42 protein-coding genes and 1 pseudogene are annotated in these 57,671 nt (G+C 39.9%); 19 read left to right on the top strand and 24 right to left on the bottom strand.

What is annotated here, in order from left to right:
* The first annotated feature begins 77 nt into the window (after nucleotides 1-77).
* Nucleotides 78-557, top strand: coding sequence for a DUF29 domain-containing protein (locus ACE1CC_RS27360; RefSeq protein WP_413273597.1), 480 nt, complete (start codon nucleotides 78-80; stop codon nucleotides 555-557).
* Between the two features lie 47 nt (nucleotides 558-604).
* On the opposite strand, the pseudogene ACE1CC_RS27355 reads toward ACE1CC_RS27360, so the two are convergent.
* Nucleotides 605-2,017: pseudogene (locus ACE1CC_RS27355) on the bottom strand (hypothetical protein).
* Between the two features lie 424 nt (nucleotides 2,018-2,441).
* Between ACE1CC_RS27355 and ACE1CC_RS27345 the strand changes: the two are divergent.
* On the top strand, nucleotides 2,442-3,743 hold the full coding sequence (locus ACE1CC_RS27345) for a ParM/StbA family protein (RefSeq protein ID WP_413273594.1): 1,302 nt from the start codon (nucleotides 2,442-2,444) through the stop codon (nucleotides 3,741-3,743).
* Entirely contained in the window at nucleotides 3,724-4,149 is a 426-nt protein-coding gene (locus tag ACE1CC_RS27340; protein WP_413273593.1) for a hypothetical protein, read from the top strand. Before ACE1CC_RS27345 ends, ACE1CC_RS27340 begins: the two co-directional genes overlap by 20 nt.
* Nucleotides 4,150-4,413: 264 nt before the next feature.
* Here ACE1CC_RS27340 and ACE1CC_RS27335 read toward each other — a convergent pair whose 3' ends face one another.
* The 3 genes from ACE1CC_RS27335 to ACE1CC_RS27325 form a co-directional block, all read right to left on the bottom strand.
* A complete protein-coding gene (locus ACE1CC_RS27335; RefSeq protein WP_413273592.1) occupies nucleotides 4,414-4,782 on the bottom strand; it encodes a hypothetical protein in 369 nt (122 codons plus the stop codon).
* A gap of 153 nt (nucleotides 4,783-4,935) precedes the next feature.
* Nucleotides 4,936-5,367 carry an aminoacyl-histidine dipeptidase gene (locus tag ACE1CC_RS27330; RefSeq protein WP_413273591.1) on the bottom strand — a complete coding sequence of 144 codons (432 nt, stop codon included), beginning with the start codon at nucleotides 5,365-5,367 and terminating at the stop codon, nucleotides 4,936-4,938.
* Nucleotides 5,368-5,545: 178 nt separating this feature from the next.
* Nucleotides 5,546-6,244, bottom strand: coding sequence for a hypothetical protein (locus ACE1CC_RS27325; RefSeq protein ID WP_413273590.1), 699 nt, complete (start codon nucleotides 6,242-6,244; stop codon nucleotides 5,546-5,548).
* Between the two features lie 277 nt (nucleotides 6,245-6,521).
* On the opposite strand from ACE1CC_RS27325, the gene ACE1CC_RS27320 reads away from it, so the two are divergent.
* Entirely contained in the window at nucleotides 6,522-8,084 is a 1,563-nt protein-coding gene (locus ACE1CC_RS27320; RefSeq protein WP_413273589.1) for an AAA family ATPase, read from the top strand.
* A gap of 17 nt (nucleotides 8,085-8,101) precedes the next feature.
* Here the strand turns inward: ACE1CC_RS27320 and ACE1CC_RS27315 are convergent, their stop codons facing one another.
* The 13 genes from ACE1CC_RS27315 to ACE1CC_RS27255 form a co-directional block, all read right to left on the bottom strand.
* Nucleotides 8,102-9,724 carry an NHLP bacteriocin system secretion protein gene (locus ACE1CC_RS27315; RefSeq protein WP_413273588.1) on the bottom strand — a complete coding sequence of 541 codons (1,623 nt, stop codon included), beginning with the start codon at nucleotides 9,722-9,724 and terminating at the stop codon, nucleotides 8,102-8,104.
* Nucleotides 9,725-9,729: 5 nt separating this feature from the next.
* Complete coding sequence (locus ACE1CC_RS27310) at nucleotides 9,730-10,761, bottom strand: cyclic nucleotide-binding domain-containing protein (RefSeq protein ID WP_413273587.1); 1,032 nt, start codon at nucleotides 10,759-10,761, stop codon at nucleotides 9,730-9,732.
* Nucleotides 10,762-10,824: 63 nt separating this feature from the next.
* Nucleotides 10,825-11,073: a hypothetical protein gene (locus ACE1CC_RS27305; protein ID WP_413273586.1), complete on the bottom strand. Its 249-nt coding sequence runs from the start codon at nucleotides 11,071-11,073 to the stop codon at nucleotides 10,825-10,827.
* Nucleotides 11,074-11,342: 269 nt separating this feature from the next.
* Nucleotides 11,343-14,060, bottom strand: coding sequence for an NHLP bacteriocin export ABC transporter permease/ATPase subunit (locus ACE1CC_RS27300; RefSeq protein ID WP_413273585.1), 2,718 nt, complete (start codon nucleotides 14,058-14,060; stop codon nucleotides 11,343-11,345).
* A complete protein-coding gene (locus tag ACE1CC_RS27295) occupies nucleotides 14,050-16,200 on the bottom strand; it encodes an NHLP family bacteriocin export ABC transporter peptidase/permease/ATPase subunit (protein ID WP_459563926.1) in 2,151 nt (716 codons plus the stop codon). The genes ACE1CC_RS27300 and ACE1CC_RS27295 overlap by 11 nt, the downstream gene beginning before the upstream one ends.
* Before the next feature lie 508 nt (nucleotides 16,201-16,708).
* The gene (locus ACE1CC_RS27290) at nucleotides 16,709-20,434 is read right to left on the bottom strand and encodes an amino acid adenylation domain-containing protein (protein ID WP_413273583.1); all 3,726 of its coding nucleotides are present in this window, start codon (nucleotides 20,432-20,434) and stop codon (nucleotides 16,709-16,711) included.
* Nucleotides 20,435-21,467: 1,033 nt separating this feature from the next.
* On the bottom strand, nucleotides 21,468-22,460 hold the full coding sequence (locus ACE1CC_RS27285) for a hypothetical protein (RefSeq protein WP_413273582.1): 993 nt from the start codon (nucleotides 22,458-22,460) through the stop codon (nucleotides 21,468-21,470).
* A gap of 461 nt (nucleotides 22,461-22,921) precedes the next feature.
* Entirely contained in the window at nucleotides 22,922-25,495 is a 2,574-nt protein-coding gene (locus tag ACE1CC_RS27280) for an ATP-grasp domain-containing protein (protein ID WP_413273581.1), read from the bottom strand.
* Nucleotides 25,496-25,603: 108 nt separating this feature from the next.
* The gene (panD, locus tag ACE1CC_RS27275) at nucleotides 25,604-26,104 is read right to left on the bottom strand and encodes an aspartate 1-decarboxylase (RefSeq protein WP_413273580.1); all 501 of its coding nucleotides are present in this window, start codon (nucleotides 26,102-26,104) and stop codon (nucleotides 25,604-25,606) included.
* A gap of 301 nt (nucleotides 26,105-26,405) precedes the next feature.
* A complete protein-coding gene (locus tag ACE1CC_RS27270; protein WP_413273579.1) occupies nucleotides 26,406-26,900 on the bottom strand; it encodes a hypothetical protein in 495 nt (164 codons plus the stop codon).
* On the bottom strand, nucleotides 26,900-28,099 hold the full coding sequence (locus tag ACE1CC_RS27265; protein WP_413273578.1) for an RNA polymerase sigma factor: 1,200 nt from the start codon (nucleotides 28,097-28,099) through the stop codon (nucleotides 26,900-26,902). Before ACE1CC_RS27265 ends, ACE1CC_RS27270 begins: the two co-directional genes overlap by 1 nt.
* A 175-nt stretch (nucleotides 28,100-28,274) precedes the next feature.
* Nucleotides 28,275-30,572 carry an ATP-grasp domain-containing protein gene (locus ACE1CC_RS27260; protein WP_413273577.1) on the bottom strand — a complete coding sequence of 766 codons (2,298 nt, stop codon included), beginning with the start codon at nucleotides 30,570-30,572 and terminating at the stop codon, nucleotides 28,275-28,277.
* Between the two features lie 61 nt (nucleotides 30,573-30,633).
* Complete coding sequence (locus ACE1CC_RS27255) at nucleotides 30,634-31,776, bottom strand: D-alanine--D-alanine ligase family protein (RefSeq protein WP_413273576.1); 1,143 nt, start codon at nucleotides 31,774-31,776, stop codon at nucleotides 30,634-30,636.
* Nucleotides 31,777-32,498: 722 nt separating this feature from the next.
* On the opposite strand from ACE1CC_RS27255, the gene ACE1CC_RS27250 reads away from it, so the two are divergent.
* From ACE1CC_RS27250 to ACE1CC_RS27215, 8 genes are read left to right on the top strand one after another with little or no spacing between them, the layout of a single operon-like run.
* Nucleotides 32,499-33,560, top strand: a complete 1,062-nt coding sequence (locus ACE1CC_RS27250; RefSeq protein ID WP_413273575.1) for a hypothetical protein — start codon at nucleotides 32,499-32,501, stop codon at nucleotides 33,558-33,560.
* Nucleotides 33,554-34,024 (top strand): chemotaxis protein CheW, encoded by a 471-nt coding sequence (locus ACE1CC_RS27245; protein ID WP_413273574.1) that lies wholly within the window; start codon nucleotides 33,554-33,556, stop codon nucleotides 34,022-34,024. The genes ACE1CC_RS27250 and ACE1CC_RS27245 overlap by 7 nt, the downstream gene beginning before the upstream one ends.
* Nucleotides 34,005-35,276 (top strand): CheR family methyltransferase, encoded by a 1,272-nt coding sequence (locus ACE1CC_RS27240; RefSeq protein ID WP_413273573.1) that lies wholly within the window; start codon nucleotides 34,005-34,007, stop codon nucleotides 35,274-35,276. Before ACE1CC_RS27245 ends, ACE1CC_RS27240 begins: the two co-directional genes overlap by 20 nt.
* Nucleotides 35,277-35,293: 17 nt before the next feature.
* Entirely contained in the window at nucleotides 35,294-36,895 is a 1,602-nt protein-coding gene (locus ACE1CC_RS27235) for a HAMP domain-containing methyl-accepting chemotaxis protein (RefSeq protein WP_413273572.1), read from the top strand.
* Between the two features lie 16 nt (nucleotides 36,896-36,911).
* Nucleotides 36,912-37,658 (top strand): chemotaxis protein CheW, encoded by a 747-nt coding sequence (locus ACE1CC_RS27230; protein ID WP_413273571.1) that lies wholly within the window; start codon nucleotides 36,912-36,914, stop codon nucleotides 37,656-37,658.
* A gap of 6 nt (nucleotides 37,659-37,664) precedes the next feature.
* Entirely contained in the window at nucleotides 37,665-40,649 is a 2,985-nt protein-coding gene (locus ACE1CC_RS27225) for a hybrid sensor histidine kinase/response regulator (RefSeq protein WP_413273570.1), read from the top strand.
* Nucleotides 40,650-40,651: 2 nt separating this feature from the next.
* Nucleotides 40,652-41,698 carry a chemotaxis response regulator protein-glutamate methylesterase gene (gene cheB, locus ACE1CC_RS27220; RefSeq protein WP_413273569.1) on the top strand — a complete coding sequence of 349 codons (1,047 nt, stop codon included), beginning with the start codon at nucleotides 40,652-40,654 and terminating at the stop codon, nucleotides 41,696-41,698.
* Nucleotides 41,699-41,700: 2 nt separating this feature from the next.
* The gene (locus ACE1CC_RS27215; RefSeq protein WP_413273568.1) at nucleotides 41,701-43,206 is read left to right on the top strand and encodes an adenylate/guanylate cyclase domain-containing protein; all 1,506 of its coding nucleotides are present in this window, start codon (nucleotides 41,701-41,703) and stop codon (nucleotides 43,204-43,206) included.
* A gap of 343 nt (nucleotides 43,207-43,549) precedes the next feature.
* Here the strand turns inward: ACE1CC_RS27215 and ACE1CC_RS27210 are convergent, their stop codons facing one another.
* Nucleotides 43,550-45,343: a bifunctional 3'-5' exonuclease/DNA polymerase gene (locus ACE1CC_RS27210; protein ID WP_413273567.1), complete on the bottom strand. Its 1,794-nt coding sequence runs from the start codon at nucleotides 45,341-45,343 to the stop codon at nucleotides 43,550-43,552.
* A gap of 118 nt (nucleotides 45,344-45,461) precedes the next feature.
* On the opposite strand from ACE1CC_RS27210, the gene ACE1CC_RS27205 reads away from it, so the two are divergent.
* Together ACE1CC_RS27205 and ACE1CC_RS27200 are read left to right on the top strand one after the other, a co-directional pair.
* Nucleotides 45,462-45,797 (top strand): XisI protein, encoded by a 336-nt coding sequence (locus ACE1CC_RS27205; protein ID WP_413273566.1) that lies wholly within the window; start codon nucleotides 45,462-45,464, stop codon nucleotides 45,795-45,797.
* A gap of 23 nt (nucleotides 45,798-45,820) precedes the next feature.
* Entirely contained in the window at nucleotides 45,821-46,198 is a 378-nt protein-coding gene (locus tag ACE1CC_RS27200; RefSeq protein WP_413273565.1) for a hypothetical protein, read from the top strand.
* Here the strand turns inward: ACE1CC_RS27200 and ACE1CC_RS27195 are convergent, their stop codons facing one another.
* Nucleotides 46,199-46,804 (bottom strand): methyltransferase, encoded by a 606-nt coding sequence (locus tag ACE1CC_RS27195; RefSeq protein WP_413273564.1) that lies wholly within the window; start codon nucleotides 46,802-46,804, stop codon nucleotides 46,199-46,201. It abuts the gene before it with no gap.
* A 145-nt stretch (nucleotides 46,805-46,949) separates the two neighbouring features.
* Between ACE1CC_RS27195 and ACE1CC_RS27190 the strand changes: the two genes are divergently transcribed.
* The 3 genes from ACE1CC_RS27190 (at nucleotide 46,950) to ACE1CC_RS27180 (ending at nucleotide 49,960) form a co-directional block, all read left to right on the top strand.
* Nucleotides 46,950-47,255 (top strand): hypothetical protein, encoded by a 306-nt coding sequence (locus tag ACE1CC_RS27190; RefSeq protein WP_413273563.1) that lies wholly within the window; start codon nucleotides 46,950-46,952, stop codon nucleotides 47,253-47,255.
* 94 nt (nucleotides 47,256-47,349) lie between these two features.
* The gene (locus tag ACE1CC_RS27185; RefSeq protein WP_413273562.1) at nucleotides 47,350-49,206 is read left to right on the top strand and encodes a M23 family peptidase; all 1,857 of its coding nucleotides are present in this window, start codon (nucleotides 47,350-47,352) and stop codon (nucleotides 49,204-49,206) included.
* Nucleotides 49,207-49,384: 178 nt separating this feature from the next.
* The gene (locus ACE1CC_RS27180; RefSeq protein WP_413273561.1) at nucleotides 49,385-49,960 is read left to right on the top strand and encodes a hypothetical protein; all 576 of its coding nucleotides are present in this window, start codon (nucleotides 49,385-49,387) and stop codon (nucleotides 49,958-49,960) included.
* A gap of 83 nt (nucleotides 49,961-50,043) precedes the next feature.
* On the opposite strand, the gene ACE1CC_RS27175 is transcribed toward ACE1CC_RS27180, so the two are convergent.
* Nucleotides 50,044-51,069 carry a DUF5895 domain-containing protein gene (locus tag ACE1CC_RS27175; protein ID WP_413273560.1) on the bottom strand — a complete coding sequence of 342 codons (1,026 nt, stop codon included), beginning with the start codon at nucleotides 51,067-51,069 and terminating at the stop codon, nucleotides 50,044-50,046.
* A gap of 194 nt (nucleotides 51,070-51,263) precedes the next feature.
* On the opposite strand from ACE1CC_RS27175, the gene ACE1CC_RS27170 reads away from it, so the two are divergent.
* Together ACE1CC_RS27170 and ACE1CC_RS27165 are read left to right on the top strand one after the other, a co-directional pair.
* Entirely contained in the window at nucleotides 51,264-51,926 is a 663-nt protein-coding gene (locus tag ACE1CC_RS27170; RefSeq protein ID WP_413273559.1) for a type II restriction-modification system restriction endonuclease, read from the top strand.
* Nucleotides 51,923-53,374 carry an SAM-dependent methyltransferase gene (locus tag ACE1CC_RS27165; RefSeq protein ID WP_413273558.1) on the top strand — a complete coding sequence of 484 codons (1,452 nt, stop codon included), beginning with the start codon at nucleotides 51,923-51,925 and terminating at the stop codon, nucleotides 53,372-53,374. The genes ACE1CC_RS27170 and ACE1CC_RS27165 overlap by 4 nt, the downstream gene beginning before the upstream one ends.
* Here the strand turns inward: ACE1CC_RS27165 and ACE1CC_RS27160 are convergent.
* From ACE1CC_RS27160 to ltrA, 4 genes are all read right to left on the bottom strand, one after another.
* On the bottom strand, nucleotides 53,371-53,832 hold the full coding sequence (locus ACE1CC_RS27160; RefSeq protein WP_413273557.1) for a PIN domain-containing protein: 462 nt from the start codon (nucleotides 53,830-53,832) through the stop codon (nucleotides 53,371-53,373). The genes ACE1CC_RS27165 and ACE1CC_RS27160 overlap by 4 nt on opposite strands.
* On the bottom strand, nucleotides 53,829-54,071 hold the full coding sequence (locus tag ACE1CC_RS27155) for a hypothetical protein (protein WP_413273556.1): 243 nt from the start codon (nucleotides 54,069-54,071) through the stop codon (nucleotides 53,829-53,831). The genes ACE1CC_RS27160 and ACE1CC_RS27155 overlap by 4 nt, the downstream gene beginning before the upstream one ends.
* A 133-nt stretch (nucleotides 54,072-54,204) precedes the next feature.
* A complete protein-coding gene (locus ACE1CC_RS27150; RefSeq protein WP_413273555.1) occupies nucleotides 54,205-55,428 on the bottom strand; it encodes a leucine-rich repeat domain-containing protein in 1,224 nt (407 codons plus the stop codon).
* Nucleotides 55,429-55,642: 214 nt separating this feature from the next.
* Entirely contained in the window at nucleotides 55,643-57,283 is a 1,641-nt protein-coding gene (ltrA, locus tag ACE1CC_RS27145; protein ID WP_413273554.1) for a group II intron reverse transcriptase/maturase, read from the bottom strand.
* Between the last annotated feature and the right edge of the window lie 388 nt (nucleotides 57,284-57,671).

The following is a 57,671-nucleotide window of genomic DNA, read 5'->3' as shown; positions in this document are numbered from 1 at the left end:
TATTAAATCATAACTAAATAGTTACCCCTTGGTGACAGCAGTAAGATTAAATATGTATAAAGCCATCCGAGGAAGACATGATGAACCTTCCACTTACCGATCTATATGAAACCGACTTTTACGCTTGGACACAAAAACAAGCTGACTTATTGCGTCAACGTGACCTAAATAATCTTGATCTGGAAAATTTGATTGAGGAAATAGAATCTTTGGGTAAACAAGATAAACGAGAATTAGTAAGTCATTTAAAAATTTTGATTGCTCACTTACTAAAATGGGAATTTCAACCTACCCATAGATCTAGAAGCTGGGTATTTACAATTCGTGAACAACGCGAAGAGATTGAAGACCTTTTAGAAAGAAGTCCTAGTTTAAAACCTTATCTGTCAGAAGCAATTGAAAAAGCTTACAAACGTGCGATAACTTTAGCAGCTAAAGAAACAGGGATGAAACTTCGAGAATTTCCTTCTCTCGTTCACTATACCTGGGAAGCAATAGAAAACTCTGACTTTTTACCCGGAATTCACCTTGATTCTGATGACGACTTACTTGATTAACAGTTGAGGACGGAATTAATCATATAAACTTCACTGCTGTTTCCAGCTTATTCCTGCATCCCTTCGTATAACAATCGGGCAAATAATCGCGCACCATCATCTTTTTTCAGTTCATTGTAAGAAGGCGGTTGTCGAATACCAACCACTCGCAAATCTGATAATAATTCAGGATGAAATTGGCAGGTAAACGAACGCCGAATTAGTTTACTTTCAAAATCTTTGTAATTGATACAAGTAGCCGAACATTCCGTCAACACCTCGCCTTCATGAGCAGTTGAACAAAGTATTTCGATCGTATATGGCATTTGCATCAGCCAGGATAAAGAACTTCCGGCTAAAATATGACGGTGGGGAATAATGGTATTGTGTAACAGAAGATATGCCCAGTTAGCAAACAATATTGCTTCTTCATTCACTTCATCAGAATGAAACATAGCAATATTCAGTTCGTGTTCGTACTCGATCGAAGTATCAATTACCCCTTTGAACTCATCCGCCGTTACTTCATGGGCTGTAATTAACTCTTGGGGAATTCCCGATGTTTCACTATTAGGAGATTGATAGTGAAGTAACTGGCGATCGCCAACTTCTTTAAATTCATTAGGCGCAACAGCAAATTCTGGTTCGTGCCAATTTTGGGCAACTACATTACCATTTTTTTTCTTAACTTGTAGAGAATTACCAACACTTTCAATTTGCTGACAAACAGTTTGCAATGCTTTTAGAGCTTTACCTTGAGGATCGCGTTGTAATTCTGTTAAATTCAGCACTTGTTGCACAGCTTTCTGAATTAGATGAATATGTGCTTGGGCTGCTAATTGATGACTTAAACAAATAAAAATTGCTGGCGCACTAGTAGGCGAGCGCGATAGTAATAATTTCTCTACAAATAAGTGTAATTCTGCTAGTGAAGACTTACTTCCAGCAAAGGTAGAAGCATCTCGCACCGATGGTTCGCCGCCTTCTAGCACTACCGCTAAACCAGAAGAAATCACAGGAATAACTGTTTCTGGATCTAGCAATCCTGATGACCATAATGGGAATAAAATTGAGTCACAATCAGCAATAGTTTGAGCGATATAAGCAACATTGATAGAAGCACGGACGTGCTCTCCTAATGGGTTATAACCAACGTGGTCCCAGGGTTCAACGATCGCGATCGCATTGCGAAATAGTCGCGGGTGTTTCATCAAAAATTCAAAGTCTTCCTGAGAGTTAATCACTTTTTCTAGTGGCTGACCTTGACCCCAGTCAAAACTACCATTTTCAGACAGTAATGATTTTTCCAGCAAAGGGTTTTCGGAATGGCGATACCGCTACGCGACGCTATCGCGAACGGCTAAAAAATGTCCTAGTAAAATATGTACCGATTCAAAGTCTGAACAACCTTGACTTAAATAACCTGGTGTTAGTCGCCAATTTTCTTTATCTGGTGAACTCTTTAATTCATTAATATTCAAGTTGCTTACTCATTAACGACACCCAAATTGTGCTATGGATGTCTCTCTTTTGGCAAGTCTACCACTGCAACAATGCTGTTAAAAGCACAAATGTATAAACAAAGGCATGGCTTGCTCTTCACCAAGACCATAGCGACGCTCAGTATCATCCGAATGGTCGAGCTGGGGGTTATTCGCCAAAAAAATGCCGCAAATTAGTGATTTTGGCACAGGTTTGGCACACTTAGGTATAGGTTTAAGTGGGTTTGAGGCGACTAAAACTCGGTCATTATGTAGGGCTTGGCACAGTTAATCGCCAATATTTGCGCCGAATTGTGTAGTTTTTGTGCTAAGTACAACTATCATTTTTACGTCTTTTGGTGGTGTGAGAAAAATACTCTGAAAAATTAGCGTATTGTTCAGGTAATTTAGGTGAAAAATTTGGATGAGCGATATCTATATCTGCGTAGATTGCGGTGGTTCTAATACCAAAGTTGTCTTTAAAACCAAGACGATGCACAAACCTGAATACTTGATGATGCCACCACAAGTCGAACCAATTTCTGCTGATAAACTAAAGAGCTATCAAGAACGTCAGGGCTGGATAGGTAATCCCGCACCGGAACAACAAGCTTGGTTGTTAGTTGGGGAGAAGATGTTTGTCGTTGGTGCTTTCGCTTCTAAATTCGACCCGACCGATCGAATTAGCGAACTGAAATATGAAAATGCACTGTACAAGGTACTAGCAGCAATTGGAGTAATTGTTCAAAAGTACAAGCTATCGACTAAAAAATTACTCAACATAGAATTAGCAATTTTGCTGCCTTGGAATGAGTATAGCGATCGACAACGTTTCCAAAAACAAATCGAAAAGTTTCTAGCTGATTATTCGTTCCGCGGTCAAAACATTAGAGCGAATTTGACCAATTTTTTCTGCCGTCCTGAAGGTGGTGGATTAGTGGCTTCTCGTGTTAGGGAACAAGGTGTACCTTGGTTGCAAGAAAGGCGATTGGGTGTGTTGATGTTCGGTCATCGAAATACAACTGCGCTTTATTTTGACCGAGGGGAACTTAAATCAGGGGATAGTCCGTTAATTGGCTTCTCAACAATGTTAGACCAAATTATAGATATGACTTCTGGTTTAACTCGTGATAGTTTGGCAATGGCAATATTCAAAGGAATTCAAGAAGCATCTTCAGAAATTTATCGAATAGAACAACAAGGTTATTCGGAAAAAGCTCGCACTTACCATCCTAATTGGGAAAAACTAAATGCAATCAAAGCTTTGGCTAGTGCTAAAGATTTGGGATTAAAGGAACAGGAGGTTATTGATATTGCTAAAGCCATTAAAATTGCTACGATTGATTATGGAGAAAAAATTGCTAAATGGCTCACTAAGGTTTTTCCAGAACCGTTAGATGAAGTGATTATTGGTGGTGGTGCTGCTAAATTCTTGGAACCGGAATTAGAGCAGTATTTCAATTGTGAACCACAAATAATTCGCGAACATCACACTGATAAAAAAGTTCGGGCATTTAGTTACCAACAGAGCGATTGTAACCAGGCTTTTACACCAATTGTTTGGTCGGCTGGCATCGGCAATCTAGTAGAAAAAACTTTTAGTTTGGGAACAAGAGAGGATGAAGAAAAGGCGTTAACGTTCCGTTTGGTGGATGCTTACGGCCTTTACGATTATATGGTTGCTAAAGTTATGGAGGGGCCAAAAAATGTCCAGAAGAGTGCGTAAAAGTTTGAGTTTGCGGTTACAACCTTATGAGGGAACGCCTTTGGCTGAAATTGCTTCTTATTTGAATTCTCTTGATAGACCAGAAGCTAATCAGCGAGTGGGAGATATTCTGACATTTTTATTGCCCATAGCCAGGAAATATAGTGGAGAATCAACTGAGGAGGTGGAAAAGGCTTATTGGAGTACTTATGCAACAATTGAAAGGCTTTTTTACTTGATGGCGCAAGAGTTGAGAATACAATTGCCCCAAGTACAAGTTCAGCCTGGGACAGGGATAGTAGCGAATATATCTGTGAATGGTAATAAGCTTGATGTGGCATCTGTTATGGAGTGGCAAGAAATGCCTGTTCCTCAAATTATGGGTAAAGGGACGGTGGCTGATGTCGATGCTTTGTTTGGGGATTGAAAGCTAAAAGTTAGTGAATTTAGCCATAAAACAGAGGCACAAGTAGTGGCAATGTTAATGTTTTGTTATCAAAGAATAAGCGAAAACAATTGGCTAATTCACTAACAATTTGGAGTATCAGTTAGCTAGTTTTTTACAATAAAAAGGGGGTTTTCCCCCTTGCCATAGTTTGAATTAGTGGTCAATCGAGGGGTGGGTGGTGGGCAAAGAATTAACCTGACTTTTTGAGCCAGGTTTTGATAGTTCATGAATGGTTAAATCATGTTATTGATTGCGTTCAAGTCGAGCGCGAATCTGCGCTTTGTGTTTAGCGCGTCGTTCGCGTACTGCATCAATGTCAGCTAACCCATATAGCCTGCGGGCATATTCGAGAAGTTCTTTGAGAGTAGCATCAGCATAATCAATTCGGAATTGTGCGTTATGTTCTTTCCAATCGAATTCGATTTCACCGTTGCTAAAACGAGCTTGAGCTTCAAGTTCGCGTCCGCTTTCTTCCCGCAATACTTCGATTAACATTAAGCGGCGTTTTTCATCGATTGAAATTACACGATCGAGCGCCTTGGTTACAGTTTGTTTGCGAGTGACAGTTGCAGTAGCCATTTGTTCACCTTTAATTTCGGTTGAATTGTTCATCAACACCGCAGCAATCGCTGCACTTAACAATTCAATTTTTTAGTTGTCGGATTTTGTAGTTAAACTGATAAAAAACTTCCCCACTACCAAACTAACGGTAGTGAGGAATTAGTTATTAATTAGCAAAATTTGAATTTTAGCTATGGTAGCGACTTATTCCAAATCGTCAATTTCATCATCAACATCAGCATCTTCATCCACATATTGTGAGCTTGAAATAGCTCCAATTTCGCTGCGAGCAATCCGTTCGTTGCGGATACCTCGATGCTTGGCACGACGAGCGCGAATTGCATCCATATCGTTCAATCCGTACAATATACGAGCAGCACGCATCAATTCTTTGAGTGGTGTGTCGCTATAATCTGCACGAAACTGAATGTTATGTGTTTCCCAATCAAATTCAGTGCCGTTAAAACGAGCTTCATTATTTAGCTCTCTTCCCGATTCTTCCCTTAAAACCTCTAACACCATTAAACGCAGTTTCTCGCTATAATTAATGCACTTATCGAGTGCTTTAACATGAGCTTTTTGAGCTTTGTTGGTATTAGCTGTATTGGTTTTACGAGCTTTATCAGTTGTAGCCATTTTGCCGTTTTCCTTAATTCAGATTAGTTCATATCCACAGCAGCGATCGCTGCTATTTCCACTTCAATTCAATTCAGTTCAACATTGCTGTTGAGCAGCTTAAAAAAATTACTCTGCTAATAAATAGCAGAGCAATTTACGATTAAACTATGAGGAAATAGATAGCGAATGAAGCAGATTAATCTAGGTCTTCTTCGTCCTCTTCTTCATCAGCATCCATTTCGTCCTCAGTATCGGAATCATCTTCTTCTTCACTGTCCGAATCTTCTTCACCGTCTTCGTCCAAGTCTTCTTCGGAGTCGTCGTCTTCCTCATCTTCATCGGAGTCTAAATCATCAAAATCATCGGATTCATCTTGCTTGTTATAGCTATTGCGTTTAGCGAGGGATTCTTGATTAAATTTGACCAATCCTTTAATCGCTTCAGTAGGGTCAAGCTCGAAAACGTCGTATAGTTTTGCCATAACAAGAGCAATGACTTGGATATCGTGGCGCAGTGCATCCGGCTGTCCAAATAAGGCAGGAAACACTTCGTTATTCCAACGTTGCCAATTCATTGTTTTGCCGTTTTTTTTCAACTGCGCGGCAATATCCAATCCGAGCTTTTCTTTGGTGGCATGACCTATTTTAGTTTGCAGTCGTTTTTCTCGAAGTTGAATTTTGACTCCAAACTTTTTCAGGATAGTAGTTCGGACGCGAACTAAAAGTGCATCTGCCTGCTCTTCAATAGTAAGTGCTGGGCGACTGCTGCCGTTACTGCCGTTAGATTGAGAAGCTGTTGCTCGACTTTTGGAATTAGCAGTAGCACCATTGCTTTTGCCATTTGAGTTACTCGTTACGTTTAATGAACGCGAGCCGTTTTTAGTAGTTGTAGCCATGAAATTTGATTTTAATTACACTACTTCACGGCTATTTGCGCCGCTAGGCGCTATCAAATTTCACTAATTATTCGATTAAATTCAATTAATTCAAAGATTACAGCTATATTGCTTTGGTAATCAGCCAGAATGCGTAAATTAATTAATTAGTTAAATGAGTCGATTCATCCTGAAGGATTGGAATTACCTGGGTGGTTGTTAGACAGTTGGTTGATGGCAAGCATAACAAAAGCTGGGTTAATCGAAATAGTAAGCCGTGAGTATTTCTTGAAGTGGTATGCGTACTATTAACGATTGGCTGGGGTTGGCAAAAAAAAGCATCAAGATTGTCGGATTAGAGTATTACACTACTGACCGAAATAAGGTATTGACACAGTTTTATCAATGGGGACAAGAACTGCAATTACCTGTTCTGTTTTGGAACTCTGGTTATAGTTGTTTTCAGGAAGTTATTAGTAGGGATGGTAAGTGCATTTTACAAAATACTGACTTTTCTCTAGATGCGGATGTACCTCAGTTTTTATTAGAAAAAGGGAGAGAAGGCATTTATCTTCTTGAGGGACTTTTAGACTTTGAAGAACACAGTTATACTCGTGCATTTCAACTAACGAATGCTTATTATCACTTATCTTGGTCTAGCACTCGTCAGTACTGGGTAATGCTGGAAAACTACATTCAGTTACCAATCAACTTGCAGCCTTTGATTCCGGTACTGACTACCCCAATGCCCGATCGCGAAACTGTGCAAAGGATAGTAACATCTTTTTATACTCAAAACCAGATTTGTGATAGTTCAAGTTCAGCACTTGTTCGAGCTTGTCAGGGATTACCTGAAGGTGAAATCGAGTTGGTGTTGGAACGGTCGTTACCATTTGCTTATACAGTAGAGAAACTGGCAGATTTGGTACTCGACCATAAGGTTAACAAGCTGCGGGGGCGCGGTTTGGAGTTTATTGCCAAACCGGATGTTCCGAATGCAGGTGGTCTAGACCTTTTGGATGAGTCGCTTTCCCAGGTCGCTTCTCTGCTGCGTCCAGAAGCTCAAAAATACGGTTTGAAGTTTCCCAAGGGAATGATCCTTTGGGGGCCACCGGGTACTGGTAAAAGTTTGAGTGCTAAACTTGCGGCTAAGAAGATGGGAGTGCCACTGTTAGCGGCTGATTGGGGTTCGATTGTTGGTGCTTCTAGACCTGATTTTGCTCTGCGCGAACTTCTGGAACTGACTCAGGCTTTAAGTCCTACTATTCTCTATTGGGATGATTTTGATAAAGGTTTTGCGGGGTGGGATTCTAATGCCGATGGTGGTGTTTCTCGGCGCTTGTCGGGGAAGTTATTAACTTGGATGCAGGAACACGAATATCCAATTTATATTGTGGCGACTGTTAATCGTTTGGGGATGTTACCGCCAGAATTAATTCGTCGATTTGATGATATTTTCTTTGTTGATTTGCCTCATGAAGGGGCGATGTATGAAATTTTCAATCTACATTTACAAAAGTATTTTCCAGAATTTCGTCATGCTTCTATTTCGCCTTGGACGGATGATGAATGGCGAATTTTGCTAAGGGATTATAGGCTTTGTACGCCAGCCGAAATTGGTAATGCAGTGAGAAAATGTGCTGAGGAAATCTACTATCGCCATCAGGTACAAGGTCAACAGCCGGATGAGTTGAAGGTAACGTTGGATGACCTCCGGCAACAGCGTTATCAGTTTACGCCATCGATGCTGCGTGATGAGGAGCAGATTCTGGCAATTCGCAATCAAGCGACTTATGCTAAATCGGCTAGTGGGGAGGATCGATCGCGTTTTTCTCTTCCGCTACAAGAATTGTTTGGTTAGCGGATCTTGAGCAAATTTTAGTTTAAAACACCACTCCACTCACGTAAAAAAGGTAACAAGAAAGTAATTGGTGCTTGTTCTTCAACCTTAACTCTTAAAGCAGTCGTAGTACCAGGAGTAAGCTTCATATTTGGGCCTTTGGAAGAAGACCATTTATAACCACTAAAATTACTTGATTCTGATACTAATTCAGCAATAACTTCCACTTTTGCCGTCTTACCAGTCAATGTATCTGCAAGTTCAGCATTACCTAATTTAGAAACAGCAGTACTAGAAGTAACCGGATAAGCAGAAACAGATTTTACAGTAGCTACAATACCTCCAAATCGTTCTCTTTTTACAGTATCTGGTGTAATTTGCATAGTCATTCCTGGTTTAATTCGTTTACCATCTTTGACATCAAAGTAAGCAATACTAGTTAGAGCAACCTTACCTTGTTCTTGAGTTTGTAAACTACCAAGGCGCGTTCCCGGGCTTACCACTTGTCCTTCCACTGCACTAACTTCCAAAATACACCCTTCTTGAGGGCTTTCAATTTGACTACGCTCTTTGATCTGTTGTTCAATTTGGGCAATAGTGCGATCGACCTCCGCGATTTCATTTTTTCGAGTATTTAATACTTGTAAATTTTCCTGCTCTAATCGTTTGTTACGAATATCTAATTCTTGCAATTGAGCTTGGATTTCCGCAATTTGACTACGATTATCTCGAAAAGTTTTTTCAGTGCTAATTTCCTGGGTATTAAGTTGCTGTAATTGAGTTTGAATATCAGAAACTTGACTACGGTTTTCGCGGAAAGATTTATCAATTCCAACTTCTTTACTATTTAATTCCTTTAACTGAGCTTCAATGCTAAAAATTTGCTGGTGATTTTCCCGATAAGCATTTTCGGCTTCTAAAATTGTATCCAGTGAAATCGCACCTTGAGCTTGTAATTGTTTTCGTTTTTCTAAGCGCTGTTTTAATACTGGACTTAAATCTTTAATATCTTTAAGTTGTTGCTCAAGAGCACGACGTTGTTGCTGGATAGCGCTTAAATCTCGTTCTTTAGTAACAAACGCTAAAGCTTGGATATCTTGAAGACGTTGTTGTAAAGTTTGACGTTGTTGTTTAATAGTAGCTAAAGCTTGCTCTTTAAGCGTGGGAGAAAGAGATTGCAAATCCTGTAGTTTTTGAGTAAGACTCTTGCGAGTAGTTGCGATCGCTTCTTGCTCAACTTGAGTCCGCTGTGTTTGCAGTGAATTACTATTATCAGCTTGTAAAACTAACTGTTGACGTTTAGCTTGTTGTTGTTTAAGTTGTTCTTGTAACTCAGTAGGCTTAATTGTTCCTAAAATTTCGCCTTTTTTGACACACTGATTATCTTTAATTGATAAAGATTCTAATTGTCCAGCAAGCGGGGATTGTAACTCAACAACTCTTTGTGGTGAAATTAATACTCCTTGTCCTGTTACAGTCAAAGGAATTCTACCAACGAAGCTCCAAACTAGCGCCATTACTGTTAATCCACCCACAGTTAAAGCCGGAATAAAATCTTTAGGTTTTACCACCTGCATAAGTTGATCGAGGCGTTCGGGAGAAGTTACAGATTCTAAAGATTGTTGTTGATTTGAATTATCATTTATATCAGAAGAAGTCATAGTATTTAATTTCCTTGTAGTCGATTTATCATCCATTTAAACCTGGTTCCAGCTAGTAGAGTTACCTCTAGAACGTCTAGTGGGATTTCATCTTCATACTCAATATCATCTAATAATTCTTGGTCTTGGCTATAAGCTTTTTGACCAAAACCACGTTGAACTAAACCTTCCCGTAAACGGTCAATTAATACTAAAGAGATAGCCCGATAAAAACGAGTTGCAAAACCGCGATCGCTCTGAAATTTTTCTCTTAATAATTCTTGCGATACAGCTAATATTAAAGAATTTTCCGCACATTTAATACTTGCTGAAGCGTTACCTGATTCTACAAAAGACATTTCCCCAACAATCTCTCCACTCGCCCGTCGAGCTAATTCTTTTTCTACTGATTTACCATCAATAATCATGGAAAATATAACGGCTAAATTTCCTTGTAATAAAAAGTACAAAGCTTCAACAGGTTGGTCTTGTTGAATTAAAACTGTTCCAGCAGGAGCATTTTCTTTCCGACCGCGAGTAACCATCCAATCGATATCATTATCATTAAGGATAGCGAAAAGAAATAGCACTTTTCGTAATGCTTGTCCCGGAACTATTTTGCTTTGTGCTAGTAATTTAGAAAGGTTACGCAATCGAGAAGATAAAATAGCAGCAAATTCTTGATAAAGTCGAGCCGCAAAATCTGGATCTCGCTCAATTTTGATTTGCAACTTTCGTTTAGATAGAGCTAATATTTGGCAATATTCAACTGTTTTAACTGTAGCAGAGGGAAGGCGATCGTCAATAAAGGACATTTCACCAATAACCTCACCTTTCCCACAACGAGCAATTTCTTGATCGCTGTCATAATTATGCTGAGAAATTAGAATAGCTACAGTGCCTTCGAGGATAAAATAAATTGAATCAGAAGATTGACCTTCTTGAATCAAAACTGTACCGATAGACACTTCTTGATAAGTGCCAGTTTGAGTTATCCACTCTAAATCAGGAGGTTGGAGAACTCTTAAATTTTCAAGTTGGGTTAGTACAGGTGACATACGTTAGTTTCTATCTTAAGATTTTTCGGTATAGCTAAATTTAATGATCCATTATAAGCTTCTTTAGCAGCAGCATAATGATTCTCTGGTACCTAAATCTAAACCAAAGCGATTTAAAAATCGATTTTTAGTAACCCGCTTAATTAACCCAGCAATTAAAAAAACTATTACCGACTGAAAAGCTAAATTTACTATCAAACCTAAAGAAACTTTGATAGTTCCTAGATCAAACAAAGTCGCTGTGAATATATGAGATAGTTTTTGCAGAAATTGCTGGTTTTGTGGTGAAAAAAGATATTTGCTTAATTCCATCGTTAATTACTCCATAAAATTGCAAATATATGCACTAATCATTTTCATGTCAATTTGGCAAGCAATTGGGCTTCCATTTTACAAAGCCGATCGTCAATAAGAACTTTACTGAGACCGTAAGCGATTGCTTCTGTTAATTTGGAGCTTTAACTAATCTCCTATAAGAAAAGACTAAATACTTCTTTTGGTAGATGGCATCTAAGACTATATTAATTTTCGACAATTCGTTAATCTTTGCCAATAGGGTAATTACGTACTGGGGAGAGCTTTTACTGATTAAGGTTCGGTGTTATCTCAGTTCCTTTACTTTGCTTCGCCATTAATTTAGCAAACAAACCATCTTGATTAGCTAATTCTTCAAAAGTACCTTGCTGCACCACTCTACCCGCTTCAATTACGTAGATGCGATCGGCATTGCGAATAGTACTGAGACGGTGAGCGATCGCAATTCGCGTTACCTTCAATTTTTCCAAGCTTTCACTGACCATAGCCTGAGTCCGATTATCCAACGCACTAGTCGCTTCATCAAAAAAGATAACTCTTGGTTTCAATACCAACGCCCGTGCAATCAGTAATCGTTGCCTTTGTCCGCCTGACAAATTTGCTCCTCCTTCAGAAATTACAGTGTGCATTCCCATTGGCATTTGTTCAATATCTTCTGCAAACCCCGCCATTCGTGCTGCATCCCAAGCTTCCTCCATGCTAATTAACGCACCACCACTAATATTTTCAAACACCGTCTCGCTATTGATGCGCCCGTTTTGCAACACTACCCCTAATTGACGACGCACAGCAGAAATATCTAAACCTGATAAATCTTGCCCATCATAGTAAACAGTACCTTGTTCAGGAACATCAAAACCTAGTAACATTCGTAAAGTAGTAGATTTACCACTACCAGAAGGGCCAACAAAAGCAATAAATTCACCTGGTTTAGCTTCAATTGTTACATCATCAAGATTTAAAGGCCCATCTTGCCGATAACGAAAAGTAACGCGATCCAATTTGACATAACCAGAAAGTCTCCCTGGATCGGCTTTGTTTAAATCCACTTCTGGCAATTCATCCATAATAGGTTTAGCGTGTTCCCACAATACTCCAATTTCCAACAAATCGATTAAATTATTACTAAGAGTAGTCACACCTGTAATAAAGATTGCAAAAGCAGTATTAAAAGCTAAAAATGTTCCCATAGATAAACCACCTGTTTCTGTTTGACTTAGCAAACTAGCAGTTATCCAAAAAATTATAATTGGGGTTAAATTAGATTGTAAAATATTAAAAACTGCAATTAAATCTTCAATCCCTTGGTTATCCCGCATCAATTTAAGTTGCTGTTGATAATACTTAGCCCAAAAAGCAAATGCTCGTCCTTCTGCACCTGTGGTACGCAGTTTAGAAATTCCACTAATTAATTGAATTGTTAACCCGTCAATTGTTCCTTCTATTTCCTCCATTTGGGTAGTTTTCTGGCGTTTGAAATAACCTGCGGTGCTAGTGGCAATAACAGTCATAAGCACAATTACAACAGCTACCGATGCTAGGGGAGGGCTATAAATAAATAGTAATCCCAAATTCAGCAAGGAAAACAAACTTTTAAATAGAATATCCAGCTTATCAGAACCTAGTTTATTGCGAATTTGGGTAATTGCATTGACGCGAGAAAGCATTTCTCCAGAAGAATAGTTCCGAAAGAAAGAAAGCCGCAATTTTAGCAATCGATCCCATACCGCAGTTTGTAAATTAAACAGAGAATAAATTCCAAACCGTGCTAAGTTAAATCCTTGTGCAAGTCGAAAAAGTGCTAGACCAAAACTAGCAGCGATTAGTCCTAAAGTGAGTTGAAGTAATAAGCCGCGATCAGCATCAGGAATTGCACTATCAATTAAAGTCCCCGTCGCTTGAGGAACAACCATTTCCATTAAAGCAGCAGCAATTCCTAATACAAAAATATTAAGGATTTCTTTGCCTGTACCACGAAGAGAATATTGAAATAAGGTTAATAAATCTAATTCTTTTTCGGGAAAAGGCCGATAAAACATATAAGCATTAGGAGACAACAGTTTAGCTGTGGCATTATTTAATGCTATATGCTGTTGAGTTACTGGGTTGTAAATTTCATAGTTGAGCTTGTTATTTAGTAGAAGTGCTACTGGAGTATTATCTGCTTGCAAATGAGCTAAAATCGGGCCACAATCTACTCGCCACCAGCGTTCTGTTAGCAACACTCGTCGGATTCGCATTCGGGAGGCACGAGCGATCGCTTCTAGTGGCTCTTTAACCCGCTTCATGTTCTCCGACTTGGCTGGGGGTTTAATTTGAATCCCCATTGCGTGTCCTACTGCTCCTGCGGCTGCTAGCAGGGGATCGGCGGCAAAAGCAACAGTAGATTGTTTGGGCTTAATTAGAGAAACAAAATCTGCGATCGCACCCGAAGTTACAGCTTGATTTAGGCGTTCCCGTTCTTGGAATTTTTCTAAATTTTCCAACTGATTTTGCTGTTCCAACTCTTGCCAGCAGGAGAGAAACTCTTGATTAAAATTATCTAAAACTGTTAGTTGAGTTTGCCAAGGTGCGTGTTCATAAATTTCTGGCGGAGGTAACAAAACGCCACTATGTTCAAATACACAACTTAAATGCTTAAACCAAGTAATTAATAGATTGTAACTCGATAATATATCTGATTTAAACTGCGAACGTTCAAAATGTACTAAAGTGGAATCAACTAAGGGAACTGCCAAAATACAGAGATTGTCTGGTGTTGATAAACTAGATAAATTTTTACTAAATCCAAATAATGCTTCGCCAATTTCTGTAGTAAACAAGTACTGTCGAGAACCTGACAAATTACCATTCTCGAATTTACCAATATAAACCGCTACTGAGCCTGATTCAATCATCCAGACTTTTTCAGAATCATCAAGTAACAATATTTCACCTTCTAGAACCAATTTTGAGCGATTCAAAGCTGGATACTTATTCTTCATTTTCTGCTTCCTCTTCGTGAACTAATTCAGCGTAGAATCCCCCCTTTTGGATTAGTTCGTTATGTTTTCCTCGCTGCACAACAACGCCGCGATCCATCACAATAATTTCATCGCAATCTTTAATAGAACTAAGGCGGTGCGCTACAATTAAACAACTACAACCTCTTTGTCGTAAGTTATTATAAATAAATTGTTCTGTTTCTCCATCTAAAGCGCTGGTTGCTTCATCTAAAATTAAAATTGTTGGATTATTAATTAGAGATCGAGCTATTTCTAAACGTTGGCGTTGTCCGCCGCTTAAGTTTGCACCTCCTTCTAATAACTCGCTATTATAACCACCAGGCATTGCCAAAATTATATCTTGAATTTTGGCATCAATACAAGCCCGACGAAGTTGGGAATCAGAAACTGTTGTATCCCATAAAGTTAGATTATCGCGTACAGTACCAGAAAACAAAAATACTTCTTGTTCGACAGTAGCGATCGAGCTTACTAAAACCGATCGAGAAATTGTATTTCTTGGTTTACCATCAAATAAAATCTCTCCTGACCAAGGTTCATAAAGTCCTGCTACCAGTTTAGCAACTGTCGATTTTCCCGAACCACTTCCTCCTACTAAAGCTACTCGTTGTCCAGGTTGAATTGTACAACTAAAATTTTCAATTAAAGGTTTATTAACTTTGGCATATCCAAAGGTAATGTTACGCAATTCAATATGTCCTTTTAAGCTAATCGGGGAATCAGAAAGTTTTGATTTTTGGGCTTTTACCTCTAAATCATTTTTAGCTAATAAAGTATCCGGGTCATTAGCTAAAACATCATCTAAGCGCATGATATTTCCTGCCAATGTTGGTAGAGTTGTGCCAAATCCCATCAGCTGATTAATTGGTGTCTGGAAACTAATTAATAGTGTTTGAAATGCGACTAGCATACCGATACTCATTTGCCCATTCATAACTTGCCAACCACCTACTGCTAAAACCAGTGTTGTTGTTAAGGCTGTTAATAAAATAGGCAAAACCTGGATAATTTCAAATACTACAGATATTTCTCGCTCAGCATTGGTTATTTTAGCAAAATACCCTGCCCACCGAGCAAAAAAGTCCGATTCTAAAGCCGATGCTTTTAAGGTTTCCATGCTTTGGATACCTGCGATCGACACTCCTTCTGTTTTCCCCCAGTATTTATCAGACTGCATAAAAGCTTCTTCTAGGAAAGCTCCAGTTTTGAACAGCGTAAAAATATTTATAAATGCTAGGAAAAGTGTAAGCGCAGTTAGCACCCAGTTATAGGCAAACATTACCAACAAGTAAATAACTGTCATCACTACGTTGATAATTGTTTCAGCCATACTGCCAGAAATTGCTTGAGCTACCTTGTCATTGAGCTTAACTCTTCCCCCTATTTCACCGGGAAATCTTTGGGTATAAAATCCAATTGGTAGCTTTAACAAATGCCAGAAAAATTGACTGGACATAGTTGCTGCTAATTTAATTTGTAGATGCCTAAGATAACGACGTTGTTGCGAAAATAAAAATGCTTGAATTAAGGTTGTTACCAACATCCCTAAAAGTAATGGACGCAACCAATCGATGCGATCTTCAACGAGAATTTGATCGACGAAAACTTGACTAAAGACAGGTAGTGCTAATCCCGGAATTACTAATAAAAAGCCTAATAAAACACTGAGAGAAACAGCCCCTATTGAAGTTTTGAGGCGTTCTAAAAGCGATCGCAAAACACTCGGCGCTTGTCCTCCTTTTTGGAACTCTGGTCCCGGTTCCATTGCTAGAATCACCCCAATATATGCCTGTTCAAATTCGGCTAAGGAAATGACACGAGGGCCTGTTGCGGGGTCGTTGATATAAACTTTATCTTTTTCAAAGCCTTCAATCACTAGCAGGTGGCTGAAATTCCAAAATGCGATCGCTGGTAATCGCATTTTCCTTAATTGAGAAGTTTGCTTTTTAAACGCTTTGGCTCTCAGTCCGTATTGTCTAGCAGCCTTGACAATACTAGCAGGTTGACTACCATCACGGGAAACACCGCATTCCTGTCGCAACTTTGCTAATGGTACAAATCGTCCGTAGTAACCTAGCATAATGCCGAGCGCAGCGGCTCCGCATTCTACCTCTTCCATTTGCAATAAGGTAGGTGTTTTCACACGCTTTTGATGCTGTTGTTCTATTTCTTGTTTGCGCCGCTGTTTCAACACTACTTTACTCCCATAAGATTTTACTTAAATAAGTCACTGAGTATAACGATTTATTTCTAGAGGGTACGGGAGTAGCCTCTAGTACTCTAAATAGAGTATTCCCTGAATATGCCTAATTGGAACAACTTTTACGACAAAAGTTAAGTTTTTTACCATTTATCTTTTTAAGGCTTCTCGTTAGCAATTTCTGATTTTTTTGAGATAGAGTTGAGGGTAACTCATTTTATTAATGAATGGCTTGATACCAAAAGCTACTAGGTATTTATAAAGGATTAGGTTCACATCCCATACCTTAAACAGCCATTTGTCAAAATCCACTGATTGTAGCCATATTACTCCTTTTGTTAGTCATAGTTAGTCAATTAGTTACTGCGATGGCTCTGATTTTGCTGTAAAGGAGTAAGAGGTTCAATTTCCGGCAAGGCTGGAATTCCTAGCGTGATTTGTACTTGCTCCACTCCCCTTTTAGCTTGTGCTTGAGGCAAACCTTAAACCGTTCCGCTAAAACTCGCACATGAGACTCCTTAACAATGGTGTAGTGATCGCCAGAAATTGTATGAACCTTCACTCCACCGTCCGTTAACTGATTCCAACCCATTGTGGAGTCTGAATTCTCTAACCCAAAAGATTCCTCCGCACGAAAGACAGTAATCTGGTTTGGATAAACAACTGGTGTGTAGCTGCGCTCAGCCTGACGATTTGCCAAGACAACCTCTAGCAGACGGCGAATTTCAACCACTCCAGCATCAGGAAGCACAACGTTAGCCGCCCTTGCCCGCTCCAGCACATAGCTCAACTGCTCATCCGGCGCAAGCGACTGGAGAGTACTAACCGATACAGCAAGTTCCTTCCCAAAATAACTGCCCAAATCCTTAGCAAACCAAGCTAGTGTGGCAGCAGTATCAACCTCCATCAGGTGGCTGTTACGCTGGGGTGCTGAACTATCTATCAAGGCAAGCAGCGCCACTTGCTCACCAGATGAGTGCAACTGTTGAGCCATCTCAAACGCTACCACTCCACCAAATGACCAACCTCCCAGCAAATACGGACCTTGCGGTTGAATCTCGCGGATTGCCTCGATATAATAACTAGCCATATCTTCCATCCGGCTCTTTGGCTCCCCTTCCCCATCAATCCCCGACGCTTGCAAACCGTAAAAAGGCTGGTCTTTACCCAGATGACGAGCTAAATCCAGGTAACAAAGCACATTGCCCCCGATGGGATGAACGCAGAAAAAGGGAGGCTTTGTACCACCAGGCTGAATCGCTACTAAAGGAGAACTCAAGCGAGAACCCGTCGCCTGACGCAGAATGCTTGCCAGATGGTCAATCGTCGAACTGGGAAAAAGCGTCGCTAGCGATAACTTCTGTCCAAAATGCTGCTCAATCTCCAGCATCAGGCGTACCGCCGATAGAGAGTCACCGCCCAGGTTAAAGAAGTCGTCTTTCACGCTGATGGGGTGAATACCCAGCACGTTTTCCCAAATATGAGTCAACTGAAGTTCCCAAGTGTCACGGGGAGCTATAAATGCAGTTGGTTCCATGCGTCTGCTGTCCCTTGGAGTGGGTAGTGCTTTGCGGTCAACTTTCCCGTTAGGATTCAATGGCAGGGACTCCAAGAACGCAAACCCTCCAGGGAGCATATAAGCTGGTAAGTGCTTTTTCAAGTAGGCGCTCAGGCTTTTATCGCATAGCTCTACAGGAGTTGGCTGCTCGTTTAACACTACCTCTGGCGCGAATAGGCGCTCGTAAAATAAGTTGCTCTTTGAGGGAGTTTTGTAGAGAAAAGAATCGTATTCAAATTCAATGCGTTCTCCACTCTGTTTGAGCAAATAGCCTCGAATGTGATAGTCGGGATTTAAGTAGTCTTCACTCAACCGAGCGCTACAAACGGCTTCAATTTTGTCTCCAGCCGCTACTTCAATCCCCGGATAAAACACTGGAAAATAAACAGGTAGCCAGTTGCCGACGTAAGTTAGACTGTCAATGACTTCATTTTCAACCGTGTGTAAATTAAGCCATAATAAAAATCCATCAATTTTGCCACTTTGAGTGATAGTAAGGCTTATCTGTCGGTCATATTCGGGATTAGAGACTTGATTGAAATCCAAGTCTTCAAAAACATCTACAGTGGAGATGATGTTTGACTGAGGAAAATTTCGCAAAGATACCCTTAAGGGAATTTTCCCTCCGAGCTGGTTGAAAATCTGCTGAGTGTAATAACCGGATAGTTCCGAAAAATGTGGCTGACTGGCAAACGTTTCAGGAAGATAAACAGCGGCAATTTTAGTCACACAGCGCTGTGGAATCATCATTCCATCTTCCTTGAGAAACCTTCTGGCATCATTGAGAATCGAAACCGCCCCTTCTGAATTACCGATCGCGCCAATCAGTTCTGAAACACACAGATCGACTTTTTCCGGGAGTTTCACTTGCGTGGCATCCCCATGAATTACCGATATCTTGTCTGACAGCCCCAGAGATTTGACATAACTCGTTGCCTGTTCGTAAGCTTCAAGTTGCATCTCAATGGCGTAAACTTTCTTAGCGCCATGTTCGGCACAGAATTTCGCCCAAACAACATCCTTACCCGTGCCAATGTCTACAACAACTTTGTCCTTAACAACTTTTTTAAGTGCCACCTCATAACTGTGATTTCTCACATGGTCATAGGTCATGGCATAGTACATGATGGCATCATAAACTCGGTAGTCTCCCGGACAGGGCCAGAGTTCTACTTGAGTGTTTTTTGGTTTGGGAACGACATAGGCGACGAGGCGTTGCTTGCCTGATTTTTCTTCGTGAGCCACTACCACACTGTCTTGCACCAGTGGATGCTGATTGAGAGTTGCCTCAATTTCCTCCGTTTGGATGCGGAAGCCGCGTACTTTCACTTGGTTATCAATGCGCCCCAGGATTTCGATGTTACCGTCGCTCCCGATACGGGCTAAGTCTCCAGTTTTGTAGAGGCGAGAATTTGCTTCATCACTAAAAGGATTGCGGATGAACCGCGCCGCCGTCAATTCGGGACGATTGAGATAGCCTCTTGCTAAACCAAGACCGCCAATGTATAATTCACCCGTCATCCCTTTAGGCACGGGCTTTTTGTTTTCATCCAACAAATAAATCTGGGTGTTGGCAATGGGACAACCTATAGGTACAGAGTTGACATCCGGCAATTCTTTCCAAATATTTGGTTCGTAGAGCGTGGATGTGATAGTGGTTTCAGTCAGTCCATAGGCATTGAGCCAGCGGACGCGATTACCCACGATTTTCTGCCAACTCATCAATCGCTCTGGCAAAACCTTTTCATTGCCAACCACAACCAGACGTAGCGTGGAAGGTAATTGAGCTTGCGAACTAGATAGAGCAGATACCCATTCATGCCAGTAAGAAGCAGGCAGGTTGAGAACAGTCAGCTTTTCCCGCTCTATCAGTGCTTGAAACTCTGCAACAGTTGGAGTCACAGAACCAGGACGGAGAACGACAGTACCCCCGCTTAACCAGGTGGGGAATAACTCTTCTGCTGCAACATCGAAACTAATAGAAGCAAACTGTAAAACCCGATCTGTTGTCTGCAAATTATAGTGCTTGGCAATGGAAACACTGTGGTTGGCTAAACCCCGATGCGGAATCTGAACTCCTTTTGGCTGTCCTGTAGACCCGGAGGTATAGATGACATAACCTAGATTGTCAGATGTTATGCGGGTGTCAGGGTTCTGCTCGCTGTATTGGGCAATCTCCTCCCAATCAGCATCTAAACAGACTACTTTTGCTTCGTGTGAGGGAAGATTTTCTAGCCACCGTTTTTGAGTTAACAGCACTGGTGGTTGAGCATCCTCTAGCATCAAGGACAGCCGGTGTTGCGGATAAGTTGGATCTAGGGGGACATAGGCACTACCTGCTTTGAGAATACCCAGCAGCGCGATCGCCATTTCTAAGGAGCGTTCCACACCAATCCCAACGAGAACTTCCGGTTCCACTCCTAAAGAAATTAGGTAATGCGCTACCTTGTTGGCTCGATGGTTTAATTCCCGATAAGTGAGGCTTTCCCCCTCAAAAATCACGGCGATGCTGTCAGGGGTTTGTTCTACTTGAAACTCAAATAACTGAGGAATGCACAATAGTTGAGGCGTTGATGAATCAATATTATTTGCCATTTGTTCTCTTGGTAGTCGCCGTTAATCTCTGCAATACACTGTTTGTCTAAATTTGAAAGAAAAGCGCATTAAAGTTTCAAGACTGCATTAAGAGTCTCCATTATGGTTCCCCAACTCCGCCCGCGTCAGTCGGAAAAGTCGGATCGTTGCATAAATTCCTACACATTACGAAGATAACTTATCTCTTAAGGAGGATGTCAATCAAAATACTTCTGTAAAATATAAATCTTCCGTGAATACCTTTTTTGCAGAGAAAATAAATTGAACCATTCGAGGTAATAAAACAGTCAAAGCATAAGTTGTATCAGTTTCATACCCCTTATTCTAAAGCTGAAAAATTGGCAGCTTATTGCGCTAGCGCACAGGATGTCATAAAAGAAGCGATCGCTTCCAAGACTGCGCTTTGTGCGATCGCTTCCCTTGTTGTCAAGCTTAACCAAAAAACGATTGCCTTTCTTCAAGTAAAAAAGAGGAGGAATGGCACTGGTAGTTTCTACTTTAAGACGATTCCTAAAGCCACTTTCTGAATTTTTCGAGTTAGAGGCTTTTTTTCTAACTTGATGCCCCCTATGAGATGAGCGCGATAAGCGGAAAATTGGGCGATCGCACCCCCTTTTCCCCAAACTCCACCAGCCGCGATCGCACCAGAATGCGATATACCTAGAAACGAGACAGTTTCTACTGGGAGAACGTTAACCCATCTATTTCGTCTGATTATCTGGGAATCGAATGAGGTTAATTGAACGAGTCACCAGCGATGAGGTTATTGAGGCGACGTATGAGTGGCTATGCGATGCCGTCGGGACTATCACCACAATAATGATGTATGGCAGTTGTGGCGCTGGTGGACTGAGAAAAAACCCCTGTTGCTGGCGCAGCGGCGTCGTCCGTGGCTGACTTTTGCGGTTTGTGCTACAGGTGTTGGTCTGTGGTTTGTCTTGCTTCGAGCTTCCTGAGACGTGTTGCGTCAGTGGGAGCCTTTTCTAATAGACTTCTCCAGAAATTAAATATCGACTCAAGCAGGACAAGGGTTTCAGGTTAATTTTCGGGGAGGTTTAATAGGGCTTCCTCTTTTATCTTTATTTTTATCATTAAATTCTGCATCAAGTTGGTATTGTGGTTTATGTTGTTTTTTAGGTTCTGTGTAGGTTGGGGTAGGTGCGCTTCCTTCGTTCATATTCCAAGGGTACGTTCTCCAAACTTCACCGTCTGCGTTGAGCAGCTTCTCCTGTACCGCTTTGATATCAGCTTGGCTCGGTTTCTCCACCCTTTGGCTGTCCACGGGTATGAGGATGTCTTTTGCACTATCGTGATACATCATGATCGATTTGGGGTCGATGTCTCGTGTGTATTGCCACGACCCTGACATGAGCCCCTCGTACAGCAGGAGGATTTGTGCGTCCGCCCCTTGGGCGTCGTTATTGTATCCTTTTTTCAACTTCTGGTAGAGGCGGTAGTTCGGTGTATTTTCTCTTAGTTGGTCCTCAATGTATAGTGTGTTAAGTTCTCCTGCTGATTGAAATCTTTTCAGGCTTGCTTCGTTGAGGATTAGGGGGTTGTGCCTGTCCCATGGGTATGCGTAATGGTACTGTTCGTGGGCGAATCCGAGTCCGTGCATCAACTCGTGATAAAAAGTTCTCTTGTCGAAAAATTCGCAGGTGCTGAATCCTTTCGCTGGCTTTCCTATGGGGCAGTGGCCAACCGACTTTGTGTAATGGAATACAAGGTGCGGGATCTCTAATTTCATCACATCTTCCTCTTTTTCACTTGCTATCGGGGTGAGGAGGGTGACTGATTTGCTTATCGCTTCGTTGAAGTATTTGATCCAGCTCTCTACGTCCGTTTTTTGCTTTCCTTCGTCCAGTTTTATTCGGTACTGTATTGAGGTGTTTTTCGGCCACATTTTCTCTGCTATCGCTGTGTAGACGCTCATCTTTTTGTTCCTTCTTTTGCTGTTTTTTTGTGCTTTTTCCGTCCGTTCTTTGTCTCTTTCCGGGTCGTCTTTTACATTGACTGTTCTTACCATTGGTTTTTCTTTTATGTGTACTTTGCTTCGGTTCCGTAGGCAGGAACGGTTCCTCCTGTCATCTGTCTCTTTCTGATTAATAGGACGTAATTCTTTGGTGTTTTGTGAGTTTTTTCTGTTGTTCTCGTCTCCTGCCTTCCCGTGGAGTGGGTGTTTTGCTTCTGTCTTTCGTCTCTTCCTAATGCCAGCAAAACCTCGCCCAGTACAGAAAACATTGCCTGAGATATATCAACTCAACAGACACTATTGCCCGTTCTACAATAGGAAAGTGTTTGTAATTGAATACTCCCCTACTCTTGCCTCGAAAAGCCTGAGCTAAACCTGTCCACCCACTATGTATTAGCTTGGTGAACTAGAAGGCTTGTTGGATGCACATGAGTTCAGCTGACTTGGGAAAAGATTATAAACCCGATATTGCCTTGTTTATAGAGTTTTGACTGACTCAATTGAATTAAAATAATTTACTCCTCACAGATGAACCTATATTCTTCCCTATTAAGAGAATGCTCCTCTAAAAACCTCTTCATTTTCTGCTTCCCCTCTGCAATATTTTGAGAGCAAATCGCTACAGAAGCATAGGGAACTTCATATTTTTCTTCAGCAGGTATTTCTTTCTCTAGAACAATTACATAGAAATCTGACTCGGATGACAACTCTTTCAGCTTGGCTGCATTTATCCTATGCTTATGCAATGAGGCGTAACAGAGAAAACCATTGTGGTATATACGGGGGAAGCTGTTTTTATTAACAAACGGTTTGATACCGCAAGCAATCAGGTAGGAATACAGGATAAGGTTAATATCCCATATATTAAATACCCATTTAGGAAAATAAAAACCAGCCATCCTAGCATTGATTTCTAAAATTTTTACTCCCAGCGGTGTGTAGATTGCCTCTACGTTAAAAACACCCTGTTTTAATCCAACATTGTGGCAGGCTTTCCAGGCGGCATGAATCAAATTCTCTTGCTTTTCTTTGTCCAGTAAACTAGGCATAATAGCCGTCATTTCCTTACAGAGAGTAGACAGAGTGGGTCCATTATCAGTTACATAACCAGCTACCAACTCACCATCAAACATGATTAGGTCAACATCATGTTCAGACCCTTGCAGGTAAGGCGTGACAAATATTTGATACTTAAAACTTAACCCAGCACCATACTGTGTGGCGGTTTGAATATAGCTTTTATAGTCTTCAAACTTAGCTAATAATTCTTCTTCTGTTTGAATTACCTCTACACCAAAGGAAGCACTTCCAGTATCTAACTTTATTACTAAAGGATAGTAATGTTGTGGAATATTCTGAACATCTGCTACATTATTTAAGACTCGAAAATCTACACCATTGGAAAATTCTCGACATTCATAAGTTAGTTTACTAGACTCATCAGCTAGAATTTTTTTATGAGTCAATAACTTGCTTTTAGCGATGCTTGCGCTCTGATAATCGTTGGCTGGTTTACCTAAAAAGCTAGCGACTAAAGAGGACAAAGGTACATTATCTTCCCAAAACGTAACTACGCCGTCTACGCTGATGCAATGATTGCGGATAACTTCCACAACTGCTAGGGCATTTTCAATATCTTTGCTATGGTCATCAATGTCAATATTGAAAAAATGGCTGCTGTAACTGGCAGCGAAATGTTGAGAATCGCTATCAAATAAAATAATATTGATACCTACTTGATTGGCAAATTCAAAAATATTCAGCTTTGAGTAGCCTCCACCTCCAATCATCAATATATTCTTGCCTTTTAGCATATATTGATAGCAGCGGTACAACATCGTTTCCACCCATTTATCAAGGATGTCAGTCCTGTTGTGAAAATGTTGTACTTCGTATTGCTGCAAGGTACCAATGCAATCACGATCGTTGACTTCAATTAGAAACGGTTCTAATTGACCCTTGTGATTCCTCAAAACAATATCTAAACCAATGAAATCCGTTTGTTTGTTTTGAAGGACATGGGTTAAATATTGCGTTTCGTAGCCAATAATAGATTCTAGTACCGCTTCACCTAATCGGTTAATTTTTTCAACAAGCTGATTCTTATCCTCGTTCGTCAACTGAAGTAAGTTACACACATAGTCGATTGAAAAACTCTCGGAAGTATCTCCATTGATGGGTTGGTCAAGATAACCTAGATTGCAGATAATCCCAGATGTTTCTACAACATTATTGGGGCGGCGGGTCACAAACACCCTCAGCATTGCACCCAGCTTACAATTATCAGTAATACTTGAATCGATAAATTCCTCCACAAGCAGACAATTATTGTCCTGGAGTGAATCCATACATTTCTTAAAATTTTCAACAGCCCTATCCAGATTATCTTTTGATTCAATAGTGCATAGTCGGCTTCCCATCCACCTTACTCCAGAAGGTTTAATCACAAATTGAGAAGCCGGAAATGCCGTCAGATATTCTCGGATTTCATCATTAGAAAGATTTCTAGATAGGGAAATCAATTGAACTTTTGGAGTGACGGGATGATGGCTATATTTTTCTAAAGAAAAGCCAAAAACCATCGTTTGGGATACATTTACATTTCTTGCAGCAGCAAGTAAGCGAGTATGCAGTTTATCATTGGTATATACCTCCAGTTCTATACCACTTGATATCGGACAGTCCGCCAGTCCTTCATAGAACTGAAATTTTTGAGCCTTCTCTTGGTGGACTGGTTCATAAAAACTGAAACCCGCTTCGGTACAAAAGTTACATAAAAAAGTTATCCTTTGAGGAATTTTGAATTTGGTATGAAAACATTGACCAAATTCATTCATGGTAATCCCTTCCAGGATGTATAATACAGATTTATCCCCTTTTTGAATAACTTTTACCCAAGTCGGTTCAGTTACTATAAAAGCACTTTCAGGTAAAATTCTACTTGTGGCCAGAAGTAATGTAAGCCTTTCGTCCGCTAAAGTAAAGAAAACAATACAGGGTTTGCTTTCATCTGATTCTAGTTCCGCCTCAGCTTCCTTAATTGGCTTTAGCTTATAAGCTTGGAGAACTGAGTTGAGTGTCTCAAACATATTTGACTATACTTTTCTGAAATGGCTGTTAGCTAATCAAATCGAGGAACTCTTGAGAATTTTTAAAAATTTATTAAAACTCCCTAAATTATTCCAGAGTTGCTAATTCTATTGTTTCGGACTGCCGATGCTATACTCAAAGCAGTTCTTCAAATCAAAGCTGGCGCTTTCAGTATCACTCTTAACTGTAAAGGCTTGCGAAGGGTCAAATAGGAGTTTGTTCTCGCAAGGGGTTAAGGTTTGGTGGAAAAATTCTTTACAGCGATTTTGCTCATCTGCAACAATAACCCGCGCTGTATGCCCTGTGCGTAATACATCAGTGCGATCGCACCACTCGTAGGAGAATATAATCAGGATGTCCCCAGGCTGGCACAGAAGCGCTCCCCCACCATTGGGACAAATGCAACCTGTTCCTGCCTCTCCTGGCAGAGCATAGGTTGACCAACGGTTGCCGTTACTAATGTTGACTATCTCTACTTCTTCGAGGGGCAGTATTCCGACTTTCTCCAATAACTCTTGGTCAATGGTGATACTGCCCACATAATCGCGCTTGGCATTGGTCACTGTGACCCGATGAAGTTTAGCGTGCATGAGTCTAATTGTAGCCATATTACTCCTTTTGGTAGTCATCTTCGGCACTCTCATCCCCAAACTCTACTAACTGTAATCGCACCCCTTCATATCCATCTCAACCAAAAAGCGATCACCTTCCAAAATTAAGAGAAGCGATCGCTGAGGTATCGGTTCGCGCCCTAGTGTTTGAAGGTGGCGCGGTTTGAGTTAGGGGAGGATGCGGAAGGAGCGATCACAGTTGGAACCGTTTCGGAAATTCCCCTTTTATACTTTATGGTGCCGTTCTTCGGGCTTGGTATTGACTAAAGAACAATCGCACCTTTTTTCTTGTCCCTTACTAATTTTGTTTAAAATACGATCCATCTATCCATTCTGGGCTTTCATTTTTCCCGTCCCAGTAATAAACGTACATATTTCTGAATTTATTGTGCCAACTAGAAGAGATTCCATGTTTCATTATGTCTCCGTCCCGCACAAAACTGTTACTGAATATCAAACAATCAATTTGTTTTGCATCCGTTCGCTCACTTAATGTGTTTATTACTTTCTCTGGTATTACCCCCATCTGCCCTAACGTAAAATTGGGATTTCTCCCTAACTCCATATCTACTACTACTCCTTTGTAACCTGAGTCTGGGAGTAATCCAATCACTCGATCCACATATCCTTTTATGGCATCGTCGTTCGTTTCGGCTTGACTTGTCAATTCAATGCCGACTTTTGTCCATGGTACACTTTTTTGTATGTCTTTAAACAAAAAGTGGCCTTTCACCCTGTTGTGTTGAATAAGCTGGTTTACTATCTTGTTGTGCCTGTCAGAGTCAGGTGCCATTATAACCACCGAATTTGTTTTAAGTTCGTGCATATTCTCTTTAAATCCTTAGTTTTTTTGCTTCTCTTCACACACAACTTTGTGACGCTTCCATCTTGCTTGTTGTGAATCTGCTTTTTGCTCTCAACCCTCATCCTCATCCCCGACAGACTCTTGACAAAGAATTGAAAATAAGGAATACGATACAAAGGAGGAGAGCGGGACGATCGCACAAATCCTCCCACAACTTTCCCCACCTGAAGCTGTTGTTGCCTCCACAGCACCGCCAGACAGGAATTCCCCCAACTTCCAGCTTCTTCCTCAAATTGTGCCAACGCCAAAATCGGTGCAAGCAGCCTTTCACCCAGCGCCAACTCAACACACCGAAAACTATCACTTCTTATCTCTAACTTCCCTTCATTAGTCGCCGCAGCAGAAGCCGACTCAGAGTGCTGCACATCAGGTGCTACCTCGATCGCTTCCTCATCCCCAACACTCTCCACTTCCTCCACCGCAACGGATAATGTCACCGTCTCGCCCACAGTTGCTTCAACTGGCGCATTCCCCTCGGACATTTCCCCAATTGCCGACTCCGTTGCAGTCGGTGGAACAGATTTATCCGTATCCGTCCTCTCCTCCTCGATAAAATATCCCCTCAACTCCTCACGCAAAATTTTTCGTGCCTGGGAAATGCGTTTGCAGACATTCTGGTAGGAAATCTCTTGCTGTTGGGCTATTTCTAGATAAGACAATTCCTGATAAAAATGCAGGATAAACGTCTCGCGCAGCTTTGTTGGTAAGTTATCAATGGCACAACGAATCACAATCCTTTTCTCGTCAGTCTCCATTGCAATTTCTGGCGTATCCTCACTCCATACTAGTCCTTGCTCCTCACAAGAAGCGTAACCTTCTATATCCTCAACTCGATTCGCCCCCCGACTGCGTTCACGATAAATGTCCACGTACAGATTGCGAGTCAGTGTCGTCAGCCATGCCTTAAAATTAAAAATTTCCCCCGCGTACTTTTGCACCTTTTCCCAAGCTTTCAGCATCGCTCGACTCAAGGCATCTTCAGCATCAGTCGGGTTCCCCCCCATCCACTTAATGCAGCAACGGTGAAGATAATCTTGATACTGCTGCCATTGCTGCCAAAACCCTTTCCCTAAATCTTCAGAGCCACCCCGCAGGTTTGACACTCTAACTGTTTGATAATTTGACATAAATGTTGAATTAGTAGTAAACCTACTTGAAACAAAGTGAAACTATTGAAAACCCGTTCTTTCTCGAAGTTGAATCGCAGCCAAATTACATTTGACTTTGACCAAATCACCAAATATTGCCTGAGTATAATCAATATTTAAGACGCTTATTGCTGGCAATTTTTGAAATTTTTGATTAGAGTCGAGGTAAACTGCTTTTATTAATGAATGGCTTGATACCAAAGGCTATCAGGTACTTATAGAGGATAAGGTTTACATCCCATACATTAAACAGCCATTCATCAACATCAGATGCAGAAATATGGGGATGAATTTTTAGAATTTTCACTCCCAAGAGGGTGTGGATGGCTTCTACCTGAAAAACACCATCCTTTAAATTAATCTTGTGACAAGCATTCCAGGCTGATTGAACCAGATTTTCTTGCAGTTCTTTGTCTACCGAACTCGGCATTATGGCTGTTGTTTCGCGACTAATGTCAGGCGTATTTAGTCCCTTATCGGTTACATAACCAGCAAGCAATTCACCATCAGAAATGATTAGAGTAATATCGTGTTGAGAACCTTCAAAGTAAGGGGTGACGATTATCTCGGAGTTAACCCCTACCGAATCCCCTTGAGGTGTCAGAGTTTGGAGAGAGGTTTTATAGTCTTCAAACTTAGCTCTTAATTCTTCTTCTGTTTGAATGACTTTTACCCCAGAAGCACAAGCTCCACTATCTGACTGAATTACCAAAGGATAGTAGTGTGGTGGAATATCCGTTACATCCTTCAAAGCAAAAACTTCAACAAAATCGGACTTGACTAAATCTTCATAAGCTAGATTATCCTGATTATAGGATAAACTTTGTTTATAAGTGAGAAACTTGCTTTGAGCAATGCTTGCAGAGAGGTAGTCATTCGCGGGTTTCTCTAAAAAGCTAGCTACCAAAGTAGATAAAGGGACATACGCTTCACAAAATGTAATTACACCATCTACAGGGATGCCATGTTTACGAACAACTTCCACAATTGCTAGGGCATTTTTTAGGTCTTTGGTAGAGAAGTTGATATCAATATTGAAAAATTGGCTGCTATAACTAACAGCAAAATGGTTAGGATTGCCATCTATCAGAATGATATTAAGTCCTACTTGTTGGGCAAATTCAAAATCACTCCGTTTTGAGTAGTCTCCCCCGCCGATAATCAATATATTCTTGCCTTTGAGCATATAGTGATATGAGCGATACAACATCGTTTCCACCCATTTATCAAGGATGTCAGTCCTGTTAGGAGAATGCTGTACTTCATAGACCTGTAAATTTCCTTCGCAGTTATGGCTATTGACTTCAATGAGAAATGGTTCTAATTGACCCCCATGTTGTTTTACAAAAACATCTAAGCCAATGAAATCTGTTTGTTTATTTGGCGGGACATGGGTTAAATGCTGTGTTTCATAGTCAATAATAGACTTCAGTACTGCTTCACCTAATCGCTTGATTTTGTCAAGCAGTTGATTTTTCTGGTCGTTCGTTAATTGCAGTACATTACACAGATAGTCGATTGAAAAACTTTTAGAGGTAGCCCCACTGATTGGTTTGTCAAGATATCCTAGATTACAGATAATGCCGGAAGTCTCGACAATATTATTGGGGCGGCGGGTTACCAATACTCTCAACCTTGCACCAAGGTTGCAGTTATCGTTAATGCTTGAATCGATAAATTCGTCTACAAGTAAACAATCATTGTCCTGAAGTGAATCCAGGCATTTTTTAAAGTTTTCAACAGCCCGATCTAAGTTATCCTTTGACTCAATCGTGCATAGCATACTTCCCATTAAATTTGAAGGCTTTATCACAAATCTATAAGGCGGGAACGCTGTCAGATAGTCTCGGATTTCATCATCGGAGATATTTTTTGATAGGGGAATTAACTTAACTTTTGAATTAATAGGATGATGGCTATATCTTTCTAGAGAGAAGCCAAAAGCCATCGTCTGGGGTACATTGACATCTCTGGCAGCCGCAAGTAAGCGAGTATGCAATTTGTCATCGGTATATTCTTCTAGTTCTATGCCACTTGACATCGGGCAATCCGCCAGGGTTTCATAAAACTGAAATTTTTTAGCCCTTTCTTGGAGGATGGGGGCGTCAAACTTGTAAGATTCCTCGGTGTAAAAGTTACAGATAAAAGTTATTTTTTTAGGAGTTGTGAATTTGGTGTGAAAACATTGACCAAATTCATTCATGCCAATCCCTTCAAGGAGATATAAAACAGATTTATTACCTTCTTGCTCAACTCTTACCCAAGTGGGTTCAGTGACTATAAATGCACATTCAGGCAAAATTTTACTCGTTGCCCACAGTAAAGAAACTCTATCTTCCTCGGAAAAAAAAACGATACAGGGTTTCCGTTCATCTGATTCTTGTTCGGTCTGATATTCTTTAATAGGCTTCAGTTTATAAACTTGAAGAGCTGAATTTAGTATTTCCAACATATCCAAATCCTCCTAGTATGAATTTTTTATTCAGGTTATGACCGTAAATATCGGTACAAATTTATGCTGCTTTGTTTACCGAGCGCGACTTGGTAGAATGCCTAGCAAAAGCTTCCGTGATTATTTCTGACATCAGTTGTGCAAACGGAATACCAGCCAGATGCAAGATAGTGCCAAGGGAGGTTTGGTTTAGGTCGGAGAAGTCAGTCAGAGGTATAGAAGAAATGGCACAGTTAGCATTAACTTCCAGTACAAAAAGCTCTTGAGAATCTTTGTCCATGCGGATATCTACTCGCGCATATCCGTTGCCACCAATTGCACAATACGCACGCTTGCTGAGATTGCAGAGTCTTTCACTCAAATCCGAAGCTATCGGTTGGCAATGGTAAAACGGTTCCGAGGATGACGATGCAGATTCTTCAAGGTGTTCGCTCCAGAAGTTATCGTAAGACCGAAATTGTTGGGTTTCAGGTAAGCTGGACTGAAACACCAGTTCAATCGGCGGATAGATTTTCAGGCTTTTCGGTTGCTGGGAATCACCTAGTAGAAAAACTGTAAATTCACGACCGCTGATAAATCGTTCTACAAAGATGCTGTCCGGTGGAAACTGCATCTCGTGTAGCCCTTGCAGCAATCGCTGAACCTGTTTACTCACTTGTTCATCGCTTTCGACAACCGATTCCAGTAAAATTCCGATACTGCCATAGGCGAGTGCTGGTTTAACTAATAGAGGTGTGCCAAGGCGATCGCAAACTCCCTGAACGCGGCTGGGGTCTGAAATAACTTCGTAAGGAGCAGTAGCTACACTCGCCTCCATAAAAGCACGCTTCATCCAAATTTTGGATGTGGTGAGATGGAAAAAGTTAGAATCTGCACCTGTAAAAATAATGCCTTTTTGTTCCAGCAGTTTCATAACAGAAGTACCAGGGTAGCCATCAATCTCATCATTACCATCACAATAGTTCAATACCACTGAGATATACTTATTGCTGGAAGCTGCTACCTCTTCTACAACCGCCTGCATATTTTTCAAGGTGATCGGTTGCCATTTCCAATTCAAGCCGAGTTCTGCAAAAACATCTATCAGTCCCTGGCGATATCCAGGATTGTCGTATTCGCTGCTCAACTCTTGTCCTTGAATGCGGTAGGGAATAAACGCCCAGACAAACAGCTTACTGCTAGGCATATATAATCTTTGTAACATTGATATTTTCTCCCTCAATTGGTTGTAAAACTGCGGCACAAAGTCCTCAAGAGTTGAATCAAAATCTTTATTCAACCACTATAGGGAGGGCAAAGACTTTGCATTTCATAATTTTTTTACTACGATGATTTTGTCTTATCTTCAAGTCATACATTGATTGATAATAGTCAGATTGTCGAACACAAACTTTCATTTGATATCCTCTAATGTTACTTTGGTGCAAATGTACAGCGTAAAGATCGGGTTGGTTTTAAGTTATTGCGATCGCCAAGGTCACTTTTTTAGTCCTTGTCATTTCGTAACAAGTTTCTTAAAAAGTAAAAAATTGAATTGGTAGCTCACACTAAAGGGGCTAAGAAATAAACTAAATATTTCTTTTGGAAGATGACACTCTAATACTTTCTTATTAATACCAAGGTTCTTAAGTCCTTGCCATCCGGGTAATTACGCAAGAAAAAGATGGTTCGCATGAGAACGGAAGAACTATAAAAGTACGGTATGCCGATCATAATTCAAGCATTCCACTTCTGCTATTGACAATACGTTAAGTGATTTTACAGATTTTTTTTAGCTAATCTTTTAATTATTGGTTTATATGAAGTTTTATTAGATAAAACTTTGAACTTTTTTGATATGTAGTGATATTACGGCTAGATAGGGGAACAATAAAGTAGGCAATAGTAGACTCTCTCAAATGAGAGAATGCTGTTACCGATTATCAAATGTACACAATATTAAGGAGTCAAGGCACATTGACTAGGCAGGAGTCACTCAATCCAAAGTGGCAGCAACCTTTTCCAGGGAACTTATCCAAGCTTCCCAAGAGTTTTGCGGAAGTAGTTGAGATCGTTACAGGTTTTGTGTTCGATGAGTTTGATCGCGAAATCACCGAAAAACAACTTTACTATCATAATCGCGAACATATCAACGGTGTACGGAAAAGAGCCAACCTAATTTGGCAAATAATTTATCCTGAAAAAGATCATCAAATTTCGCAAAACTTAGCCAGAATGCAAGTATTGTTAGATTTATGTGCTAATGCTCACGATCTAGTTCAGGTTTTTCTCCCCCAAACAGAGCCGCACACTTCGCGAAAGCGAGAAGCTGGAGTGAGTGAAACCTTGACTATTGAGAAATTATACGATTATATTAACCAGTTAAATAATCAGTTACGTGAGTGCCAAGTTGACGAATCTTTATTGTTTACCAAAGCAGATTTGTCTATTATAGAAGAAGCAATTTTAGCGACTATTTGCATCTACGAGCCATCTGAACAAGCGATTTATCAACCTGCTCTTTATGAACCTAATCAGGACTTATCACCGATCGCTCGGATTTTAGCACTGGCAGATATAGGAGCATTAGGAATGGAAGGAATCACAGCTTATAATCAAGAGGGTAGTCTTTTGTTTTTAGAAGAAAACCCGGATGTCATTCAAATTATTTATGAAGGAAAAAGAGAAAGTTTAGCTTTAGATAATTCACAACTTCACGAAAACATTCGACAACGCCTTCTGAAAAGAGCGCAGTTCCAAATAAATTTTGCCAAATCACGATTGAATCGTTATCAACAAGAAATTTCTAGCTTTTCAGCAGAGACAATTTCAGTTTTAACCAACGAAACATTTAAGTTCCTGAATCCAGAAACAATTAAACAAATTGAAGCCGAAATTCCTACCGCTCAAGATACACCACTGGAAGTATTATTAACTTTCTTTAATTTAGAAAAATATATCAGTTCATTAGTTAATAATTGTTCCAAAGAGGTGAATTTTCCATGTTAATTTTAATATTTCATATTGGAAATAGCTTATATGCAATTGATAGTTCTCATGTCATAGAAGTAATTCCCAGAGTTACTTATCGAGAAGTGCCTTATGTCCCGAAATATGTAGCAGGATTATTTAATTACCGAGGTGCGATCGTCCCTGTAATAGACCTTTGTCAACTAATTCGCGGTACACCAAGCAAACCTTACCTAAGCACCCGTGTAATTATGGTAAGTTATCCTGGTAAAGATGACCAATTACAATATATTGGTTTAATGGCAGAACGAGTAATTAAGACCATAAATAAGCCAGATATTGAGTTTGTTAGTTCTGGAATTCAAGCTAATAAAGCAGCTTATTTAGGCGGGATGGTAATGGATGAAAAAGGAATGATTCAACGCATAGATTTAGATAGGTTGTTTGCTGATTTAAAACCAATTAGATTCTTAGGGGCAGGGAATGATTCTAGCAGCAATTGAGAAACTATTAAGCGAAAAAATCGGCATAGATGCTCAGATTATTGGAAATCGCAAGATAGCTAGAGCAGTAGAAATGCGCCGTTTAGCTTATGGTGTACCAGATTTAGATGCTTACTTCAAAGTTCTCCAAACATTACCTCAAGAATTTGAAGAATTAGTAGAGCAAATAGTAGTTCCAGAAACCTACTTTTTCAGAGATCGCAAACCCTTTGACTTTCTAAAAAATTATGTGCGTTCCGAATGGTTAACTAAATCTAATCGCACCAGATTTTCTTTGCTAAGTATACCCTGTTCCACTGGCGAAGAACCTTACTCAATGGCAATAACCTTAATAGAAGCCGGATTACCTACTCATCGTTTTAGCATAGATGCGATCGATATTAGCAAACAAGCAATCAAAAAAGCCAAAACAGGTATTTATGGGAAAAACTCATTTCGGGGAGAAGATTGGATCGATCGCGATCGCTACTTTCAATTGACAACAACAGGGTATGAAGTGATTACACCTGTGCGAAATACAGTTAATTTCAAAATAGGTAATCTGTTAAATATATTTTCAAATGTTCAAGGCAAATATGATATAATATTTTGTCGTAATCTACTAATTTATTTGGAATTAACTGCCTGTGCAGAAGTTTTCCAAATCTTAAATCGACTGTTAGTTCCTAACGGGTTGCTATTTGTAGGAGCATCAGAGACAGCGAAAGTGCCTAGCGATCGGTTTACATCAATTCGCCAATCTTTCACCTTCGCTTATCAAAAAGCAGCATTACAGGAAACCTCAGTATCTACTGAGTTAGAAAAGCCAAAAATTGAATTAATTAAACAGCAATATACTCCCATTAACAGTAAAATTGCTAACTCCGTAATTGCTAAAACCTCTCCTACCAAACCCGCTACTCAACCCATTCAAACAAAAAAGCCAGAAAATAAAATAAACAGTTTTGAAATAGCTAAACAATTAGCAGACTCAAACCAAATAGAAGCAGCCATTAACAATTGTAAACAGTATTTAGAGTGTAATTTAGGCAATGTTGAAGTATATACATTATTGGGTACACTATATCAGAGCAAAGCTGACAATGATCGAGCCGAACAATACTTCCGCAAAGCTCTTTACTTAAATCCTAATCATTATGAAGCTTTAATTCACCTAGCTTTACTTAAAGAGCATCGCGGAGATATTGTCGGAGCAAATATCCTTCTGCAACGTCTGAAAAAATTACCGCAATCTTCCGAATTTTCTGAGTAACAATAAAGGCATAAATTATGTTGAACAGCGTATTAAAAGATCAATCAATTCAAGGTCGCATGAAGACAGCATTCAACTTCATGGGAATTTTAGTTCTGGTAGTTGCATTAATTGGCTTAACTACAACCATGCGCTTAAGTGGCGAAATCAAGACTTTAGGTGATAATAGCTTACCGAGTTTAGTAGGTTTATGGAAAGTCAACGAAGGTCAAACTCAAATTGAATCCTCTGAACGCGCTTTGTTAGTTACTGGACTAACACTACAGGAAAGACAGGCAGAATTAACTCGGATTAAAAATGCTTGGGAACAAATTAATGAAGGATTTAAACAGTATGAAGCAACACCGCGAACAGAAGAAGAGGATAAAAACTATAAAAAGCTCTTAGCAACTTGGGATAAATGGAAAAACGATCATGAAGAGCTTCTCAAACTTAACCAACAGTATGAAAGCTTAGGAATTTTACATCCTTACGCTAAACAAGTTGAACTTTTGCGTCTAAATAAAGGCGATTCACCAGAAATGTTGCTAGCACGAAGAGCAGCAGTGGCTATGGAACAGTTGCGGAACCGCGCCAAGCAAAACCGAGTTACTTTTGAAGCAGCAACAAATGACCTTTTACAAGCGATAAAAATTAATGAAAGTGTTGCTACTCAAGCCCAAAAAGCTGCAAATGAAGCAATAAGTCAATCGCAGATTTTGGCAATCTTAGCAATGATAATTGGGCCAATCATAGCAATATTATTGGGACGTTTTCTCGGTGATGCTTTAATTCGTCGTTTACAACAATCAGTGGTACAAATTACTACTTCTGCAACTCAAATTGCGGCTTCTGGTAAAGAATTAGAAGCAACAGTCGCCGAACAACTTGCTTCTACTAACGAAGTCACCGCCACAGCACAAGAAATTGCAGCCACTTCCAGAAAATTAGTGACAACGATGGATCAAGTAGCGGGAATGGCTCAAACAACAGCAGTTTCAGCTAATGATAGTCAGCATGAATTGTCAGAAATGGAAAATGTGATGCGGCAATTAGCAGAAGCAACTACTTCTATTTCCTCAAAATTAGGAGTGATGAATAATAAAGCTGGCAACATTAATAATGTGGTAGTGACTATTACTAAAGTTGCCGATCAAACCAGTTTATTATCGCTTAATGCTGCTATTGAAGCGGAAAAAGCGGGAGAATATGGTGCAGGTTTTGCAGTTGTAGCACGAGAAATTCGTCGCCTTGCTAATCAGACAGCTGTTGCCACATTAGAAATTGAACAAATTGTTAAAGATATGCAATCAGCGGTTGCGGTTGGGGTGATGGAAATGGATAAATTTAATAAATCCGTTGGTGATAGTGTTGATCGCGTTAGTAAAATTAGCGATCAAGTAGCAAAAGTGATTCATCAAGTGCAAAGTTTGCCTCCGCAATTTGAAAGAGTGAGTCAAAGTATGGAAGAACAATCTGAGGGAGCGCAACAAATTAGCGAAGCAATGGGACAATTGAGCCAAGCTTCTCATCAAACTGTAGATGCTCTACGGGAAACTAACAGCGCTTTGGAACAATTAGATGATGCTGCTCAAGGATTACGTAGAGAAGTTGCTCGCTCTGGAGCTAGTAAATATTGAAGAAGGGAAATAATTTATGATCGATCCTGTGAGTGAAACATTAATAGTGGAAACTACCCCGATCGATCGCTCAATTCTACATGATTGTTGGAATCAAATTGGAGTAATGGGCGATCGATCCTGTAATCAACTAACAACAGTAATGCACTGCCATGATTGTCCTGTTTATGCAGAAGCAGGCGACAGTTTACTAGAGCGAGAACCACCCAAAAATTATTTGGATGAGTGGATTAATATCCTCGCAGAGACACCAGTTGAACAAGAGGAAAATGAAGGGGACGAAATTGTTATTCGCACCGCTGAAGCGATTTCTGTAATGATTTTTCGATTAGGAAATGAACGATTAGCTTTTCCTGTAAAAATATTGCAAGAAGTTACTCATCCCTGTGTAATACAACCCCTTCCCCATCGCAGCAATAAATTGTTTTTAGGATTGGTAAATATCCGAGGAGAAACATTACTTTGTGCTTCTCTAAGTCATCTATTGAATTTAGGATCGCATGAAGAAACTGTTGCCACTTCCAGTCCGATAAATACCAACCGCATGATAGTAGCAGGACAAGGAGTTGATAAATGGGTATTTCCAGTAGATGAAGTACATGGCGTTTACCGCTTCCATCTCAACGAATTAAGAGATGCACCAGTAGTAATTTCCAAAGCGGCAGAAGCATATACTGAAGGAATCATCAATTGGCAGGGAAAAAAAGTAAATTATCTTGATTCTGAACTGTTGTTTTACACCCTTAATCACAAAATCTTATAATTTATTATGTTAACTGATTACTCAAAATTAGAACTATTTCGCCAAGAAACGGAAGCGCAAATAACACTCTTGAAAGAAGCGCTTCTAAGATTGAGAACACAACCATTTTCTTTACGAGAAATTGAGCAAGCAACTCAAGCAGTTCACGCAATTTGGGGAACTGCAAAGATTTTGAAAATATCAGCGATCGCCAATTTATCACAGTTAGTAAAAGAGTGTTTCCTGGCGGCTCAAAATAAGACTGTAACGCTAAGTGATGACCAAATAGATGTTTTATTTCATGCTGCTGATTTACTTTTAAGTATGAGCAAAGCAGTAGAAAATGAAGGCGATTTTGAGCGCTGGATGAATGAACATTCCTGGGATTTAGCTACAACACAAAAAGCTATTTTTGTAACAGTAAGTTCGGGAAAAAGCCTGCAACAAAGTTCAACGATTCAGGGGAATGAAGAAATTAAACCTGTTGCAGTTGCTACTCAATTATCTGTGCAGCAACCAGATGCTTTAGAATTAGTAATAGAGCAAAATTCTCCCCCGCCTTTGGCAGATATCCCTGTGACTGAAACTGCGGGTAAAATTATTGAAACCAAACTAACTTTATCAGAAAATCCGCCAGCTACTTTCAGCGGTGATAGCTCAATGATGGATCTGTTTCGCTTAGAAGCAGAAGCACAGGTAGCTGTTCTCAATGAAGGTTTATTAGCACTAGAAAGTAGCCCTGAATCGGCGCAAGCATTGGAAACCTTGATGCGAGCAGCGCACTCGATCAAGGGTTCGGCTAGAATTGTTTCATTGGATGAAATAGTTAAGTTAGCTCATGTGATGGAAGACTGTTTTGTAGCGGCTCAAAATCGAAGCATTACACTCAGTCCCGATCGTGTTGATGCGTTACTTCATGCAGTAGATTTATTGCAAGGAATTAGTCAAATTAGTGATGAAGAATTATCGGATTGGTTTGTCCAAATGGGAGCAGATTTTGCCGAAACGCGAGCAACAATCGCTGCTATTCTTAATCCAGATATCCAAACAAAGATCGCCAAAAACCCAGAAAAAAGTGTTGCTGTTACTGCTGAGGTAGTTCCCACTCTTTCTGTACCGTCAACATCTAATATTTCTGAAGAATCAACTAAACAAACAATCTCTGATACAGCTATTGTTATCCCAAATCAGTCTACTTCATCAAAAAAAATCGTTAAAGAAACTGCAAATCAAACTACCTCTTCTATCTCTTCTTCTGAACAAGCAGCTACTCAAGATCGAGTAGTTAGAGTTAGTGCAGAAAACTTAAATCGAATTATGAGTTTAGCGGGGGAATCTTTAATTGAAGCTAATTGGTTGCAACCTTATGCTGACTCAATGATGTCTTTAAAAAGACAATTATCTGAATTATCTCGCTACCTAGAACAATTACAGAATTCTTTAGATCGTGATGTTTATCATCAGGAAGGAAAGGACTATTTAGAACAGGGAAGGAACCGCGCACATGAATGTTTTGATTTCCTCAGCGAACGCTTAGGTGAATTAGAACTTTATGCTCAAAGAACGGCTAATTTATCCGATCGCCTTTACCGGGAAGTTATCACTTCTAATATGCGTCCTTTTGCTGATGGTGTGCAAGGTTTTCCCCGCATGATCCGCGATTTAGCACGCAAACTAAATAAGCAAGTTAAATTAGATATTATCGGTAAATCAACACCAGTTGATCGCGATATTCTGAAAAAATTAGAAGCACCTTTAACTCATATTTTACGCAACGCTACAGATCACGGAATTGAATTACCAGCCGAACGCATCGCTGTTGGTAAACCCCCAGAAGGTACAATCCGATTAGAAGCATTTCACCGGGGGGGAATGTTAGCAATTACTATTGCTGATGATGGCAAAGGAATTAATCCAGAACAGTTACGTCAAAAAGTAATTAATAAAAAATTAGCAACAGCAGATATGGTAGCTCAAATGAGCGATGCAGAATTATTAGAATTTCTATTTTTACCGGGATTTTCTACTGCTAAACAGGTAACAGAAATTTCTGGGAGAGGAGTAGGTTTAGATATTGCTAAAAGTATGGCGCAAGAAGTTGGGGGAACAGTACGCGCTACTTCTCATCCGGGAAAGGGAACAAGTTTTCACTTTCAACTCCCGCTAACTTTATCTGTAGTTCGCACACTTTTAGTAGAAATTTCTGGCAAACCTTATGCAGTTCCCTTAGCAAGAATCGATCAAATTGTGACAGTGGAACGAGCGAATATTTCTGAAGTGGAAAATCGTCAATATTTTACAATGAATCAACAAAATATTGGCTTAATTGCGGCTCATCAAGTCCTGGAATTACCTGAACCTTCTGCCAATTCTGGCCCACTTTCTGTAGTAGTAATTAGCGATCAATCTAATCCTTATGGGTTGGTAGTAGATAAGTTTTTAGGTGAACGCGATTTAGTTGTTAGACCTCTCGATCCAAGATTAGGTAAAGTACCAGATATTAGCGCTACTTCTTTAATGGGAGATGGTTCACCAATTCTGATTGTTGATGTGTCGGATATGGTGCGATCGATCGATGCGATTCTTAATGCTGGAAAATTAACAAAATTTGGCGCTGAATCAGCAATAATAATTATAAATAAACAGAGAAAAATTTTAGTAGTTGATGACTCAATTACTGTCAGAGAAATGGAACGCAAACTGCTAGAAAATCGAGGTTATCTTGTAGATATCGCGGTTAACGGTATGGAAGGTTGGAGTGCGGTTCGCAGTAATCGTTATGATTTGGTAATTACTGATATTGATATGCCGCGTATGAATGGGATAGAGTTAGTTAAGCAGATGCGAAGTCATCCTCGCTTACATTCAACCCCAGTGATTATTGTTTCTTATCGCGATCGCGAAGAAGACAGAATTCAGGGTTTAGAAGCGGGTGCAGATTACTACTTAACAAAAAGTAGTTTTCATGATGATACGTTAATTGATGCTGTTGTCACTTTAATCGGACGCTAATTATGAAAATTGCTATTGTTAATGATTTGGCGATCGCACAAACAGCACTACACAAGGTCGTGCAAACTGTTCCAAATTATAAAATTATTTGGACAGCACAAAATGGAGCCGAAGCAGTGCAGAAATGTGCTCAAAATAAACCAGACATAATCTTAATGGATTTGTTGATGCCTGTCATGAATGGGGTAGAAGCAACTCGTCAGATTATGAAAAATTCTCCCTGTTTTATTTTAATAGTAACTTCTGATAAAGACCGAAATTTATCGCAAGTTTATCAAGCAATGGAATATGGTGCAATAGATGTGGTAAATACTCCGGTTTATTCGCCAACAGGAGATGACAAGACTGCCAAAGATTTACTAATTAAAATTACCAGAGTTAGTAAATTAATGAAAGTATCTAGTACTTTTAGCAAAGAGTCAAAAGAATCATCTAATTTATCACCTGTAGTAACACGCAATAAATTTTCTTCCACAACACCATTAGTAGCAATTGGTTCCTCAACAGGTGGACCGAAAGCATTGGCGAAAATACTCTCCCAACTCCCAGCAAATTTTGATGCCGCTGTTTCTATTGTGCAGCACGTAGATGCTCAATTTTCTGAGGGTTTTGTTGATTGGTTAAAACAGCAATGTGCGTTGCCTGTTAGAATAGCTAATTCTGGCGATTGCTTAGAAAAAGGAACAGTGTTAGTTGCTGGGACAAACGATCATTTATATGTGCAATCTAACCTAACTTTGGGTTATACCCAAGATCCCATTAGTTACCCTTACCGTCCTTCTGTTGATGTATTTTTCAAAAGTTTAGCGCAACATTGGACTCGGAAAGGAATTGGTATCCTCTTAACCGGAATGGGAAGAGATGGTGCTGAAGGATTGAGTGCTTTACGACTTCAGGGTTGGCATACGATCGCTCAAGATAAAGAGAGTTGTGTCGTTTATGGAATGCCAAAAGCCGCAGTTGAGTTAAACGCTGCTGTGGAGGTTTTATCACCAGATGCGATCGCCTCTACCCTTCTAAAAAATTCATTTTTAACCCGCAATTTTTAATTATGACTACTCCAATAAAAGAACAAATAACTGTTTTATTAATTGACGATCAATCCATTATTGGTGAAGCTGTTCGTCGAATGTTAAGTCCCGAATTAGATATTATATTTCACTATTGTAGCGATCCTACCGAAGCCTTAGATGTTGCCGAAAACTGCAAACCAGCAGTTATTTTACAAGACTTGGTAATGCCTCAAATGGATGGGTTACTATTAGTCCGCTTTTTACGTTCTAAAGATGTTAGTACTTGCAATACTCCTTTGATTGTTTTATCTAGTAAAGAAGAACCTGTAATTAAAGCTAAGGCATTTGAATTAGGAGCGAATGATTACTTGGTAAAATTGCCCGATCGCATGGAATTAATTGCTAGAATTCGTTATCATTCTCAAGCTTATACTAACTTTTTGAAACGTCAAGAAGCTGAAGCTCTTTTTAAAGCCGAAATCTTACGTCAAGCTGCGTATATTGAGCAAGTAGGGAAAGTTACAACAGCTGCTTCTGATGTGGAACGGGATGCTTTTCAACCAGATGCTTTAACAGAAGTTGCTAAACGTAGTGATGAACTTGGACAATTAGCACGAGTTTTTACTAACATGGTTAAAACTGTTAAAAATAGAGAGAAAGAGCTAGAGTCCTTATTAAGAGCTTATGGACGTTTTGTTCCTCACGAATATCTCCAATTTCTCCGCAAAAAAAGCATTACTGATGTTCAATTGGGCGATCATGTTAGTAAAGTAATGGCTGTGATGTTTTCTGATATTCGCTCCTTCACCACTTTATCGGAAAAGATGACTCCCAAAGAAAACTTTGCTTTTGTTAACTCTTATTTGCAAAAAGTTAGTCCCCAAATTCGCAACAATCATGGTTTGATTGTCAAATTTCTGGGAGATGGGATGATGGCTGTTTACCCAGATGGTGCTGATGACGCTTTAGCTGCTGGGGTGGCAATGTTTAGGGTTGTGGAAAATTACAATAATGAACGATTACAAAAAGGAGAACAGCCTTTGCAAATTGGCATTGGTATTCATGTAGGGCACATGATGTTGGGGATGATTGGTGAAGAGAACCGGATGCAGGGAGATGCTTTTTCTGATAACGTTAATTTAACGGCTCGGTTGGAAGGTTTAACTAAATTTTATGGAGTTTCTTTGCTGATCTCTCAACAAGCTTTTGAGCATTTGACTAATCCTGAATTATATCAATTAAGATTTTTAGACCGTGCGATTGTTAAGGGTAGAAAGGAACCTTTAGCAGTTTATGAAGTTCTAGATGCTGAAGTTCAAGAGCTGAGGGATTTGAAGTTAAAAACTCAGGTAGATTTTGAGCAAGGGTTAGAGTTTTTTACTCAAAAAGACGGATTGGTAAAGGCAAAGCTTTGTTTTGAAAAGGTGTTAAGTATCAATCCTGCTGATAAAACTGCACTGCTTTATTTACAACGGATTGATATGCTAGCAAAACAGGGTATTCCTGATAATTGGAATGGAGTTTGGACTTTTACTGATAAGTGATTTCTGAAGTTTATCATACAGTCTACGTCCCAATACTGCTCGGCTAAGCATTTTTAGTCATGGAGAGGCGTTTGTTAGCGTGCCGTAGGTATTAATATTTGGACAGAAAATCTAGGGTTTGAAGCGAGCATTTGCCGCCCAAATATTTTGTCCCTATTCTTAACCGAACACTATTAGGTGCAGATCAATATGTCTGTGTTAGTTTGGCGGAGCTTGCCGCCCCTTGAACCTAAATCTGCAATAACAGCAGCTAAAACTCATGTTCCTTCCCAGTAAGCAATACAGTCAGCTATTTTCATAAGTAGTATATGACATTAGGAGACAATTTCCTGTCTTGAACAAATTAACCCCAAGAAGAGGAAATAGTTAGTTCTACTTCCACCGGAACTTGCTGTAAATACAATTCCCCCGCTTCCACCATCACTTTTTTCAGAATGCGACTGGTTCTTTTTAGAGTGGTTTGCGGACACTCTAATAAAATTTCATCATGTACCACACCGATTAATTTCGCTTCAGTTTTGGGTAGCAACTCGAACAGACGAGCGATCGCCACTTTCAACATATCAGCCGAAGTTCCTTGAACCGGGTGATTTAGTAATTCAGAAAGCCTGGGTTTTTTTGCCCACCTTCGTCTACGTCCGCCAATTGTACGGATTTGTTTGATATCCTTGGCATACACCGTTCTCTTAATCCTGTCATGCCATCTTTTGACTCCAGAATAAGCTTGAAAGAACCGTTTTCTAAACTCTTTAGCTTCCTCCAAAGTTAAAAGAACATCATACTTTTCCTCAGCATAAGCTTGCAATTTGGCAGCACCCATGCCATAAATTAATCCGAAATTAACCGATTTAGCAATGCGTCTATCTTCTGAATTTACCTCCTTTAACGACTTTCCCGTAATTAAAGATGCCGTTAAAGTATGCAAATCCTCACCTTTAGCGTAGGCATCAAGCATTCTTGTATCGCCAGATATTTCAGCAACAATTCTTAGTTCAATTTGGCTATAATCGGCTTTGATAATTTGATATCCAGGTGCAGCAATAAAGCAATTACGCATTCCCTTAGCCGTGCAATTTCTCGGAACATTTTGCAAGTTTGGCTGCTTGCAACTAAACCGTCCAGAACGCGCACCACATTGTCGATAACTAGGATGAATTCTTCCAGTTATCGGGTGAATATGTTTTGGTAGTGCCTCAGCAAAATTAGAATACAATGATGCTAATTTCCGATAATTTAGTAATAACTGGATAATCGGGTATTGACGAGCTAAAGGAATAAGTTCACTTTTACTGGTTGACTTAATCGGAATATTGAGAGCATGAAGCGCACTTAAAACTTGTGTTGACGAGCGGGGATTGATGGTTTCTGTAAACTCTGGAAATAGAGAAAGTTGGGCGCTAGGAACTGGTTTTAAACCAGCTTTTACTAATTCTACCAATGCTGTTTGCTTCTTGTTGTTCAGTTCTTCACCAACTAAATGCCATTGTTGTGCATCAAGTAGCATCCCATTCAATTCCATTTGAGCAACAGCAGGCATCGCTGCAAATTCAATTTCGGCAGTTTCTAATAAACTAGCACTTCGCAGTCTGGAAATTAACTGTATTCTAAGTTTCAGCAGGACAAAAGCATCTAAAGCTGCATATTCCAACTGAGCAGTTGAAAGTTTCCCTGCAAAGTTACTCGATTGTATACTTTTATCAAGTTTAATGCCTAAAAATTCCAGAGCCAAGGATTTTAAATCGTGGTCTTTTTTGAGTCCAGAACGCAATACTTGACTGGCTAACATCACATCAAAAAATGAACCAGTTGGTCTTAAACCAAGCATTTCTAACATCTGCCAGTCGAACTTACCATTTTGGAATACTTTGACAGCATTATTAGTTAAAACTTGTTTCAAAGGTGAAAGTTCGTCAATTGAAATAGCAGCTAAATCGATAATTACTACTGGATGTTTGGGAATGGCAAGTTGAATGAGTCGAATGCGATCGGTCCTGGGGTCTAGTCCAGTAGTTTCTGTGTCTATGGCGAGAACACGAGCATTTAATAAAGGTAACAGAGCATCAGATAATTTAGAAGAGTTAGTAATTAGCTCGTATTCCACCACAGGCGTTGAGGTGTTATGTGGGGAAGTAGTCATGGGAGTAAAATAATTGTTAGTTATTGAAATACCGCATTAGCGGTCAGTTATCAGCCTCGATCTAAAGCAAAAACGCTACGAAGATTATTTTCGATGCTAAAAAAGCGGAGGTTGTAAAGTGGATAGAATAGATGAATATCGAGACATTATTGAACGCATCCTAGAAAGGCACCATCGCATTCCTTACAGTCACGGACAAATCGAAAGTAAATTGATTATCGATCGCAAGCGCAACAACTTCTTACTGATGAATGCAGGTTGGGACGGCAAGCGCAGAATTCATGGTTGTGTCGTTCACGTCGAAATAATTGGCGACAAAATCTGGATTCAAAGAGACGGCATAGAAGATGGCATCACAGGCGAACTTGTTGCTGCTGGAGTACCCAAAGACAAAATTGTTTTAGCATTTCATTCACCTGACGTGCGACAACACACCGGATACGCTATTGCTTAGAATTCCCATTTTGTATTGTTTTTATGGCAGAAAATATCGAAGAACTATTGGGGACAACAATTACTGAATATACGCCGAATGCTATCAAGTTTAGCGGCTTGTCTTTGGAAACATTACAACAAATTCTTCAAGAAGGATACACCACACCAACAGCAAGTTTCAATGCGACTCCAACAGTAAGTTCATTTATCGAATTCGGACAGAAATGCCAAAAAATTGGAGCAACAGCAACGTTTGATGGCATCGCATTTACTGACAAACAAACACCGAATTTGGTTGTTGATGCCATAACAGTTATCGGCGTAAAAGACTTAGATTTTGCAGGTGAATTCGTGCAATTCGTTCGCGGTTGTGATGAAATAGAAGTCAACTCTCAAAAACTATACGCTTGGTGGGATTAATTACAAACTAGGTAGACAGGGAGGTTTTTCGATTACAACTAAATAGCTTTCAACTGTAACGGGGCGATCGCTTCCCCAAAAGATTTCTAATGATAGTTCGAGTACCTGCGCTGAAGTGCGTTTGAGAAACGCTCGAAAAGCTTGCGCTCGTGCTTCATTTCGCACATTCATGGAATTACTAACGACGCTCACCAACCGTCCAGAATTAGCTAAAAAAAGGTTATATGCTCGTTGAATAATATCCAAATCAACTCCTTTAATTTCAGGTGTGGAAAATGGTGGATTTGCCAAGATAAAGTTATATTGCCTTTGTGGTTTAGCAGTTAAAAAATCACTTCCCACTAAGTTGAATCCCTTTTGAAACAAGAGTTGTTGCAACAATGGGTTAATTTCAATTACATCAACAATCGCGCCTGCTTTAACCATTGCCTGCGCCAATAAGCCGTCTCCCGCTGTTGGTTCCAAAGCATACGAACCAGGCGCAATTTGAGCTTGTTTAACAATCAACTCAATTAACTCTGGTGAAGATGGAAACCACGAATAAGGCTGCGTTTCTTTAATTTTCCCGTATAAAAGCATTTCCGTTAACGATGAAATGATGTCCATTGATAATTAGAACTATTGATTTAGCCTTTTTGTATAGATATCCGCCGATAGGCGGTAGTCAAAATAAGACTATCGGCTGAAACGCTTTTTAATTGCTACTAGCTACGCTAAGTTGTCAAATCTAACTACTTTGTAGCTACAAACTATGAACGAGCCAAACAATTTTTACAGCACCGAACAAGGCTACGGTACAAACGGTTATGAAACTGATTCATCCGGGTATTCGTCCGAAGGTTATCAAAATAATGGTTACAACCATCAACAATCTAAAGCTTATAGCCCTCCTGATTACTTTGCAGACGGCTATAGAGAGAATGTTTTTGAGGGCAGTTTGAATCTAGCAGATACTCCTTGGACTGAAAATGCTGCTAATCCTAACCCGCATTTTGATAGTAGGGAAACAAATATCGACTTTGATTTTGATTTTGACTGCGACGAACTTGAGTTGTAGTGCTTGGTGATAACTATCAGTAGCAAGAAGAGCGCGATGAGCATTAGAGCAATTAACGCGCTCTTTCCTAAATCAATCAATTTTTTACAGAAAAATGAGCAGAAAATTACCAACAAATATGCGGCGCTTTTCAGTTTGGATATTCGGTTTAGTCCTCATACTTTCGAGTTTATTTCATGCACCAAATCATGCAGTTACACAAACTATTGTCGAAAAGACCCAACTACCAACACGAATCTTACAAATACCTCATGTTAGTCGAGAAGGAAATACTACTTCTGTAAATGCTTTAGTACCAGATTGGACGCAAATTTCTTTCTCTGGAATGCCACCAATCACTCAATCTGGGAGTTTTTCAGCTCAAGAATATACACAAGCAGTTGGCTACGATTTAAGTCGCACTTGGACAGCGGGACAAACTCCTGACCAGTACCTCATGCTAGGCGATATTAGTGAAGCTTTGCAACCAGAACTACTTTCAATTGGTGCTATTGCCCAACAGACTAATTTGAATTTAGACCAGGTTGCTTTGAGTGCTTTCACTTTAGTTGGCAAACAAACCTTAGACCAACTGGTTCAAGCTGTTCCGGTTCTTGGTCAATTCAAAGTACAAGACATCGCACCAATAGCACAATTACTAAGTGCCAAAACTGCTGATAATTGGAGCGAGCGCACTTTAGCTCAAGTACTCAGTTCCAATCCTCAACTCGGTCAATTGAAGCTCGAAGAAATTGACTTATCTCAATACTCGATATCTTCAATCCCCAACTTGAGTAGCACCCAACTTGCTGCCTTTTCAAATTGGCAAAGCACTTTAATCAAAGATGTACCTGGACTAAATGTTTTACCATTATCTAAATTTCCCAATCCGGTTGCCGAATTAGGTAATTTGGTAATGCGAATTGACGCTATTTATGGTAATGCCGAACGTAGACGAACCAATACTATTTCTGGCTCTGACGTGCAAGGATTTTCGGTTAATTGTCAACAGAATGATTGTGCTTACATTGAATTAGACGATTTAGAAAATTCTGGTCGAAATGCTCGCGGTACGCTAGAAGGTAAACAATGGATAAGTGGCAAATACCAGCAAGTTCAAGGAGGTTGGGGTTGTCTCAAAGGCGTTAATGGCGGTAAAGAACCAACAGGAAGATTACCCTTTGGTAGTGCTTTTAAAGTGGTAGTCATGGAACCAGACGAACGAACGGATACCGTTGATACGGCTTTGTTCTTTCGGTTTTGTTCGCCTTGTGGTTGTTCGCCTTATTTTATCGGTCCAGTACCTTTCTTCACTTATCGAGTTAATTCTCCCATCTTTGTCGGATTGTTAGAACCAAAAGCTACCGCTTTTTCTTCTACACCAACTGGAGCAAGTCGCAGTTCGGAGGGTGTCAGTAAAACAACTACTTCTTTTTCTTCAAATAGCAGTAAACCAATTTTATTAGATAATATTCAAGGCGTAAATATTGCAGCTTTATCGTCAGCAATCGCCAGTATCGAAAGTAGCGGTGCTTATGATACTATTGGTTCTTATGTTTGTGCTGATGATGGTAAAAATTGTGGATTTGCGTTAGGTAAATACCAGTTTGTTAGTTATAACGAATATGCAAAAGATGCGCTCGCATCAAAGCCAGGGGGACAGCAATTTTTAGCTAAACTCAAAGCAGGTAATAAACCAACTCAAGCCGAACTTTTTCAATACTTTCCACCTGCGGATCAAGAAGCAGCTTTTGACAGAAGTATTACCGACAAAATCAATACAACTTCTCAGGAAATAGACCCTACAACTGGTAAATATTTTAGTGGAGAACGCCTCATTGAACGAGTAGCCCAAAAACATTTTGGCGGCGACTATTCTGAAGTTGATGGTAGTGCAACTGACGCATTCGATCGTTTAACTTTAAAAAGCTATGGCTCTGATATTTTGCGGCGTTATCAATTAGGTGGTTGAACAATTTCTACGGTTGCTACAAATTATCAAACTACAGGTTATGTCGAACTAGCGAGTGAACAGGTAACTAGCAAATTCAATATTCGGATTTGTCCTATTTCAGATGTGCAGATTGCGATCGTCACAACAGTTGAAGCGTCTTAGCCAACATCAAAATATTTGATTTATGGAGGTTAATGTGATTATAAAACAGGATGAACAAAAAGGTTATTTAGAGCGATTTTTGTTTATTGGAAAGTGGTTTCGATTGGGAGTGATATTGTTTTTATTATTGTCAGTGTTATTAGGAACTGCTGGTTGTAGTACTAATGCAGCAACAATTCCTTGGTCAGTTGCTACTAAATTCGTTCCTGTTGAGACGGTTCAAACCGTTATTACAGAAAATACTCGACTTAACCCGCAATCAACTGCATCGAATGTTCTGGCTTGGACTGTGGATGGACAAGCAGGTAAATTAGTTGTTTTTAACTTCAATAATCCTGGTGTTTGTGGTAGCCAAGGTTGTCTACACACAGCTTATTTAATTAAAAAGCATACTCCTATTGTTCGCGTGTTTTCCAGTTATCTTAACCCTAATTTACCACCTAATAGATTGTTGTTTCAAGTAACAAATGACCCAACAAATACTTCGGTTTTACCTTGTTTGCAAGTACAGCAGCCTTCAGGCGACGATATCAGACAGTTGGTTTTTTGCTATAACAGTCGCGAATACCAACTGGCTAAATCATCTTTAATTCAGATAAGTAACAACTAACTAATATTTCGATAATTGTGAATAAATACCCCTGTTCTGAATTATGAACGAGGGGTTTATCCAGTGGTTATGATTGAAGAACTTTACTCATCCTCATCGATATCGTCATCAAAATCGTCGTCAAATTCTTCTTCATCTAAATCATCCTCAAAATCATCAACTTCTACCACTTCAGCTTGAATTTTGCGCGGTGGTTTGCGTCCATTGTTCGACTTTTTCCCATTTTCTGATTTCCGGGAAATGGGCGGTAATACTTGAATTTGAGGCTCGGCTGCGGCTGGTAATGCAGGTGCTTCTGTGAAGCCAGCGATGCTATCGTGCAGTCCCCATAGCGTGTTTTTCTGCTGCGGTCTTCCCAAGTACAAGTAGGGTAGGTTCTCGATAGTTGGTTTGGTGTAATTGATAGTTTTGCAGCAGTAGTTTTTATTTGAGCCTTTCCCTTCTTTAATTCCTTTGAATTCGACTTCTAGAATACCAAGACTTCGCCATTTATCGTTCTTGCCACTGAAAGGAATTTGGAAGTAGTCAGCGAAGGTTTTTTCTAGTAAACGATAGAATTCATCTCTGGCTGCTTTGAAACTCCACAGTGCGACATTTTTGAACCTAACAACAATAGGCGTGCTGTGCATGGGACGGTTGTTTTCATCTAAGAAAACAATGGCGTGTTCGCTAGCCACATCCATCGTTTTTTTGTCGAGTTGAGCTTTGTAGTCTTCATACAATCCAATGATAGTACCGCCCAAATCTGGAACATCATTCTTGTAACGAATGTATTCGGGAACGAATGCTAGTAAGCAGAAGCGACATTTGCAAAGTAGCAGACCTGTAACATCTTCTGTTAAGCCAATTGTGGTCATTTCGTCTTCGTTGGGCATGACGAACCAATTGGCTTTTTCTAACTGATCTTCTGGAATTAAAATGCCTGCTACTTGTTCGTTAACAACGATGCCATAAGGTAGAATTGGTCGTCTTACTTGGTTGTAACCTGCCTGTAGGAGTTCTTGGTCAATTTCAAAGTCGAAATCTTCTGATTGAAATTGAGTTGCGTCTTCAATGATTTCCGGCTCAACTGGGGTTTTTGGTTTAGCTTTGTTGTTAGTTTTTACCATTATTCAATATTGCTAAAAAGAGCTACTCACCAAGGCGGTAGCCTTAAAACCCTGGAGGGGGAGAATCTGCAAATTCTGATGTAACTGGAAGGATAACTTTTCCGTAACTGGATGGAAAATTTGTCTATGGTTTTATGAACTAATGGATAACTTAACGTACAATATAATTCCTGGCACAATTTTTAGCTGTAACTATGCCAATCCTAACCGTACAAGCTTTGTGTTCTGAAGCAGCCCTATTTTCAGTCGCCGAATCTCAACATCCAGAACCCCTGCTTTACGGTATTACAGACGGTAAAGCCGTAGGTACTTATTTGGAGCAAAAGTTCAGACTTTTTCTAAAAGATAGGTACGAATTTGTGGAAGGTAATTCAGCAAGCGGTATAGATTTTCCCGAACTACTTGTTGATGTTAAAGTAACGAGTATCAAACAACCGCAATCGTCATGTCCTTTTAAATCTGCACGGCAAAAGATTTTTGGACTTGGTTATTCTCTAATTATCTTTGTTTACGACAAAACTGATGATAGTGTTAATCGAACTGCCACTTTAAATATTTTACATACAATCTATGTCAGTGCCGAAAGAACAGCAGATTTTCAAATGACTAGGGGGATTCGTAATATTTTAGAAAATGAAGGCAATCAAGATGATTTAATCGCTTTTCTGCTTGACAGAAATTTACCCGTTGATGAGATTGAAGCAGCTAATATCGCAGATGAAATACTTATAAATCCACCTATCCAAGGCTTTTTGACTATCTCTAATGCTTTGCAATGGAGGCTTCAGTACAGAAGGGTAATTGAGCGTGCTGGTCAAGAAGAAGGTGTAATTGCTGTTTACCGAGCTAATTCATGATTCGTACTATTCACAAAACAAAAATAGAATACGGGGATTTTCAAACACCATTAGAATTAGCCGAGAAAGTATGCCAAAAGTTGGTACAGCTTGGTGTCAGCCCTGATGTTATATTAGAGCCAACCTGCGGAGTAGGAAATTTTATTGAAGCGGCTGGACGTTCGTTTAAATCAACTAACAAGATTATTGGCGTAGAACTCAATTCGTATTACTTACAAGAGCTTGAAAAAAAGCCAATTTTTCAGGATGAAAGAGTTGAGATAAGAGAAGGGAATTTTTTCGATTTTGATTGGTCGTCATTAATAACCTCTTTAAATGGTAAAATATTAATTATTGGTAATTTCCCTTGGGTGACTAATTCACAACAAGGAACAATAGGAGGTATTAACTTACCCCAAAAGGCTAACTTTCAAAAGTATAATGGTTTCGATGCGATCGCTGGAAAAAGCAACTTCGATATTTCCGAGTGGATGTTAATCCAGGTCGTCCATTGGCTACAGAACCGAGATGCAAATCTTGCAATGCTTTGTAAAACTTCAGTTGCTAGAAAGTTACTGAGCTATCTACATTCTAAAAAGCTGAATATTTCTAATTTCGCTACTTACAAAATAGATGCAAGGAAATATTTTAATGCCACAGTTGAAGCTTGTTTATTATTTTGCAAATTTGGTTCAAATTCGCCAAAATACTTTTGCGATGTATTCAGCAGTTTTGAAGATACCAACTATTATCGAATAGGGTATCGAAATAGTATTCTCGTAAGAGATATCGATTGTTTTGATCAACTAAACAAATTATACAATCCCAGCGCCGGACTAAAATGGCGTTCTGGTATTAAGCATGACTGTTCAGATGTAATGGAGCTTCGTAAAAGCGGTAATTTATTTATAAATGGATTGGGAGAAATAGTTGAAATTGAAGATATTTATGTTTTTCCTTTAATCAAAGGTTCTGATGTGGCTCAAAATCGAATAAAGACTACCGAGCGATATGTTTTGGTTACTCAAAATTTTGTTGGTGAGCCTACTGAACAAATAAAAGATTTAGCACCAAAAACTTGGAAATATCTGGAGTCGCACGCAAGATATTTAGATAATAGGAAAAGTAAAATATACCAAAATAATCCTCGTTTCTCTATTTTTGGAGTAGGTGCATACACTTTTACTCATTGGAAAATCGCAATTTGTGGTCTTTACAAAAAGTTAGACTTTAGGTTAGTAGGAATAATAAATAACAAACCTGCTGTTTTTGATGATACTGTTTATTTTCTCAGTTTTGATGAGGAAGAAGCTGCATTACGTACATTTGAGCTTTTAACTTCACCATCCGCAATAAATTTCTATTCATCGCTAATTTTTTGGGATGAAAAGCGCCCAATTAAATCAAGCATTTTGAATAGTTTAAATTTAACTGCATTAGTAAATATGACTGAGTTAGATCGCGATTAAATTGAGTGCCACTCTCTCGCTTCAGCAAATTGAGATAAGTGCTTAACATTGGTTGTAGCGATCGCCAAATAACGTCCGGGATATTCTTCTTTAAGTAGTTGATATTGGGCTGCTATAATAATGTCAGCATCAATGTTTTCAGCCGCAGCAGTTAGCTTACCTTGGGTGCGAGAATCTACCCAAAGTTGTGCGGCGCGTTTCATTGCAGGTTTTGTTAATGGTAAGAAATCTATAATTTTCTGGAGGGTTTCTAAGTTTTCCAAACCAGAAAGTTTAGGGTTTTTACTAGCTGCTAGTAGCAGTCCTCGTCTTACTTCGTAGTCACACAAATCCGAGGTGACAACGTAAACACTTTTGGCTAGTAATTTGTACAGCCAAGCTTTACATTCTCCAGCTTCTCCATCATTTTTAGGAGAACAGATCAACCCCAAAATTCCTGTATCTAAGAAAACAATCATTCTGGTTTCTGGTAAACTTTACTACCTGTTGTTCTGGCACTATCTACTATTTGTTGAAAATCTGCCCAAGAATTATCTATCACCTCTTGTTCTTCCGCAGTAAATTTAGTTTCTAACCATTGTTTTAAAACTTTCATAGCAGCCTGATTCTTTTGCAACTGCTCGTCTGGGCTTTTTCCTAGATGTTGTAGATAGGGTCTAAAGGAATTTTCTGGTTGTTTTTCTAATGGCTCTAACATAATAACCCTCCTGAAAAAATCGACTTTTTACATATTTGATTACTATAATAGCCTGCATCAACTATTACCAATGGCTACAATTTCGCAAATTGACTCAACTCTTTTACATTTGGCGATGACGTTCGATCGATTTTCATGTTTCTACTGCAAAATTTTTGGGGTCAATGTCCCAGTTCGCCCAGCGAATGGCTGCACGGGCAGAGGTAAGAATGGGAGGAACGCGCAAAACATGAATATGATTCGTGCTAGGACAAGTCATTTTTAGCAAATGAATCGGTTCGTCATCCACATTTGCATCAATTTTCAGCAGGGTATACTCACGCCAACTATCGAGTTTTACAGTTTTCAATTCCTCACAGATGCGATCGTAGCCAATTTGTTGGATCAATATTCTACGAATTTCTGTATTATTTTCAGTGAGTAACCATTCTGCTTTCCACTGGCTCAGATGAGTCCAATATTGCCGAGGAAGTTGAACTCCAAAAGCAAAAACTTTTAATTTCCTATAGGGGTGGTTAGCTAGTGCTGACAAATCTTGAATGGGATTGTTCGTTAGATAAATTTCTCCAACTTGTGCAACCTCAGAGGGCAAGGTTGTGAGCTTATTTCTCTCTAAATTAAGTTTAATTAAGCATTTTAATCGACCAATTTCCGGTGGTAGCACTGAGAGTTGATTTTCCGATAAATCAAGGTATAGTAAATTTTCTAACAGCCCAATTTCGAGTGGTAGTGCTGTGAGTTGATTCCCAGATAAACCGAGTCCTCGTAAATTTTCTAACAGCCCAATTTCGGGTGGTAGCGATGTGAGTTGATTCCCCGATAAACCGAGTCCTTGTAAGTTTTCCAAAAGCCCAATTTCGGGTGGTAGTGCTTTGAGTTGATTTCCCGATAAATCGAGTCCCTGTAAGTTTTTTAGCTGACCAATTTCCGGTGGCAATGCTACGATAGCATTGCCGCTAATATTTAAATCAGTGAGTTTGGTCAATGCGAGTAAAGGACTGAGATCGATCGCACCTGTCAGATGATTGTTGGACAGATTGAGAGTGGTTAAATCCTTGAGAGTAGCGAGTGGTGACAGATCTGTAATTAAGTTTTCCGAAAGGTCTAAATTAGTTAACTCAGTTAAGGCAGCCAGCGGCGTTATATCCGTAATTTGATTTGATGAAAGATCTAATTCAATTAAGTTGGTTAACTCTGCAAGGGGACTGAGATCGGCGATCGAATTACCGTGAAGATTCAACTCTAACAAATTGGTGAGTGCCGTCAATGGAGTGAGATCGCAAAGCTTCCCATTCTGATAATCTTTACCATTAATCTTGCCATTTAGGTCAAGCTGGATCAGATGAGTCAATACCATCAGTGGGCGTAGATCGGTAAGTTGAAAGGAATAGAGGCTCCAATCTTGTGTTTCGAGGAAATGACAGGTGGAAAGAATGCGATCGGCTAACTCACAATTACACTCATCAAACCTTCTCTCTAATCTTCTCTTCAGTCGGGTAAGGATTGGGTATTACTACCCGCACCTCCCCTAAGAACCGTGCTTGTCAGTTTCCCAACACACGGCTCAAGCCTTACTTCAAGCCTTTTAACTTGGGTTTTGAATGTACCTGTTTGTGGCACGCTGCGTGCAGATGCTGTAGGTTGTCAGTGTCGTCTAGACCTCCTTTAGCTACAGGTACTATGTGGTGGGTTTCGACCTCTTCCCCATTGATTAATGGTTCACCGCAGATGGGACATTTCCAATTTTGGAGTTTGGCTACTTCATAATATTTTGAGCCTTTCTCCCAGTATGATTTCCCATTCTTTTGGTGACGTTTATCCCAATATTCTCTTAGGGAGGGGTCATCTGGTGACACGCTTCCTTTGACCTTTATGTGTCTTTCAATGGGTGTTTTTGCGATAGGATACAGGGTGATTAACACCTTTTTCCTACGGCGTTCGCTTTCACAAGCGAACGTCCATTGATTATTTTGGATGGTCTTAAAGTAACGGTTTTTCACCCAATTTTTTCTTTTGTTGGGGTGTCTACGCTTTGCCCAACGCCAAAGGTACTGCCATACTCGGTATGAGATATAGCTGAACGTTTCTTTGCTAACTCCACCTTTGTAATAGTTAGCAAAACCCCTGAGAATAGGATTCAGTTTTCTAATGACTACCTCTTGCTCTTGACCATTCAGGCGTTTGATTTCCTCTCCTATCCGTTTACAGAAAGCTAATACTTTCTTTTTGGATGGTTTGGTCAGCAGTTTACCGCCATAGTGTCTTAGGTTAAAGCCAAGGAAGTCGAAACCATCTTCCATTGACGTTATTAGTGTCTTCTCGGAACTGAGTTCTAAGCCTCTTTCTCTCATCCACTGCTGAATCTGGATTTGTGCTTTTTCGAGACTTCCTTTGTCCCTAGCTGTAACTATGAAGTCATCAGCGTATCTCACCACGCCAAGTTTCGGATTGGTGGATTTTATGTATGTTTCGAGTCCATGCAGTCCTATGTTGGCTAGGAGCGGCGATATTACCCCTCCTTGTGGCGTGCCTTGTTCTGTCGGGTTGATTTTCCCAAGGAACATGAATCCAGCTTTTAACCATCCTCTTATTAGCTCCCTTTGTGGGAAATGACTAATACTGTCGAAAATGGCCTCATGGGCAATGTTGTCGAAGAAGCCTTTGATATCAGCTTCTAGAACCCACTTGTCCTTCCCTTTGCGTAGCCTTAAGAAGGATTGCTCTATTGCATCCTGACAACTTCTTCCAGGTCTGAAGCCATAGGAATTGTCTTCAAACACGGCTTCCCATTCGGGTAAGAGTGCGTTTTTCACTACTGATTGCATGACTCTATCCTTAATGGTTGGGATACCAAGAGGACGTTTTTTGCCGTTTGGTTTGGGAATCATCACCCGTCTAGTGGGACTAGGCTTTGTTTCCTTCCAGTTACGTACAAATTTCACTCTTTGTGCAGGGGTGTTTATAACCTCCTTGTCAATCCCCGCCGTCTTTTTACCATCGTTGGTTTGAGTGATTTGTCTAACAGCTAGCAGTAGGTTTGCGTAGCTTTTAAGCATTAACTTTTGTAGGCTTCGTAGCTTACGAAAGTCACCAAGTTGTCTGGCACGAAAGATTCTTTGACGTAGATTTCTCACAGCTTTTCGGGCTTGTCGCCAATTAATTTGGCTCCAATCTTCTAGCTGTTTCTTTTGTCCGTTTACTGTCATTTTCATGGCGGTATCTAACTTGTCATTAGATTCGATTTCTTAATCATTTCGTCTTTCGTATAAGACCCAGATGAATTCTGCTTTCCTTTCGGTCAGAGGCAAATTTTGAACCCCTATCTGATTCATTACAAATCAGCCTTCGCTTTTTCATCCATCCTCTACCCTCCAAGGGTTTCCGTCATTGTTACCTTTGACCTACTAGGGTTTTCGACCTTCCCTAGACCTTGTAGGGTTTACCCTGTTGTATCGTCTAGTTTTCTTTTCTTTATTAGGTGCTGTCTCTACTGCGATGAGGTTTATTGTTCACACGGTTAAAGATGACGACAGTCTTTAACCCCCTCATAGGAACCTATCAGCCTTATTTGGTTCCTCGATGAATGACGCAGCTTATGAC

It is taken from the genome of Floridaenema aerugineum BLCC-F46, from assembly GCF_041929345.1.
GTDB lineage: Bacteria > Cyanobacteriota > Cyanobacteriia > Cyanobacteriales > Aerosakkonemataceae > Floridanema > Floridanema aerugineum.
The sequence above is the reverse complement of the archived record's forward strand: the minus strand, read 5'-3'. Positions and strand labels throughout refer to the sequence as shown.

Coding starts and splice junctions, on each gene's coding strand:
- ACE1CC_RS27360 (WP_413273597.1), top strand. CDS start 78: ATGATGAACCTTCCACTTACCGATCTATATGAAACCGACTTTTACGCT.
- ACE1CC_RS27345 (WP_413273594.1), top strand. CDS start 2,442: ATGAGCGATATCTATATCTGCGTAGATTGCGGTGGTTCTAATACCAAA.
- ACE1CC_RS27340 (WP_413273593.1), top strand. CDS start 3,724: ATGTCCAGAAGAGTGCGTAAAAGTTTGAGTTTGCGGTTACAACCTTAT.
- ACE1CC_RS27335 (WP_413273592.1), bottom strand. CDS start 4,782: ATGAACAATTCAACCGAAATTAAAGGTGAACAAATGGCTACTGCAACT.
- ACE1CC_RS27330 (WP_413273591.1), bottom strand. CDS start 5,367: ATGGCTACAACTGATAAAGCTCGTAAAACCAATACAGCTAATACCAAC.
- ACE1CC_RS27325 (WP_413273590.1), bottom strand. CDS start 6,244: ATGGCTACAACTACTAAAAACGGCTCGCGTTCATTAAACGTAACGAGT.
- ACE1CC_RS27320 (WP_413273589.1), top strand. CDS start 6,522: ATGCGTACTATTAACGATTGGCTGGGGTTGGCAAAAAAAAGCATCAAG.
- ACE1CC_RS27315 (WP_413273588.1), bottom strand. CDS start 9,724: ATGACTTCTTCTGATATAAATGATAATTCAAATCAACAACAATCTTTA.
- ACE1CC_RS27310 (WP_413273587.1), bottom strand. CDS start 10,761: ATGTCACCTGTACTAACCCAACTTGAAAATTTAAGAGTTCTCCAACCT.
- ACE1CC_RS27305 (WP_413273586.1), bottom strand. CDS start 11,073: ATGGAATTAAGCAAATATCTTTTTTCACCACAAAACCAGCAATTTCTG.
- ACE1CC_RS27300 (WP_413273585.1), bottom strand. CDS start 14,060: ATGAAGAATAAGTATCCAGCTTTGAATCGCTCAAAATTGGTTCTAGAA.
- ACE1CC_RS27295 (WP_459563926.1), bottom strand. CDS start 16,200: ATGGAAGAGGTAGAATGCGGAGCCGCTGCGCTCGGCATTATGCTAGGT.
- ACE1CC_RS27290 (WP_413273583.1), bottom strand. CDS start 20,434: ATGGCAAATAATATTGATTCATCAACGCCTCAACTATTGTGCATTCCT.
- ACE1CC_RS27285 (WP_413273582.1), bottom strand. CDS start 22,460: ATGGTAAGAACAGTCAATGTAAAAGACGACCCGGAAAGAGACAAAGAA.
- ACE1CC_RS27280 (WP_413273581.1), bottom strand. CDS start 25,495: ATGTTTGAGACACTCAACTCAGTTCTCCAAGCTTATAAGCTAAAGCCA.
- panD (WP_413273580.1), bottom strand. CDS start 26,104: ATGGCTACAATTAGACTCATGCACGCTAAACTTCATCGGGTCACAGTG.
- ACE1CC_RS27270 (WP_413273579.1), bottom strand. CDS start 26,900: ATGGCACCTGACTCTGACAGGCACAACAAGATAGTAAACCAGCTTATT.
- ACE1CC_RS27265 (WP_413273578.1), bottom strand. CDS start 28,099: ATGTCAAATTATCAAACAGTTAGAGTGTCAAACCTGCGGGGTGGCTCT.
- ACE1CC_RS27260 (WP_413273577.1), bottom strand. CDS start 30,572: ATGTTGGAAATACTAAATTCAGCTCTTCAAGTTTATAAACTGAAGCCT.
- ACE1CC_RS27255 (WP_413273576.1), bottom strand. CDS start 31,776: ATGTTACAAAGATTATATATGCCTAGCAGTAAGCTGTTTGTCTGGGCG.
- ACE1CC_RS27250 (WP_413273575.1), top strand. CDS start 32,499: ATGTACACAATATTAAGGAGTCAAGGCACATTGACTAGGCAGGAGTCA.
- ACE1CC_RS27245 (WP_413273574.1), top strand. CDS start 33,554: ATGTTAATTTTAATATTTCATATTGGAAATAGCTTATATGCAATTGAT.
- ACE1CC_RS27240 (WP_413273573.1), top strand. CDS start 34,005: ATGATTCTAGCAGCAATTGAGAAACTATTAAGCGAAAAAATCGGCATA.
- ACE1CC_RS27235 (WP_413273572.1), top strand. CDS start 35,294: ATGTTGAACAGCGTATTAAAAGATCAATCAATTCAAGGTCGCATGAAG.
- ACE1CC_RS27230 (WP_413273571.1), top strand. CDS start 36,912: ATGATCGATCCTGTGAGTGAAACATTAATAGTGGAAACTACCCCGATC.
- ACE1CC_RS27225 (WP_413273570.1), top strand. CDS start 37,665: ATGTTAACTGATTACTCAAAATTAGAACTATTTCGCCAAGAAACGGAA.
- cheB (WP_413273569.1), top strand. CDS start 40,652: ATGAAAATTGCTATTGTTAATGATTTGGCGATCGCACAAACAGCACTA.
- ACE1CC_RS27215 (WP_413273568.1), top strand. CDS start 41,701: ATGACTACTCCAATAAAAGAACAAATAACTGTTTTATTAATTGACGAT.
- ACE1CC_RS27210 (WP_413273567.1), bottom strand. CDS start 45,343: ATGACTACTTCCCCACATAACACCTCAACGCCTGTGGTGGAATACGAG.
- ACE1CC_RS27200 (WP_413273565.1), top strand. CDS start 45,821: ATGGCAGAAAATATCGAAGAACTATTGGGGACAACAATTACTGAATAT.
- ACE1CC_RS27195 (WP_413273564.1), bottom strand. CDS start 46,804: ATGGACATCATTTCATCGTTAACGGAAATGCTTTTATACGGGAAAATT.
- ACE1CC_RS27190 (WP_413273563.1), top strand. CDS start 46,950: ATGAACGAGCCAAACAATTTTTACAGCACCGAACAAGGCTACGGTACA.
- ACE1CC_RS27185 (WP_413273562.1), top strand. CDS start 47,350: ATGAGCAGAAAATTACCAACAAATATGCGGCGCTTTTCAGTTTGGATA.
- ACE1CC_RS27175 (WP_413273560.1), bottom strand. CDS start 51,069: ATGGTAAAAACTAACAACAAAGCTAAACCAAAAACCCCAGTTGAGCCG.
- ACE1CC_RS27170 (WP_413273559.1), top strand. CDS start 51,264: ATGCCAATCCTAACCGTACAAGCTTTGTGTTCTGAAGCAGCCCTATTT.
- ACE1CC_RS27165 (WP_413273558.1), top strand. CDS start 51,923: ATGATTCGTACTATTCACAAAACAAAAATAGAATACGGGGATTTTCAA.
- ACE1CC_RS27160 (WP_413273557.1), bottom strand. CDS start 53,832: ATGATTGTTTTCTTAGATACAGGAATTTTGGGGTTGATCTGTTCTCCT.
- ACE1CC_RS27155 (WP_413273556.1), bottom strand. CDS start 54,071: ATGTTAGAGCCATTAGAAAAACAACCAGAAAATTCCTTTAGACCCTAT.
- ACE1CC_RS27150 (WP_413273555.1), bottom strand. CDS start 55,428: ATGGTATTGACTCATCTGATCCAGCTTGACCTAAATGGCAAGATTAAT.
- ltrA (WP_413273554.1), bottom strand. CDS start 57,283: ATGAAAATGACAGTAAACGGACAAAAGAAACAGCTAGAAGATTGGAGC.